Below are 56,687 nucleotides of genomic sequence, written 5' to 3' on the forward strand. Positions count from 1 at the left end.
CTTTTGTGTGTTGCGGGTCTTGGCGCGATTCGTGTCCGCGCGCAGGCGAACGTGCCGCACCGGATTTGTGGTGGTGGGCGCCCCCCCCGGGCCCCCGGGGGCCCGGGGGGGGGCCACCCGGGCGCGATTGGCCCTGGGCGCGGCATGCGACCGGACCGACGATGGGCGGCATGAGCGACTACCTCGGCCACCAGACCCCCGACGGACAGCAGATCCCCGACGGACACCAGGCCCCCGAGGGCCAACGGACCCCCGACGGACACCGGGCCCCCGGCGCGCTGCGCCCCGAGAGCCGGATCGTCCACCCGCCCCTCGCGGACACCGCCGGCAGCCGTCCGATGGGCGTGCCGCTGCACCAGAGCCACCTCTTCGCCTTCGACACCAGCGACGCGCTCACCCAGGCCTTCAGCGGCCCGGGCGGGGCCTTCTTCTACAACCGCTACGGCAACCCGACCGTCCGCTCGCTGGAGACGGCGGTGGCCGACCTCGAAGGCGGCGCCGGCGCGATCGCCACCGCCTCCGGCATGGGCGCGATCAACACCGTCCTGCTCGCCCTGCTGCGCTCCGGCGACCACGTGATCGCCCAGCGAAGCCTGTACGGCGGCACCTTCGCCGTGCTCGCCGACCTCGCCGAGCGCTGGGGGGTGGAGGTCACCCACGTCGGGGGCGACGACCCGGCCGAGGTCGAGGCGGCGCTGCGGCCCACCACCCGGCTGCTGCACCTGGAGACCATCTCCAACCCCACGACCAGGGTCACCGACCTGCCCGGGCTGATCGGCGTCGCCAAGCGGGCCGGGGTGGTCAGCGTCGTGGACAACACCTTCGCGACGCCGCTGCTCTGCCGGCCGATCGAGTACGGCGCGGACGTCGTCATCCACTCGGCCACCAAGTACCTCGGCGGCCACTCGGACGTCCTGGCCGGCGTCGCCGTTCTCGCGGACGCCGAACTGCACCGCAAGGTCTGGCACTACGCCGTCGAACTCGGCGCCGCCGCCGACCCGTTCGCCGCCTGGCTGACCCTGCGCGGCCTCCAGACCCTCGCCCTGCGGGTCCGCCGGCACTGCGAGACCGCGCTCGACCTGGCCGGCCGCCTCGCCGCCCACCCCGCGGTCGGTGCCGTCCACTACCCGGGCCTGCCCGGGCACCCCGACCACGACCTCGCCCGCCGGCTCCTGCCCGACGGCCACGGCGGCGTCCTGGCCTTCGACCTCGTCGGCGGCCGCGAGGCGGCCCGCACCTTCACCGAGTCCGTCCGCCTGGCCGCCCTCGCCCCCTCCCTCGGCGGCGTGCACACCCTCGTGCTCCACCCGGCCAGCACCTCCCACCGCCAGCTCGACGACGCCGAGTTGGCCGCCGCCGGGATCGGCCCGGGGACGGTGCGGGTGTCGGTGGGCATCGAGCACCCCGAGGACCTGTGGGCGGACATGGAGGGCGCCCTGGCGAAGGTGTGACGGCAGCCCGCCCGGCGCCGACGGGCTGCCGATCGCATTTGCGTGCGCGTGCACCTAAACATAGAGTGCGTGCACACGCACACACTCTGCCCCGGAGAAGTCCGGGGAGACCCGAGGAGAGACCCCCATGGACACCGACGCCGCCCCGATCGTCCTCATCACCGGCACCTCCTCCGGCATCGGCCTCGCCACCGCCGTGGCCGCCGCCCGCGCCGGGTACGGCGTCGTCGCCACCATGCGCGACACCGGACGGGCCGAAGCCCTGCGGCGCGCCGCCGCCGAGGCGGGCGTCGACGGGCGGATCGAGGTCGAGCAGCTGGACGTCACCGACCCGGCCTCCGTCACCTCCTGCCTGGAGACCGTCCTCGCCCGGTACGGCCGGCTCGACGCGGTGGTCAACAACGCGGGCGCCGGCCACGTCGGCACGATCGAGCAGGACGGGACGGCGCCGGTGCGGGCCGCCATGGAGGTGAACTTCTTCGGCGTGGTCGAGGTCACCCGGGCCGCGCTGCCGCACCTGCGGGCCTCCGGCGGCCGGGTCGTCACCGTGACCAGCATCGGCGGCGTGGTCGGACAGCCCTTCAACGAGGCGTACTGCGCCGCCAAGTTCGCCGTCGAGGGCTTCATGGAGTCGCTGGCTCCGGTCGCCGCCACCGTCGGCGTGCACGTCACCGTCGTCGAACCGGGCGCCGTCGCCAGCGAGTTCATCGGCAACCAGGCCATCGACCTGCCCGCGTTGACCGCCGCGGCCGGCCCGTACGCCCCCGCCCTGCAGGCCTACGTCGACCGCACGCTGAAGGCCTTCGCCCAGGCCCAGACCCCGGAGCAGGCGGCCGCCCCGATCGTCGCGGCCCTCACCGCCGAGCGGCCGCCGCTGCGGGTGCAGACCTCCGAGGCGGCCCGTGCCTTCGCCGGCACCAAGCTGGCCGACCTGGACGGCTCGGTGGTGCGGCGGATGACGGGCGGCTGGGTGGCCTGAGGGATCCGACCCGGGGTCTGACGCGTCTGACAGGTCCGACCGGCTTGACGGGCTTGACGGGCCCGATGGTCCCGCTCGGGGCGGCTCGGGGCTGCTCAGGGCGGTACGGGGCTGCTCGGGACGGTACAGGGCCAGCGGCCGGGGTGGGAACGGAATGATCGCCGGTCATACTTGGGCGGCGGCGCCCGACACCGGACGCCGCGGGCCGTGCCGGCACCGCCCGGCGCAGCCCGCCCGCCAGCCGTCCCGCCCAGACCGGAGGAACCGATGAGCAGCCACCTGCCGACCCACCGCCCGGCGGCCGGGGCCCCGGCAGTGCCGTGGAACCGGCAGCGGCTGCGCAGCAACAACGAATGGCTGCTGCTCGAACTGCTGCGCACCGGCGGCGGCTCCTCGCGCGCCCAACTCGCCCGGGACACCGGCCTGTCCAAGCCCACCGTCTCCGCCGCCCTGGCCGCCCTGGAGCAGGCCGGGCTGGTCCGCGAGGCCGGCCGGCTGGCCCCCGAGCGCGGCCGCACCGCGGTGCTGTACGAGGTCGACCCGGCCGCCGGGCACGTGCTCGGCGTGGACATCGGGCGGGCCAGGCTTCGGGTCGCCGTCGCGGACCTCGCCGGGACGGTCGTCGCCCGCCGGGACGTGGCCAACCGGGGCCGCTCGGCGAACGCCGTCGCCGACGCCGTGGTCGCCGCCGCCCACGAGGCCATCGCCGAGGCGGGCCTGGCCGCCGACGACATCGTGCACGCGGTGATCGGCACCCCGGGCGTGTGGGACGAGCAGCGGCGCGGCGTGCGCTACGCCACCAGCCTGCCCGGCTGGGGCCGGCCCGGCCTGTTCGACCGGATCGGGGAGGGCCTGGGGGTGGCCGTCACCGTGGCCAACGACGCCAACCTGGCCGCACTCGGCGAGTACACCCTCGGTGCCGGCCGGGGCAGTCGGATGTTCGCCTACCTGCTGGTCGGCACGGGCCTGGGCGTCGGCGTGGTCAAGGACGGCGAACTGCTGCTCGGTGCGCACGGCGCGCTGGGCGAGATCGGCCTGGTGCCGCTGCCCGCCCGCGCCGGTGAGCCTCCGGCGACCATCGAGCAGGAGGCCGCCGCGGACGCCGTGGTGCGCACCGCCCAGGACCTCGGGCTGGGTGGCGCGCCCACGGCCAAGCAGGTCTTCGAACGGGCCCGGGCCGGTGACCTGGCGGCGGTCCGGGCCGTCGACCGTGAAGCCGGCCAACTCGCCTACGCCGTCGCCGTGTTGTCCGCCGTACTGGATCCGGACCTGGTGGTCCTCGGCGGCGGCATCGGCAACAGCGCGGACCTGCTCCTGGAGCCGCTGGAGCAGGCTCTGCACCGGATCGCCCCGATGCGTCCGACGCTCGCGCCGAGCCTGCTGGGGGAGGAGGCGGTCCTTCTCGGCGCGGTCGCCACCGCCCTGGAGACCGCGCGCCCGGAGGTGTTCGAGCGCCGGACGGCGGGGCTGCCCTAACGGCGGCCCGTGGCCCGGCGAGCGTTCGGCGGTTCGGCGCAGCGTGACGGCGGACCGGAGGGCGGCGACGCTCGGTGGCCGGCAGATCTCGATCTGCCAACGAGTGGGAGATCCGTGCACAGATCGTGTGCGGGCTCTGCTTGAATCGCACACCTCATCCAAACGGAACGGAGCGTTCTCCACCCATGCCTTCACGCATACGCGGGCGTCGGCGCGCCGGCCTGGCCGGCTTCGCCGGACTCGTCCTCACCGTCGGTCTGGCGCTGACCGGTTGCGACCCGTCGGCCGCCGACGGCGGAGCCAAGGCCTCGCCCCCGGTGACCGCCCCGGCGGCCGCCACCACCCAGTCGACCCCGCCGGTCGCACCGCCCGCCGCGCCCCCGGCCAGCACGCCGCCGCCCGCGTCCGACCCCGCGCCGAGCACGCCGGCCGCCCCCGCCCCGGCGGCCCCCAGCACCCACGCGCCGTCGCCCACCCCGAAGGCGCCGCAGCCGAAGACCACCACGGCCCAGCCGCCGACCGCCCCGGAGCCGCAGCACACCGCGGCGGCCGGCGGCGCGGAGTGCGAGCTCCGCTCGAACGCGGGGAACTGCTACGCGGCCGGGCAGTTCTGCCGCAACGCCGATCTCGGCAGGAGCACCCATGACGCCAACGGGGGGATGATCTACTGCCGGATGGTCAGCGGCAAGCCGCACTGGCAGGCCTGAGCGAGGCCGACCGGGTGCGGGGGGCGAGCCGTCAGTTCCCGCGCCCGGTCGGCTCGTTCCCGCGGCCCGGGGGATCCTGGTCGAGCTGCCCGAGGGTGTCCCAGAACAGGTGCTCGTACGCCTGGAGCACTCGGCCGTGCTCGCGGGCCGCGGCCAGGGTCGGCTCGTCCAGCGGGTCCGGCCCGAGGGCGTCGGCGGCCTGCTGTTCGAGTGCGGTGGCGGGCTGGGCGAAGAAGTCGAAGAACGCGCAGGCCTGGTCGGGGAAGCCGTAGCGGTCGCGCAGGGCCTGCGCGATGGTGGCGCAGTAGCCGCCCCAGGCAGCGAAGTTGGTGACCAGGGCGACGGCTGCGGCGGTGGGCCCGCCGTTCAGCGCGAGCCAGGCGAGGTAGGCCGGGTAGGCCTGGCAGCCGGGCAGCGGTGGCCGGGCGGCGAGTTCGTCCGGGCCGAGGCCGCAGGCGGCGGCGAGGCCGGGCAGGGTGCGCAGCGCGGCGCTCTCGCCCTCGGCGAGGGTGGCGAACCAGGCGCTCACCGGACGGTCGGCGCTGCGGGTGGCGAGCAGCAGCAGGCTGCGCCGGTCGGAGGCGATGATCCGGTGCTGCTGGGCGGCGAGTTCGGCCAGGGTCGAGCGGGGCGCCGTGCCGTCGGCGAGCGCCGTGACGAGTGCAGGGGCGGCGTCGCCGGGCGCCAACTCGGTGCGCAGGTCGCGGATCTGGTCGAGGATCGGGTGGTTCACCGGTGCCTCCGTGGTGCGGTTCGGTCCCGGTGCCATTCCTACCGCCTGGCGGGGCCCGGTTGGCGGCGACAGGCCGGGGCGGTCCGCGGGTTGCTCCCGGCCCCGCGGGTGCGGGGCCGGGAGCGGGCGGCGCGGTAGGTGGCTCAGGACCCGGCGCAGGCGCTGGTCACGTCGCCGGCGGCGTCGGTGATCGCCCCGATGTCGGGCATCTTGCCCTTGGAGACGTTGTCCTGGGCGCTGGAGACGGCCTTGTTCAGCTTGTCGGTGGCCTTGTCGAGCTTGTCCCCGCTGTTGTGGTCGCGGAGCTTCTTGATGTCGTCGCCGACCTTCTTCAGGGCGTCGGCGGTGTGCTTGCGGCGCTCCTGGTCGGTGAGTTGGCCGACGTTGATGGCCGATGAGGCGAGGTCCTGGATGTCGCCGGTGATGCTGACGGCCTGTTTGCCGCAGTCGAGTGCCTGGTCGACGTCCTTGCATGCGCTGAGTAGTGGAGCGGTGGCGAGCAGCGCGAGTGCGGCGGCGGCCAGTCGGTACGGTTTCCTTGTCATGTCTGTATCCCTCCCGCCGGCAACAACGCCTGATCGCCCACTCGTGGTTCCGCCCGATCGGGTGAATCATGGGTGAACCTTTACTGTCGGCCAGGAACGGGAGTTGATGGAACATCAGATTCCGGGCTCGAATTCGCCGAATTCGCCGATGTCACCGACTTCACGTCAGAGGCCCTGCCTCATGACGTGAAGTCGGCTGCGGGTGCTACCGGTTGGCCGGTTCGGACAGGTCGCGCACCAGTCCGGCGAGGGCCGGGGTGTCGACCCCGTGCGCGGCGGCGGCCCGCAGGACGGCGCCGCCGATGGCGTCCAGTTCGATCGGACGGCCGGCCTCCACGTCGCGCTGCATCGAGGACTTCATCGACCCGGGCACCCGGTCGAAGGCGGTGAGCAGTGCCTGTGCGTCCGCCGGGGCGCCCGCCGCGCCGGAGACGGCCGCGATCTCGTCGAGGACGGTGAGCAGTTCGGACCGGTGCTCGGTGCGCACGACGCCGACCTCGCTGCGGTGGCGGGTGGTGAGCAGCGCGAACGGGGCGAGGAAGGAGAGCTTGCTCCAGAGCATCGCGGTCTCGTCCTCGCGCAGCGTGACATCGAGGCCGGCGCGCCGCAGCCGATCGGCCAAGTCCGCTACCGGTCCTGCCAGTTCGAGCACCGCGAAGGGGCTGGTGTGGGCGATCCGCCCGGGCGCGGTGCGAGTGGCCTCGACCCGGATCGTGCCGGCCGCGACCTGCCCGGCGGGGTAACGCTCGCGCAGCGCCGCGACGTGGTCGATTCCGTTGAGCAGCGGTACCACGACGGCGGAGCCGAGGGCCTGCGGCGGCATCCGGTCGAGCGCGTCGGCCAGCGCCGTCGCCTTGACGGTCACGAACGCGGCGTCGACCGGCTCGCGCAGTTCGGTGGAGGCTTCGACCCGGGCGGTGAAATCGCCGAACTGTCCACTGCGGACGTGCAGTCCGTCCCGGTTGAGGACGGCGGCGGTCTCCTCGCCGGCCAGGCAGATCACCCGGTGCCCGGCGCGCGCGAGCAGGCCGCCGATCAGGCCGCCGACGCCGCCAGGTCCGAGGACGGCGATGGTCGAGGGAGTGGTCGCGGGGGTGGTGGTCATGTCGACTCCTGGTGAGGGGGTGAGGGGTGGTGGGCTTCCGAGGAACGGCCCGAGGAACGGCCCGAGGAACGGCCCGAGGAACGGCCCGAGGAACGGCCCGAGGAACGGTCCGAGGAACCGGCCCCGAGGAACCGGCCGGTGGGTGCCACGGCCCGGCGGCCCGGTCATGGCGCCGCCTCGTCCGGGGCGGCGGGGGCAGAGGAGGAGAGGGAGACGAGGCCGAAGGTGAACGGCGGTTCGTGGCGCGGTTTCCGCCCGCCGGCCGGGGTCCAGCGCACGGGGGTGTTTCGGCTGAGGCGCAGCGTGTCGTACCGGACGTTGCCGTGGACGGGGTCGGGGACGGGCAGGCCTTCGGCGCGCAGCGCCTCGACCACCTCGTGGGCCGGCCAGCCGAAGACGTCGATGCCGTGGAGGCCGACCGGGCAGGCGGCCGCACCCTCCACCGGCTCCACCGGGCAGCGCGACAGGAAGACGGCCTGGAGGTGCTCGCCCGGGCCCGAGCAGAGGGTGACGCCGACCCCGGGCAGGGTGAAGTGCAGCGCCCAGTTGGAGCCGCAGACGAAGGTGGGGTGCACACCGCCCGGGAGCGCCTCGCGGTGCGGGGCCAGCAGGCGGCGGACCGTCGCCTCGGTGAGGCCGAAGCGCAGTTCGGGCAGCGGCGCGGGCAGGCGGACGCCGTGGCCGGGCAGCAGGTCGATGGTCACCCGTTCATGATCCCTCGTCGGATGGGCGGCGCGGGGCCCGGGGCGGGTGAGGCTCAGCTCGCGGGCGTACCGCGGCGGTGGCCCGAGCCGCGTCCTGCCGTCGGGCGTCGCGGCCGGTGAGCGGCGGCACCGACTCGCCGGGCGGGAGGCGGGCGGGCCCACCGCCCACCGTTGCCGGGTCAGCCGGCCGTCAGGCCGTTCAGCGCGTCGGTGACCTGACGGGCGAGAGCGGGCGGCAGCGCGGCGTAGCCCGACTGCGTCGCGGCCGGCTGGCCGGCGGCGCTCACCGCGTGGGAGAGCAGGCCTGCCACTGCCCGGGTCGGGTGGTTGCCGAGGTTGTCCGGTGCGTCGGTGCCGCAGAACACTGCGTAGCCGACCTGGACGAGCGGGTACGCGCCGGAGCCGGGGTTCGCGTAGTCGACGTCGACTGTCAGGTCGGTGCCCGTGCCGGTGACCTTGGCGCCGACCAGGGCAGCGGTGGCGGCCTCGGTGGTGGCGGCCACCGGGCCGGAGCCGGCGGACAGTTTGGCGGTCCGCAACCCGTCGGCGTCCTTGAGCGGGAGGAAGGCGATCGCGCCGGACTTGCCGGCCACCGTCGAGCGGACGGCGCCGAGGTCGCCGACCGTCAGACCGCCCATCGCCTGAGCGGGCCAGGAGTGGGCGACCGTCGGGTACGGCCAGGCGGCGGGCGCGGCCTTGGCGAGGTAGCGGGTGAAGCCGAGCGTGATCGGCGACACGCCCGACGGGTGGACCGCGGTGATGGTCGTGTCGGGCAGCACCCGGCCGGGGTTGAGCGTGGCGATCGCGGGATCCCGCCAGCTGGTGATCTGGCTGTTGAAGATCCGGGCCACCGTCGGGGCGTCCAGCACCAGCGAGTCGAGCCCGGGGACGTTGTAGACGACCGCGATCGGCAGGGCGGCGACCGGGAGTTGGGCGGGCCGGGCGGCCGTGCACCGCTTGCCGAGGCCGGCGGCCTCGTCGCCCAGGGGTGCGTCGTCGAGGGTGATGGCGTCGACCTGGCCGGCGACGAACTGCTGGCCGGCGGTGCCGCTCACATCGGTGGCGGTCACGTTCGCGGTGGGGCACGCCTGGTGGTAGTCGGCCGTCCAACGGCTCATGACGGTCTCCAACGGGCCGTCTCCGCCCACGACAGCGCGGGCCGAGGGGCAGTCGGGCGGGCCCGACTGGCCTGAGTGGCCTGACTGGCCGGGAGTGGACGGCGCCGAGGCGGCCGGGGGCAGGGCACCGGCACCGCCGTTGTCCTTCTCCTTCTGCCGCAGCAGGACGGCCGTGCCGCCGGCCGCGGCCAACGCGACGGCGACCGCGACGACGAGCGCGGCCGTCCGGCGGCGGGGCCGGGGGACGGCGGGGCCGGTCGGTGCCGGTATGACGGGGGGCCCGGCGGGCGGGGGGAAGGCGGGCGCGAGGGGTGCCGAGCGGACGTCCGGCTCGGTCGGAACGGGCGGCACGGCGGGCCGCTCCCACACGGTCGCGGGCCGGGTGTCGGGAGCGGCCGGGGGAGGCTCCACGCCCGCGACGGACCACGTCAGCAACGTCTCCAGGGTGGGCCGTCGGGTCGGCTCCTTGGCGAGGCAGGCCGCGACCATCGGGAGCAGCTCCGCCGCCAGCCCGGCGAGGTCCGGCTCCTCGTAGACGACCCGGAAGCCCACCGCGTGCGAGGAGTCCGAGCCGAACGGACCGCGCCCGGTGCCCGCGAAGGCCAGTACCGAACCGAGCGCGAACACGTCGGTGGCCGGGCTGGTGTCGCCGTGCCGGAACTGCTCAGGCGCCATGAACGGCGGTGTGCCGACGGCGACTCCGGTGCTGGTGAGCTGGGTGCCGTCCAGGGCGCGGGCGATGCCGAAGTCGATCACGCGGGGGCCGTCCTCGGCGAGCAGGACGTTGCCGGGCTTGAGGTCCCGGTGCACCAGCCCGGCGCGATGGATGTCCCGCAGCGCCTCCGCGAGGCCCGTCGCCAGCCGCCGTACCTCCGGCGGGCTCAACGGGCCCTGCCGGGCGATCCGTTCGGCCAGCGAAGGGCCCGGGACGTACAGGGTGGCCAGCCAGGGCGACGGGGCGTCGGGGTCCGCGTCGACGACGGGCGCGGTGAACGCCCCGCTCACCCGGCGGGCGGCCTCGACCTCGTGCCGGAACCGGGCCCGGAACTCTTCGTCCCCGGCGAGCTCGGGGCGGATCACCTTGAGCGCCACCTGCCGCCCGGACAGTGACCGCGCGCGGTACACGACGCCCATGCCGCCCGCACCGATCCGGCCCTCCAGCCGGTACCCGCCGATCTCGCGCGGATCGTTCTCCAGCAAGGTCACGTGACCCCCGTCCTCAGACATCCGTCCCCCGTCCCCCGGTCAAACGGGAGCCAGCCTAGTACCAATGCCACTGACTTTGCGGTCCTCCGCGACCCTCCGACCGAGGCATCGCCACAGGTCAGCGGCTCGTGATCGCTGTTAAGTCAGTGGCATTGAGCCTAGTACCGCACCGGCGGGCGCCGTGACGGTGGCTCGGGTCGGTCGACCTCGACCGCGACGGCGATGGCACTGAGGTGGGAGGGGACCGGGACGGCCTCGACCCGACGTACGCGTCCTGGGTCCGGAGGTAGGACCACCTGCGGGGTTCGGTTTTCCGAACCCCGAATTGGGGGGCCAGCCCAATCGATTGTGCGGCCGTTCATGTCCAGGATGGAGGGCATGAACGGGATGACGACAGCCGCCGTGGCGGCGAGCGGTGAGGTGGCGGGCGCGGCCCTGACCGGGGACGGGCTGCACCGGGAGTACGGGCGGGGCGCGGCCGCCGTCCGGGCGCTGCGGGGGGTGTCCGTGGCCTTCGCGCCGGGGACGTTCACGGCGGTGATGGGGCCCTCGGGTTCCGGCAAGACGACGCTGCTGCACTGCCTCGCGGGGATGGACCGCCCCACCCGGGGCATCGTCCGCTGGGGTGGGACGGAGGTGTCCCGTCTGCCCGAGCGGCGGCTCGCGCAGCTGCGCCGCACCAGGGTGGGGTTCGTGTTCCAGGCGTTCAACCTGATGCCCGCGATGACCGTCGCGCAGAACGTCGAACTTCCCGGGCGGCTCGCGGGGGCGCGGCCGGACCGGGCGCAGGTGCGGGAGGCGCTCGCCAGGGTCGGCCTGTCCGGGCGGGAGCGGCACCGGCCCGGGCAGCTGTCCGGCGGCCAGCAGCAGCGGGTGGCGATCGCCCGGGCGCTGGTCGCGCGGCCGGCCGTGCTGTTCGCGGACGAGCCGACCGGCGCGCTCGACCGGGCGACCGGGCACGACGTCCTCGACCTGCTGCGTTCCGGTGTGGACCTGGACGGGCGGACGTGTGTGATGGTCACCCACGATCCGGTGGCCGCCGGCTACGCGGACCGCGTGCTGCTGCTGGCCGACGGGCTGATGGTGGACGAGCTCGACCGGCCGACCGCCGCACAGGTCGGCGAGCGGCTGAGCCGGCTGGGCGGGGGAGCACGATGAGCCCCGTCCTCTCCCTGGCGGCCGGCCAGATCCGGCGCCGACCGGCCTCCTTCGCCGGGCTGGCGGTGGCGCTGTTCCTGGCGGTGGCGACGGTGACGCTGTTCGGCTCGCTGGTCGCCGCCCAGGCCACGGCCCCCGCCGCGGTGGCCCGCCGGGCGGTGGCCGGGCCGGGCCTGCTGCTGATCGCGGGGGCGTTCGGTGAGATCGCCGTCCTGGTCGCGCTGTTCGTCGTGGTCAACGCGCTCGGCTTCACCCTCCGTCAGCAGCACCGCGACCTCGCCCTGCTGCGGACGGTCGCCGCGACACTCCGTCAGGTGCGTCGGCTGGTGCGGGCCCAGGTCGCGGCGACCATCCTGCTGATAGCCGTGCCCGGCGGCGCGGCGGGCACCCTCGCCGCCCGGGGCTTCCTCGCCGCGCTCCAACGGCGCGGGCTGGCCGCGCCCGGCCTGCGGATCCCCGGGACGCCGGTGCCGATGCTGGTCGCACTGGCGGTGGCGCTGCTGGTCGGCCTGGCCGCCACCGCCCTCGCCGCCCGACGGATCACCCGGCTCACCCCGGCCGCCGCGCTGACCGCGGACACCTCGGGCCAGCGGCGGGCGGGCGTGCTGCGAGTGCTGGCCGGGCTGGCCGTCCTGGCGGGCGGGGTGCTGCTGCTGCGGCTCGCCGCCACCAGAGGGGCCGGTGAACTGGACAAGGCGGGGCAGGCGACGATGCTCGGCTCGCTGGTGATGCTGATCGCCCTCGCGCTGCTCGGGCCACTCGCCGCACGGGCCGTGGCCGCCGTGCTCGGCGCGCCGGTACGGGGGCTGGCCCCCGGGGCGGGCTGGCTCGCCGACGCCAACCTGCGCGGCTACGCGGCCCGGCTCTCCTCGGCCGTGGTGCCGGTCGCGCTCCTGGTCGGGCTGTCGGGCACCATGTTGATCATGACGAGCACCGCCGAGCACGTGGTCCGTACGACCGGCGCCGCGACCAGCGTCACCAAGGCGACGGACGTCTGGTTGCGCGAGGCAGAACTGGGGATGCTGGTCTGCTTCGCAGCCGTCTCCACCGTCAACACGCTGGTCGCCCTGACGGCCGACCGGTGGCGCGAGTTCGCGCTACTGCGCCTGGTCGGCGCGACGAGGCGGCAACTGCTGCAGATGCTGTCCGTCGAGGCGGCCCTCACCACGGCGGTCGGCGTGCTGCTGGGTGCGGCGGTGGCGGCCGTCGCCACGGGGGCGTTCGCCCGGGCGGTGACGGGGTCGGTGCTGCCGGTGGTGCCCGGCGCTGCGTGCGGCTGGGTGGTGGCGGGCGCGGCGGCGCTGACGGTACCGGGGATCCTGGGCACCGGCCTGCGGGCGATCCGGGGGCGCGCGGTCGAGGCGGTCGGCGGTGAGCGGGGGTGACCGGGCCCTTCGCCAGGTGCGGCGGGGTCGGGTCGAAGCCGCTTGGGTGTGTCGTCGAGGCGGTGAGCGCGGTGAGCGGGAGTGGTGAGGTGGACGGTGGCTGAGCGTCGGCGGTATCTGTCGGTGCGCGGTGGCGAATTGGCCTTCGCGCTGCTCGGGCTGCCGGTCGGCGTGCTCGGCGGGGTCTACGCCGTGGCCGTGCTCTATGCCGGGGCGTTGCTCTCGCTCACCGTGCTCGGGCTGCCGTTCGTGGTGGCCGCCCTGGCCGGGGCGCGCGGGCTGGGCGGGCTGCACCGGCGACTGGTCGGGCGGCTGCTCGGCGAGCCGGTGCCGGCCCCGGGGGCGCTGCCCCGGCCGTCCGGGGCGATCGCCCGGGGTCGGGCGGTGCTGACCGACCCGGTGGCCTGGCGGGCACTGCTCTACCTGCTGCTGCGGCTGCCATTGGGGGTGCTCGGCTTCCTGGTCGCGGTCGGATTGCCGCTCAGCTGCGTCTGGTTGGTCGGCTTCCCGCTGTGGGTGCGCCTGCTGGAGCCCGGGCCGAGGCCGGTCGGCTGGCCGGACGTGGCCGGGGCCCCGGTCGGGCTCGCCGTACTGGCGGTGGTGCCGGCGGCGCTGCGGGCGGTGAGCGCGGCCAATCGGGGCCTCGCCCGGCTGCTGCTCGGCCCGGTGCGGTCGCAGGAGCGGGTGCGCGAGTTGGAGACCGCCCGGGCCACCCTGCTCGCCGAGAACACCGACCGGTTGCGCCGTCTCGAACGCGATCTGCACGACGGGACGCAGGCGCAACTGGTCGCGCTCGCCATCACGCTCTCGCTGGCCGACGACGCCCTCAGCGAGGTCACCGGCGAGGTCACCGGTAAGGCCGTTGGCGTCGCCCAGCCCGAGCCGACCGGGCAGCCCGAGCCGACCGGCCCGCCCGGCACTCCGGAGGCCGAGTGCCTGCGCACCCTGGTCGACCGGGCTCGCCGGCAGACCGACGACACCATCGCGGAACTGCGCCGGCTCACTCGGGGCATCCACCCGGTGGCGCTGGACGGCGGCCTCGCCCAGGCGTTGCCCGGGCTCACCGCCACCGCGCCGGTGCCGGTCACGGTCCGGCTGGATCTGAGGGAGCGGCCGGACGCGGCGATCGAGCAGGCCGTCTACTTCTGTGCGGCCGAGTTGCTGACCAACGTCGCCAAGCACAGCGGCGCGGCGGCGGCGGAGCTCACGGTCAGCGCAGCCGACGGGCGGGTGCGGCTGACGGTGCGCGACGACGGCCGCGGGGGCGCCGCTCCGGGCGGGGGCTCCGGCAGAGGCTCCGGCTCGGGCTCCGGCTCGGGCCTGGCGGGCCTGGCGGGCCTGGCCGAACGGCTCGCGGCGGTGGACGGGGTGCTGCGGGTGGACAGTCCGCCGGGCGGGCCGACGACGGTCACCGCCGAACTGCCGAGCAGCCTGTGACGGGTGCCCGCGGCGGGGCCGTCCACGGAACCGCTGCTCCCGGCTCAGCCGCCGTTCTCGGCGAGGTAGGTGAGGACGGCTTTCACCCGCCGGTTGTCGGCTTCGGTCGCCGGCAGGTCGAACTTGGCGAAGACGGCGGCGACGTGCTTCTCCACCGCCCGCTCCGAGACCATGAGCAGCCCGGCGATCGAGCGGTTGGAGTGACCCTGCGCCATCAGCTCCAGCACCTCCCGTTCGCGCGGGGTGAGCGCGTCGACGCGGCTGCGCCGCCCGCCGTGCATCAGGCCGTTGACGATCTCCGGGTCGAGCGCCGTGCCGCCGGCCGCGACCCGCTGCAGCGCGTCCACGAACTCCGAGGTGCGGGCCACGCGTTCCTTGAGCAGATAGCCGGCACCGGCGGCGCCACCTGCGAGCAGCCGGGCCGCCCAGGCGGTCTCGACGTGCTGGGAGAAGACCAGGATGCCGACCCCGGGCGAGGTGGAGCGGAGCTCGACGGCGGCGCGGATGCCCTCGTCGGTGTGGCTGGGCGGCATCCGGATGTCGACCACGGCCACATCGGGCCGGTGCTCGGCGACGGCGGCGACGAGTTCGGGGGCCGTTCCGGCGGTGGCGACCACGGCGCACCCGCGCGCGGTGAGGAGTTCGACCATGCCGTCCCGGAGGATCACCGAGTCCTCGGCGAGGACGACGCGGAGCTGCTTCTCGATCATGTCGCCATTATCGGTGGCGGCCGGACCACCGCCACCGCCACCGCCACACCACCGCCACCGGACCGGTCATGCTGCCGCTCGCCCTGCCCTGCCCTGCCCTGCCCGGCCGCTCGCTGCGCCGGGCGTCGGCCCTGTCATCAAAAGGATCCTGACAATCCGTCAGTTGCTGTTCCCCTGCTGCCCACGCCAGGCGTGGATGCCGGGGGCGACCTCGACCACCTCGAACGGGTAGGCGTCCCGGACGAGTTTGAGCAGGGCGCGCTGCTCGTCCAGCCAGCCGGGGGCGGGGGACAGGACGACCCGGAGGGTGACTCCGGAGTCCTCGGCGTCGGAGACGGTCACCCAGAGGCCGCCGGGCCGCCCCGGCTCGATCCGCAGCTCCGGGCCGTGCTCCTCGTCCAGCCAGCGCACTGCCTCGCGCCGCGCCAACCGTTCCAGGGCGGTTTCCCACTGCTGGAGCTGACGCTCCGTCACCAGCGTGACGAACTGCCCGCGGGCCGAGTCGGCGGTGACGGTGATCTCGCAGTCCAGCCAGTCGTGGCCGAGCAGGGAGCCCGGTGCGTGTCGCCCCAGCACCCGCACCCGTACGCTCCGGCCGCCGGTGCGCCCCTCGTGCCCGGTGGCATCGTCGGTGCCGGGGCGGTCCGTCAGTCTGATCAACTCGTTCTGGTGCGAAGCGACTTCACGCACTGTGTACTCCCGGTCACTGCGAATCCAAGGGCTGACATCCTCGCGCAGGTGTTCGTCCGGTGCCAGTCCATGGGAGGGGTTCGTCTCCGACGCGCCGACGGCCCGCCCGACCGTGGAGGTCGGGCGGGCCGGGTGGGACGGTGGGCGGCCGGCGGTCCGTGCTGGTCCGTACCGGTCAGCGCCCGTCAGCGCCGGTCACCGCCGGTCACCGCTGGTCGGTGTGGCCGGTCAGGACGGTGGTGAAGATCGGCTCGCCGTTCTGGTGGCCGGTGACGGTGGTGGTGAGGGCGTCCGGGTCGTCGCCGGGGGTGTGCCGGGCGGTGATCGTGGTGGCGGCGTCGTGCTCGGCGTACCGGTGGTAGGTGGTCGCGGCGGAGGCGGGGATGACGGTGGCCGGTGAGACGAGCGCGTTGGTGGCCTGGCGGGCGGCCTCCAGCAGGACCATGCCGGGGATGTGGTCGTTGGCGTGGTCGAAGAGGATCGGGTGCCAGGGATCGGGGGTGAGGTGCCAGGTCCCGGGTGCGTCGGCCGGGGTCAGGACGACGTCGCAGGGGCGGATCCGGCCCACTCGGCCCGGGGCCAGCGGCTCGCCGGAGACGGCGGGCGCCGGGTCGGCCTCGCGGCGGGCCCCGCGCAGCCGCCGGTAGGTGGAGTCCGGCACGGTGGTGAACCGGGTGTGTCCGGTGGCGGCGAGGTGGGCGCCGCGTCGGATGACGGCGCTGAGGGTGAAGTCGATGGTGGTGCCGCTTCGGCGCGGCTGCGGGACGAGTCTGGCCTCGATGCTGAGGTCGGTGGGCGCCGCGCCGATGAGCAGTTGGCGGGGGCGGGTGGTGTAGTCGAGGTTCCACATCATGAACTTGTGGTCGAGCGGGACGCCGAACCGGGTGTGCGCGAGGTAGAGCCCGGCTTGGCGGATCGTTTCAGCGGTCTGGATCGGGTCGTGCCGGGTTCCGTCGGGGGTGGTGAAGAAGGTGTGGGCGCGCGGCCACTGCGCGGTGACGGCGAAGGTCGTCTCGTTCAGCTGCTCGCTGCCGGTGAGGAAGACCTCGGCGTGGCAGGCCCGGTGGACGTACTCCTTGGCAACGGTGCTGGTCAGGCGCGGTGCCGGTCCGGTCGGCACGGACGGTCCGGCGGTGCGGCCGGGGGTGGTGCCGTGGTCCGCGCCGGCGGCGCGGGAGATGGCGGGGGCGCGGTAGGCAAGCAGGGGCATGGGAGCGCTCCGGAAGGCCGTGGCGGGCGGGGTGGGCTGCTCAGGGCTCGTAAGATACGTACCTTCCGGTTTGGTTTTCAAGGAGCCCGAACGAAGGTTCGTTGGCGGCCGATCGTGGTCGGGTGGTCGCTCCAGGTGCCGCGTGATGGCCGTCCGGGTGGACCGAGCCTGGGGTGGATGCCGCCTGGCCTGCAAAGGAATCCCCAAAAGTGGGATGACAGGTGCATTATCACGGCGGGCCGTTTTCGGTGGGATGCGGCCAGAAGTGGGGAGCCGGATTCCGGCTCTGTCGGCTGGGGGAGGGGCGGCGGTCGCTTTCCCGCCCTGTGCCGTCCACGCGGTTTTCCTTCGCTCGAAGGCGGGTGCATGCGACCTGGGGAGGAGGGATCGCCGGTTGACCGGCGGGTAAGATACAGGGTGTTTGGTTTTGTTTGCCGAGCGGTTCAGGTGGGGTGGTTGCGGTGGTGCGGCAGGAGCGGGCGATCCGGACGCGTCGGCTGATCCTGGAGGCGGCGGCCTCGGTCTTCGACGAGCACGGGTACGAGGGGGCGACGATCGGCGAGGTGGTCGCCCGCGCGGGTGTGACCCGGGGCGCGGTGTACTTCCACTTCGCGTCGAAGCGGGAGCTCGCGCAGGGCGTCGTGGAGGAGCAGTTCGGTCGGGACGAGATCCCCGAACGGCATTGCAAGCTCCAGGAGTTCGTCGACCTGGGGATGGTCGTCGCGCATCTCATGCCGCGTGACCCGCTGCTGAGCGCGGGCGCGCGGCTCTCGCTCGGCCAGGACGTGTTCGGCGACCTCGGCGGTGGTGCCACGCCCGGGTGGATCGCCCGGCTGGAGGCGGTGCTGACGGCGGCCGGCGAGCGGGGCGAACTGCTGCCGCACGTGCTGCCGGCCGAGACGGCGTGGCTGGTGACGGGTGCCTGGACGGGCGTGCAGATCCAGTCCCAGAAGATGTCCGGCCGGGCGGATCTGGAGCGCCGGGTGGCCGTGCTGTACCGGCACGTGATGCCGAGCATCACCGTCCCCGGGGTGCTGGCCACGCTGGACCTGGGCTCGGACCGTGGTGAGCGGGTGGTGGCCGAGCTGGCGGCGGCCCGTGCGGGCGGGGCCTGAGAGTGTGCGTCCGGGGTTGACGCGGCGGCGCTCGCGGCGGCGGTCATTCCGGTTGGTCGCAGCAGTCCGGCGCTCGATTGTCCGTCCAAAAACAAACAGCTCGTTCGGTTTTGTATTGACAAACCGTCCGTCCTGTTTTTGGATGAGCACCCGGTGCTCGGCTGTGCGATAGCCACAGCACCGGCCGGCCGGTGGCCGTCGGGGTCGCCGATCCGTCTGGATTGGGGTGGACGTCATGGAGATCCGGGTGTTAGGGGCCTTGGGGGTCCAGGTGTGCGGGGTGTCGGTGGTGCCCTCGGCGCCGAAACCGCGGCAAGTGCTCGCCCTGCTGGCCCTGCGCGCCGACCAGGTCATCTCGGCGGGCGTCCTCGCCGAGGAACTGTGGTCCGGCCATCCGCCGCGCAGCGCGCGCACCACCGTCCAGACCTACGTCCTCCAACTGCGCGACCTCATCGACCGGGCGCTCGCCCACCGCGATGACGCCGGGGGAGCGTGCGGAGCCAAGGACGTCCTGGTGACCTCGCCCGGCGGCTACCGGCTCGACAGCGGCGGCGGGCTGGTCGACCTCCAGGAGTTCGACCGCCTCGCGGGCCTCGGCTACCGGGCCATGGACGGCGGCGACTTCCCGCTCGCCGCCCGCCAGTTGGGCGAGGCGCTCGGTCTGTGGCGCGGTCCGGCCTTCGCCGACATCCCGCTCGGCGGTCAACTCGCCGTCGAGGCCAAGCGGTTGGAGGAGACCCGGCTCTGCGCCCTGGACCAGCGGATCGAGGCCGACCTGCGGCTGGGCCGCCACCGCGTCCTGCTCGCCGAACTCACCGTCCTGGTCGACCGCTACCGCACCCACGAGAGCCTGCACGGCCAGTACATGATCGCCCTGCACCGCTCCGGCCGGCGGGGCGAGGCCCTGGAGGCCTACCAGCGCCTGCGCAACACCCTGGTACGGGAGTTGGGCATGGAACCCTCGGCCGGACTGCGACGGCTCCAGCGCTCCATCCTGCTCGCCAACCCCGATCGCCCCGAGCCCGACCGCGCCGCCGGCCCCGCCACCCCCGCAGGCCCTGCCACCCCCGCCGACCGGACCCCGCCCCGCACCACCCGGCTCACCCGCGTCGGCTGAGCCCACGGCGGCGGCCCGCCGCATCGCTGACGAAGACCCTAGATCTACTCCGGCCGGGGGTGGCCGGTCAGGTCCAGGTAGTGGCCGAGTCGGGCGGCCGCGTCGAGCATGGCCAGGCCCTGGGTGGTGAGCCTGCGCTGCCAGCCGTCGAGGGCGTCGGCCAGGGAGGCCGTGCCGCCGGCCGTCCGTACCTGTCGGAGCACGGTGGCGATGTGGTCCAGCGGGTAGCCGCCGCGCCGGAGCAGGTGGGCGAGTTCGGCGTCGCGGATGTCGTCGGCGCGGAAGACGCGGTGCCCGGTGGCCTGGTCCCGGGCGGGGGCGAGGATGCCCGCGCCCTCCCAGTTGCGTACGGTCGCCGGGGTGAGGCCGAGCCGGTGGGCGAGTTCGCCGATGCTCAGGACGGCACCGTCTACCGCGGGCGCCGCCGACGGGCCCGCCGCAAGATCCGCCGCAATGTCCCGTGCCGCAAGGTCTCGCGCCGCGTCGGGCCGTGCCGCAACGTCCCGCGCCGCGTCGGGCCGCGCCGCAAGGTGGTGCACGGCCTTCCGCACCGCGTCCAGGGTGTCCCGGTCGCGGAGGAGTTGGCCGTGGCCGCGGTCGATGGCCGTCAGGGCGTCGTCGAGCCCGCCCCGGTGGAGCGCGGTCATGATCCGGCCGCCGGTCGCGTGGCCGTACGCCGCGACGAGGGAGCGGTAGGCGTCGAGCGCGGCCGCGTGCACCTCGGTGTAGATCCGGTAGCCGGTGGCGGTGCGTTCGGCGGGCGGGAGGAAGCCGTCCCGCTCGTAGTTGCGTACGGCCTGGGCCGAGAGGCCGTGCCCGCGGGCGAGGTCGGAGGGGCGCATGGTGGTCACCGGTTTGAGGCTTCAGCGGAGGATCGGGCGGTCGGAGCAGGAAAAGTCTCAACCGTTCTTTCAAGGATACGCTTGAGGACCATGAGTCAGGACTTGCGAGACCTCGTCCCTTCGTCGTGCGCACTGCTGGCGCTCGGTGAACCCACCCACCGGGAACCGGCCTTCGCGCGGATCCGCAACGAGCTGTTCGCCCAGCTGGTCGACCGGGGATTCCGGTCGATCGCCCTCGAAACCGACCGGGTGGCCGCGCTCGCCGTGAACGACTTCGTCCAGGAGGGGGTGGGCACCCTCGACTCGGTGATGGGCGAGGGCTTCTCCCACGGCTTCGGAGAGCTGGACGGCAACCGGCGGCTGGTCGCCTGGATGCGCGAGTACAACCGGAGCCGGCCGCCGGCGGACCGTCTGGCCTTCCACGGCTTCGACGCGCAGACGGAGAACACCAGCGCACCCAGCCCGCGGCGCTACCTCGAACACGCCCGCGACTACCTCGGGCTCGACCTCGACCTCGCCGGCCTGGTCGGCGACGACCAGCGCTGGAGCCGCCCCGAGGCGGTCCTGGACCCGGAGATGTCGCCCGGCGCCTCCGCCGAGGCGGAGAAGCTGCGGACGATCGCCGACGACCTGCTCACCCTGCTGTACGCGCGGGCCCCGGAACTGGTCGCGGCGACCTCGCGCGCCGAGTGGCGCAGGGCCAGGACGCACCTCACCGCCGGCCTCGGCCTGCTCCGCTACCACCGGCAGTCGGCCGAGCACCTGGAGCCGGGCGCCCGGCTGTCCGGCCTCCTCGGCACCCGGGACGTGCTCATGGCCCAGAACCTCCTCGACATCCGCAGCGGCGAGGCCCGCCGAGGGGGAACCCTCGTCTTCGCCCACAACCTCCACCTGCAACGGCAGCCGAGCACCATGCGGTTGGCGGACCTGGACCTGGCCTGGAGCGGCGCCGGCGCCATCCTGGACTCCCTGGACGAGCCGTACACCTTCGTCCCCGGCAGCCTGGGGCGCAGCGCGGCCGTCGGGCTCCAGGAGCCCGAGCCGGACACCCACGAGGGCGCGCTCCAGCGCGGGGCCGCCACCTGGGGACTGGTCGAGCCCGGTGCGGCCGCCGGCGGCCGGACGCGCACCGACACCACGCCTGATCAGGGCTACTTCCCGCTCGACCGGGCTGTCCTCGACGGGGCCGACGCGATTCTGCACATCGGCGACGGCACCGCCGCCGCGTCCTGACGGGGCACCGCCGCCGTCGCGCTGACACGGCGGCCTGCGGAGGGCGGACCCCCGGCAGCGTCAGGTACGGGCCCCCGGGCCCGGATAGGACGTCCGCAAGTGGCCCAGGAGCGCGGCCGTGGGCGGCGCGATGGGGCGGCCGGTCGGCCAGGCCAGCGCGATCCGCACCAGCGGGACGGGATCGGTGAGCGGCCGGATCCGCAGCCCGGCGGCGGGCGGCGGATCCGGCAGCACGGCCACGCCCAGCCCGTGCGCGGCGAGTTCGGCCAGCTGCGGCGGGGCGGCCGCCTCGACCGCGACCGTGGGGCGCGCCCCGGCCGCGGCCAGGGCCTGCTCCAGCGCCGTCCGCAGGCCGGTGCCGCGCGGGGTGCTCACCAGGGCGTGCCCGGCCAGCGCGGCGACCGGCAGGGGGCCGTCCGGTCCGCCGGCCAGCGGGTGGTGCCCGGTGAAGGCGGCGACCAGCGGGGCTTCCAGCACGGTGTGCAGGGCGAGCCCGGCCAGCGTCCGCCAGCCGTCGTCGTCGTCCCGTCCGCTGGCGGCGGTGGGCAGGCCGATCACGGCGAGGTCCAAGTGCCCCTCGCGCAGCGCGCCGAGCATCCGCGCGGTACCGTCCTCGGCCAGCGAGAGGTCGATGCCCGGGTGGTCGCGGCGGAACGCGGCGAGTGTGGTGGCGAGTCCGGGGAGGTCGTCCGCCCCGGCCGGCGGGACAGGGCCCAGGGCTGCCCCGGAGACCAGCCCGAGCCGGACGTGCCCGCGCCGCAACCCGCCGAAGTCCTGCGCCGTCTGCCGCGCCGCCGTGGCGGAGGCGAGCGCCGCCCGCGCGTGCGGGAGCACCGCCTCGCCGACCGGGGTGAGCCGGACGCCGCGCCCGCTGCGGTCCAGCAGCCGGTGGCCCAACTCCTTCTCCAACTGCCGGATCTGGGCGCTCACCCCGGGCTGGGTGAGGTGCAGCAGCTCGGCGGCGCGGGTGAAGCTGCCCTGCTGGGCCACGGTGACGAAGTACTGGAGCTGCCGGAGTTCCATAACTTCTGATGATAGGTGGAAGAACTCCCCGGTCTTGGACGTACGGAGGGCCCCGGCCGCAGGCTGGAGGCATGGAAACCGTGCAGCACGACCAGGGCGTCGACTGGGTCCGCGAACAGATCGCGGCCGAACGCCGGGAACTCGCCGAGGTGTTCACCACCTTCACCCGGGACCAGTGGAACTCACCGTCGCTGTGCGCCGGTTGGCGCGTCCGCGAGGTCGCCGCCCACATGAGCACCGGCTTTCGCTACTCCACGGCCCGCAACCTCGCGGACCTCATGCGGGCCGGCGGCTCCCTCCACCGGATGACCGACCGGGTGGCCCGCCGCGACGCCGCCGCCCTCACCGACCGCCAACTCGCCGCCGCCCTCGCCGACCACGCCGAACACCCCTGGCGCCCCCCGGTCGGCGGCCGGATCGCCGCCCTCGGCCACGACGTCGTCCACGGCCTCGACATCACGACCGCGCTCGGCCTGCCCTCGCGCCTCCCGCTGCCTCGGGTCACCGCCCTGCTCGCCACCGTCTCCCGCCGCAGCCTGCGCTTCTTCGGTGCCCGACTCGACGGCGTCCACCTGCGGGCCACCGACACCGGCTGGGCGTACGGCGAGGGCCCGGCCGTGGTGGAGGGCCGGGTCGAACACCTCCTGCTGCTCGCCTACGGGCGCCGCCTGCCGCCCGGCCTGCTCACCGGCCCGGGCGCGGGGCGGTTCACCCTGGACGGGTAGCGGGCGCGGCCGCTCCCGGGTGTCCGGCCGTCGGCGAGAGCGCCGTGCAGGTACCGAAGCAGGTCACCAGGCTGACCCACGGCCCCCGCCCCCGACTCCCGACCCCGACTCCCGACCCCGCGAGGCGCCGCCGCGCGCTTCGCTCCCCGCGGCGCAGCCGGGGGCGCGCGGGGGTGAGCAGGGGTGGCTAGGATCGGAATCGCATATTCCGGATAGGCGGTGAGACGGGAAGCAAGGTCTCCGATGGCCCCGAGGTCCGAGCAGTGGCCGCCGTACGTGCGGTTCGCGCCGTGGTTGCTGATCGTCGGCGGGCTCGTCTGGAACTCCCTGGATCCCACCGACTACTGGGGCGACCCGCTCCTGGCGGCCGCCGCCGTCCTGACCGGCGCGCTGCTGACCTTGCGGGACACCCTCGCGGTGGGCGTCGCCAATGTGACCGGCATCCTCGTGCTGGCCGTGCGGGACGGCTCGATCGGCACCCAGGACGGCTACCTGGAGCTGGTGAACACGGCCTTCGCCGCGCTGCTCGGCGTCTGGGTCAACCGCGTCGTCGCCCGGCACGGGGAGCGGCTGGCGCAGGTGCGGTCGGTGGCCGAGGCCGCCCAGCGGGCGGTGCTGCCCGAGCCGCCCGCGCGGGTGGGCCGGCTGTCGGTCGCCGCCTGCTACCGGGCGGCGCAGACCGAGGCGCTGATCGGCGGCGACGCGTACGCGCTGCAGGCGACCCCGTACGGCGTACGGGTGCTGATCGCGGACGTGCGGGGCAAGGGGCTGCAGGCGGTCGGCGCGGTGTCGGTGCTGCTCGGCGCGTTCCGGGAGGACGCCCACCGCGCGCCGGACCTCGCGGCGCTGGCCGACGGGTTGGAGCGGGCGCTCGCCCGGGAGAGCGCGCTGCTGGCCGAGGAGGTGCGGCTGGAGGGGTTCATCACGGCGCTGCTGGTCGAGTTCCCGCCGGGTGAGGACGTCGTGCGCACGCTCGACTGCGGGCACCCGGGGCCGTACCTGCTGGGCGGCCCGGACGCGGTGCGCCGGCTGGACGCCGCCGACCCGGGGCTGCCGCTCGGGATGGGCTCGCTGGGCGTGGCCCGGCCGGTGCCGCAGACCCGGCCGTTCCCGCCGGGGTGCACGCTGCTGCTGGTGACCGACGGGGTGACGGAGGCCCGGGACGCGGCCGGGGAGTTCTACGATCCGCTGCTCGCCCTGGGCCCGCTCGGCCCGTTCGACGGCCCCCAGGAGGCCGTCGACGCGCTGGTGGCGGACGTGGAGCGGTGGACGGGCGGGCCGCGGGACGACGACATGGCGGTGCTGGCGGTGACCTGCCGGGAGGCGGACTGAGCGGCGGGGCCCGGCCCGTCCGGCGGCGCGGGTGCTTCTTCCCACGGCCTCCCGCGGCGCGGCCGATATCACGATCAGGTGACGGACAGTCAGTGTTTCGCATGATCCAGCCAAGTTGAGTGACGGCGTCCGGTGGCCGGAATGCGAATGCCCGCATAGCGGACGGCGAATTGGACGTGCGGGGCCCGCCGTGCGCCGGGTGGCCGCGCGAGTGGTCCGCCCCTGGTCGGCGGCCTGCGCGGACGTCCCGGCGGGAGCGTGCTCGGCCGTATGGGGGCCGTAAGGGCAGGTCGTGGGAGTGGCGCGATAGGGCCGACCCGTGGTTCGTCCGGAAACGGACGCGATGCTTGCCCAGTAGCGAAGTGGTGACCGAAAGTCGCACTGATGAACGAGACGCCAAGCCCCCGCCGCGACCGACTGCTCGGCCACCGCGACTTCCGACTCCTGCTCACCGGAGCCGCGACGGCCCAGACGGGCAGTCAGGTGACCCTGGTCGCGCTCCCGTTGGTGGCGGTGGTGGTGCTCGATGCCACACCCTTCGAGGTCGGCCTGCTGACCGCCGCCGAGACCGCCGCGTTCCTGCTGGTCGGCCTGCCGGCCGGCGCCTGGCTGGACCGGATGCGCAAGCTCCCGGTGCTGATCCGCGCCGACGTGGTGCGCTGCCTCGCCGTCGGGTCGATCCCGCCGGCCGCCGCGCTCGGCGTGCTGACCATGGCCCAGCTCTACCTGGTGGCGCTGGTCACCGGGGTGGCGACGGTCTTCTTCGACGTCGCCCACCAGTCCTTCCTGCCGTCCGTCCTGCCGCGCGAGCAACTGGTCGGGGGCAACGGCGCGATCGAGACGGTCCGCTCCTCGGCGCAGATCGTCGGGCCCGGGCTCGGCGGCGGCCTGGTCCAGCTGCTCGGCGCGTCGCTCGCCATCGTGGCCGACGCCGTCGGCTACCTCGCCTCCGCCCTGCTGCTCGCCCGGATCCGGGTCGAGGAGTCCCAACCGGAGCCGGCGACCGGACGGTCGCTGCGCGCCGAGGTCGCCGAGGGCGTGCGCTTCGTGCTCGGGCACCCGCTGCTGCGGGCGATCGCCACCGCGACCGCCGTGTCCAACCTGTTCGCCGCCGTGCTGGCGGCCGTGCAGACGGTGTTCTGGGTGCGGGTGCTCGACCTGGCGCCGGGCGCCATCGGCCTGCTGCTGTCGGCCTCCGCCGTCGGCGGCCTGGCCGGGGCGCTGTGCGCGGGGCGGCTGGCGGCGTGGCTCGGCCAGGCCCGGCTGATCTGGCTCGCCACCGTGGTGACGGCGCCGTTCGCGCTGCTGTGGCCGCTGTCCGGCCGGGGTGCGGGCGTGGTGCTGTTCGGGATCGCCTCGGCGGTGGTGCTGTTCGGCGCGGTGGCCTACAACGTCGCCCAGGTGAGCTTCCGGCAGAGCCTGTGCCCGCCGGAGCTGCTCGGCCGGATGAACGCCACCATGCGCTTCCTGGTCTGGGGCACGCTGCCGATCGGCGCGCTCGTCGGCGGCACCGTCGCCGACGCGGCCGGACCGCGCGCCGCGCTGTGGCTGTGCGCGGCGGGCTTCCTGCTCGTCCCGGTGCCGCTGCTGCTGTCGCCGCTGCGCCGGCTGCGGGACCTCCCGGCCGAAACCGCCGCCACGGCCGGGGAGGAGCCCGTCGCGAGCCCCGCCGCCTGACGCACCCGGCCGCCCGACGAGCCCCGCCGCCTGACGTCCGAACCGAACCGAGACCGGAAACCGGAGACCGTTCCGTGCACGCCAGCATCACCGCCGCCTACCTCGCCCGGTACCGTTCCGCCGCCGCCGACTCCCCGACGGACCTGCTCCCGCTCACCGGCGCCCAGCGGCGCTTCCTGATCACCCGCAGGCTCGCGCCGCAGGGCCGGCCCGAGGTCGTCCCGCTGTTCCACGCCTACCCGGGCGGCACCCTCGACCTGCCCCGGCTGGCCCGCGCCGCCGCCGCCACCGCCGCCCGGCACCCGGCGCTGTGCGGCGGCTTCGGGACGGCGCGCGGCACGCCCGTCCTGCGGGTCGGCGCCCCCTCGGCCGAGGCCGCCCGGATCGCCGTCCCGCCCGGCGGCACCGCCGGGTCCGCCCTGCGCGAGGCCCTGCTGGACTGGCCCGCCGACGGGCCCGCGCTGCGCCTGCTGGTGGCCCGGGAGCCGGACGGCGAGGAGGAGCTGCTCGCCCTCGCGGTGGACCACGCGGCCTGCGACGAGCAGTCGCTCGGCATCCTGACCGCCGACCTCACCGACGCCTACGCCCGGGACGACCACGCCCAGGAGGCCGTCGCCGCCCCCGACCAGGACGCCCTGGCGGCCTACCGGGAGGCCGTCGAACGGCAACTGGCTGCGGAGGACGCGGCCGGCGGCCCCGCCGCGCAGGCCCACTGGGGCCGCCGGCTCGGCGGCGTCACCGGGACGGGCGGGGGAGCGGCCGGCTCCACCGGCATGCTCAGCCACCGGCTGCCCGCCGCCGAGGGGGCCGCCCGCACCGCCTTCTTCCCCGCCCTGCTGGACGCCACCGCGGCCGCCGCCCACCGGCTGCACCGGACCGACGGGCAGCTCGCCCTCGGCTACCCGTGGGGCGGCCGCCCGCCCGGCGCGCCCGCCGCGCTCGGCTGCTTCCTCAACACCCTGGTGCACCCCGCCGTACCCGGCGCGGCCACCGCCCTGGAGGACCTCGCCGACGCCTGGTGGGACGACCTCGACCACGCCGACACCCCGTTCGACGAGGTGGTCCGGGCCGCCCGCACCGCCGGCGCCCCGTGGACGGGCGCCCTGGACGGCATGCTCACCCTGGAGGACCTGCACCGCCGCCCGCCGCTGGTGTTCGGCGGCGTGCCCGGCCGGGAGATCCACCTGGCCGGGCGGCCGCTCGCCGCGCCGTTCGCGGTCGCCGCCTCGCACGGCGACGACCTGCTGGTGCGCCTCGCCTGGGACCGCGAGCGGTTCCCCGAGGACGCCGCCACCGCCGCCTTCGACGACCTGCTCGCCACGCTGCGCCGCCACCTGCGGACGGCCTGACCCGCCCGGCCCGACCCCGCGCCGGACACCTGATCCGGACACCTGATCCGGACGCCTGATCCGGACGCCTGATCCGGACGCCTGATCCGGACGCCTGATCCGGACGCCTGATCCGGACCCGACCCGAAGCCGCCCCGGCCCCGACCCGAAGCCGTACCGGACCCGCACCGGACGTCCGCATCAGGACGCCCGCCCCGGACGCCTGACCCGCCCCGGACCGAAGCCGCCACCGAATCCCCACACCGACCGCCGGGCCGTGCCACCACCCCGGCGCGCCCGGAACCAGGGCCGGGCCATCCACGCCCGCCCCGTCACCGCAGGGCCAACACGCCCACCACACAAGGGAGTCACCGATGTTTGCGCTCTCCTCCTCGCAGGAGATCGTCTGGCTGCACGAGCAGATGCTGCCCGGCAGTCGTGCGTACAACTTCACCGCCGTGCTCGACCTCTGGGGCACCCTCGACGAGGACGCGCTGCACGCCGGACTGGCCGCCGTCCTCGCCCACCATCCGGGCCTGCGCCTGGAACTGGTCCCCCGCCCGGAGGGCCTGCCGGGCCAGCGGGTCGCCGAGCACTGCGAACCGACGCTGCGCCGCAGCGACTTCGCCGCCGAGGCCGACCCGGACGCCGCCTTCCGCGAGCTGCTGGCCGCCGAGGCCGAGGAGCCGGTGGACACCGAGAAGGCGCCGGTGCTGCGCTGGCACCTGGTGCGCCTCGGCACGGACCACCACCGGCTGATCCACGTCGAGCACCACCTCGTCCACGACGGCCACTCCTTCGCGATCCTGCTGCGCGACCTGTTCACCGTCTACCGCGCCCACGTCCTCGGCGAGCCCTACCAGCTGCCCGAGGCGCCCTCGTACGAGCAGCACGCCCGTACGGCCGTCGACCCGGACGCCCGCGAGCGCGCGCTCGCCTTCTGGCTGCGGGAGCTGGCCGACGCCCCGCGCGAGGTCACCCTGCCCGGGCTGGCCAACCCCGCCGCGGTGCGCCGCCACCGCGGCGGCCAGATGCGTCAGGCGATCGGCGCCGACCTGGCCGAGCGGCTGCGCACCCGCAGCAAGGAGGACGGGCACACCCCGTTCAGCACCCTGCTCACGCTCTTCGCCGAACTGCTGCGCCGGCACTCCGGGCACCGCGAACTCGTCGTCGGCACCGCCGTCGGCAACCGCCCCGAGGGCTTCGAGGGCACCGTCGGCATGTTCGTGAACACCGTGCCGCTGCACCTGCGACTGGACCCGTCCGCCCCCGGCACCGAGGCCGTCGACGAGGTGACCGACGTCCTGCTGCGCGCGCTGCCGTACCAGGACCTGCCGGTCCAGGAGCTGACCCGCCGGCTCGGCCTGCACACCGGCGGCGCCGACAACCCGCTGTTCAACGTGATGTTCAGCGCGCACGACGCCGCGCTGCCGGACGTCCAGGCGCCCGGTCTCGAAGTCTCGCTGTACGAGGGCTTCAACACCGGCACCACCCGCTTCGACCTCGACCTGGTGCTGCTGCCGGACGACCGCCGGGTGGTCGGCGAGAAGCACGGCGGCGCCGGGATGACCCTGGTCTGGGACTACGACGCCGACCTCTTCGGCGAGGCCGAGGCCACCCTGCTGGCCGACCGCCTGCTCCAGCTGCTGCGCTGCTACCTCGACCGGCCCGAGGCCACGCTGGCCGCGCTCGACCCCGCCCCGGCCGCCGAACCCGCCACCGCCGTCGCCCGGGCCGGTCTCGACCCGGCCGCCGCCCACGACCCCACGGCGATCGCGATGATCGCCGGCACCGAGCGCCTCAGCTACGGCGAGCTCGACCGCCGCGTCACCCAGCTGGCCGAACGCCTGCGCGCCGCCGGCGTCACCCCCGGCCAGCCGGTCGCCGCCGTGCTGCCGCGCGGCGTGGACAGCGTCGTCGCCCTGCTCGCCTGCCTGCGGTATGGCGCCGTGTACGCGCCGCTGTCCGCCGAGGACCCGGCCGCCCGGCTCGGCCTGCTGCTGGACCGGCTGGCCCCGGCCCTGGTGCTGGCCACCCGGCAGAGCGCGCTCGCCCTGCCCGCCGACGGCGTCACCCCCGCGCTGCTGGACGGCCCGGCCTTCCCCAAGGCCGAGCCCGCCGCAGTGGTGGACGGCGCCGCCTACCTGATCCACACCTCCGGCTCCACCGGCGTGCCCAAGCCCGTCCTGGTCGGCCGCGACGCGCTCGCCGGGTACGTCGCCGCGATCGCCGCCCGCTACGAACTGACCCCCGCCGACCGGGTGCTGCTGTTCGCCCGCCCGTCCTTCGACGTGGCGCTGGAGGAGGTGCTGCCCGCGCTCGCCGCCGGCGCCGCCCTGGTCGTGCCGCAGCGCGAGGTGCCCACCGGGCCCGAGCTCGTCGCCGTGCTCGCCGCCCGCGGCGTCACCGTCGCCAACCTGCCGACCAGCTACCTGCTCGCCGTCCGCGAGGACCTGCGCGAGGCGCTGCGCGACGGCCTCTGGGCGCCCCGGCTGCTCGTCCTCGGCGGCGAGCGCCTGCCCGCCCGCGCGCTGACCGGCCTGATCGAGGCCACCACCGTGCTGAACGCCTACGGCGTCACCGAGGCCACCGTCACCTCCACCGTGTACGAGGTCACCGCCGCCGACGTGGCCGAGGACGGCGAGATCCCGCTCGGCGCCGAACTGGACGGCGTGCGCCTGCACGTCCTGGACGAGGCGCTGCGCCCGCTCCCGGCCGGCTGCGTCGGCGAACTCGCCGTCAGCGGAGCCCTGTTGGCCGACGGCTACCTCGGCCTGCCGGAGCCGACCGCGGCCCGCTTCGTCACCGTGCCCGCCCTCGGCGGCGAGCGCGTCTACCGCACCGGCGACCGCGGCTACCGCGACCTGCGCGGCCGGCTGTGCTTCCTCGGCCGCGCCGACAACCAGGTCAAGCTCCGCGGTCACCGGATCGAACTGGAGGAGATCGAGGCCGCCGCCTCCGCCGAACTCGGCGGCCGCTCCTGCGCGGTGGTGCTGCACACCGACCCGCAGGCCGGCCCGCGCCTGATCGGCTTCCTGGAGGGCGCCGACCGCCCCGACCAGGCCGCCCTGCACGCCGCGCTCGCCCAGCGGCTGCCCGGCGGGCTCGTCCCCGCCACCTGGACGGCCGTCGAGGCGATGCCCACCCTGCCCGGCGGCAAGCCCGACCGCGCCGCCCTCGCCCGGCTCGCCGACGAGGCCCCAGCCCAGGAGGCCGCCCCGGCCGCCGAGAGCGCCTTCGCCGACCCCGGCCAGGAACTGATCGCCGCCGCCTGGCGCGAGGTGCTCGGCCACGACCGCTTCACCGCCGAGTCCCACTTCTTCGAGGTCGGCGGCCACTCGCTGCTCGCCGCCCAGCTCGCCGCCTGGCTGGAGCCGCACCTCGGCAGCCGCCCGCCGCTGCGCACCCTGTTCCGCCACGCCGTCCTGGCCGACCAGGCCAGCGCCCTCACCGGCCAGCACCCCGGAAAGGCAGACCGCGCATGAGCGCCCCCTCCGCCGTCCTCGAAGACGCCCACCGCGAACTCGTCGACGCCTTCGAGAGCTTCGTCCGCCGCGAGCTCGTCCCGCTGGCCGCCGAACTGCCCGAGACCGCCGACGAGGTGCCCGCCGAACTGCGCGCCTACGTCCGCAAGCGCTCCGCCGCGCTCGGCTTCTACGCCGGCGACTACCCCGAGGAACTCGGCGGCGCCGACATGCCGTTCACCGCCGTCGTCCTGCTGCACCACGCCGCCGGGCGCAGCGGCTGCCCGCTCGCGCCGTACGCCCTGGCCGGCTCCGACGGCCCCAGCCCGCTGCTGCGGCACGGCACCCCCGAGCAGATCGAGCGCCACCTCGTGCCGCTGGTGCGCGGCGAGCAGACCCGCTGCCTCGCCCTCACCGAGCCGCACGCCGGCTCCGACGCGTTCCGCCTCACCACCACCGCCGTGCGCACCGCCGACGGCTGGGTGCTGAACGGCCGCAAGACCTTCGTCAGCAACGCCGACCGGGCCGGCCTGGTGCTCGTCGTCACCGCCACCGACCTCGGCGAGGGGGCCGGGCCCACCGCCGGCGCCACCGCCTTCGTCCTCCCGATCGACCAGCCCGGCCTGCGGATCGGCCAGCGCTACGAGGGCATGTCCGGCGAACCGCTGTTCGAGCTGCTGCTCGACCAGGTCACCGTCTCCACCGACGCCGTGATCGGCGGCGAGGAGGGCGTCGGCGCGGCCACCGCCCTCGCCATGGACAGCCTCTCCCGGGGCCGCCTGGTCGTCGCCGCGATGTGCAACGGCATCGCCGAGTACGCGCTGCGCATGGGCGTCGAGTACGCCCGCGAGCGGCGCGCCTTCGGCAAGGTGATCGGCGAGTACCAGCACGTCCAGGAGCACCTGGTGGCCACCCGGGCCGAGGTGGAGTGCTCCAAGCTGCTCACCCTCGCCTGCGCCCGGCTGGTCGACGACGGCACCGAGGCGCCGGAGAACGCGGCGCTCGCCAAGCTCACCGCCTCCGAGACCGCCGTGCGCGCGGTGGACCGCTCGCTCCAGGTGCACGGCGCCACCGGCTGGGTGCGCGGCCACCCGCTGGAGTTCCTGTACCGCTACGTGCGGATGACCACGATCATCGAGGGGACCTCCGAGGTCCAGAAGGTGATCATCGCCCGCTCCATGGGCCTGAACTGACAGTCCGTCAACGATCTGTCAACAGCCTGTCAACGGCCTGAACCACCTGGAGACGATGATGGAAACCCTGAGCATCGAATACGGCCGCCCGCACCAGGACGGCGCGGTCCTCGACCTGTTCGCCACCTGGGTGCACCGGACCCCGGACGCGCCCGCCCTGATCGACGGCGCCCGCACCTACAGCTACGCCGAACTCGACCGCCTCGCCGACACCGTGGCCGCGGCGCTGCGCGACCGGATCCGCCCCGGCGACCTGGTCGGCGTCTGCCTCGGCCACTCCGCCGCCCTGGCCGCCGTCACCCTCGCCACCGCCAAGCTCGGCGCCGTCCACCTGCCGCTCGGCCCGCGCCCCGGCGAGCGCCGGCTCCAGGCCGTCGCCGAGCAGCTGCGGCCCGCCTGCCTGGTCGGCGACCCGGCCCGGCTTCCCCAGGGCGGCGAGCAGCTGGCGCTCGACCTGGACCCGACCACCGACGTGGTCGCCGCGTTCGTCCCCGGCGAGCAGGTCCACGTGCCCGCCGGCACCCACTACGCGGTGCTCACCTCCGGCTCGACCGGCACCCCCAAGGCCGTCGCCGTCGGCGAGCCCGCCCTCGGCGCGCTGCTCCACTGGTACCGCGAGCTGACCGGCCTCGGCCCCGGCGAGCGGCACAGCCTGCTGATCGGCGTGTCCTTCGACCCGCACGTCCTGGAGCTGTGGGCCACCCTCACCTCCGGCGCCGCACTCACCCTCGCCCCCGAGGCCGTCCGCTGGGACCCGGGCGCGCTCACCGACTGGTGGCGCGAGGCCGGCGTCACCGTCAGCATCCTGCCCACCCCGCTCGCCGAACCGATCCTGGCGCGCGCGTGGCCGGACGGGCTGGCGCTGCGCCACCTCACCATCGGCGGCGACCGGCTGCGCCGCGCCCCCGGCCCGGACGTCACCGCGGCCGTCCACAACGCCTACGGCCCCGCCGAGGCCACCGTCACCACCACCGTGCACACCATGGCGCCCGGCCTCGACCACGGCGCCGGCGCACCCCCGATCGGGCTGCCCGTCCCGGGCGCGGTCGTCCTGGTCACCGACGAGGACGGCCGGCCGGTGCCGCGCGGCCAGGCCGGCGAACTGCGCATCGGCGGCCGGGGCCTGGCCGCCGGCTACCTCGACCCCGAGCTGACCGCCCGGCGCTTCGTCGGCGTGCCGCCCGGCGTGGACGGCATCGACCGGGTCTACCGCAGCGGCGACCGGGTCGTGATGGGCGCCGACGGCGTGCTGGAGTTCCACGGCCGGCTCGACGACCAGGTCAAGGTCAGCGGCGTCCGGGTCGAACCCGCCGAGGTCGAGGCCGCGTTCGAGCGCGACCCGCGGGTGCGCCGGGCCGTGGTGGCCGCGGCCCCGGCGCCGACCGGCGGCGTCCGGCTGCTCGCCTTCGTCCAGACCGTCGAGGGGCCCTCGGCGGCCGGCGCCGACGAACTGCTGGCGGCGGTCCGGCCGTGGCTGCCCGAGCAGGCCGTCCCGTCGGCCGTCCGCCTGGTCGACACCTTCCCGCTGGACGCCAACGGCAAGGTCGACCGCGCCGCCCTGCTGCTCGCCCCGGCCGCGGACGAGCCGGTCGCGGCGGAGGAGGGCGCCACGCCCACCGAGCGCACCGTGCTGCGCCTGTGCCGCGACCTGCTCGGCCGCGCCGACCTCGGGCCCGGCGACAACTTCCTCGCCTCGGGCGGCAACTCGCTCGCCGCCGCACGGCTGCTGGAGGCCCTGGAGGAGGAGTGCGGGGTGCGGCTGCGCGCGCCCCTGGTGCTGCGCCAGCCCGACCTGCGGGCCGTCGCCCGGCTGGTGGCGGAGCGGCAGCCGACCGCCGCCGCCGCCGTCTGACCGCCCGCCCGCCCGTACGACCTGCGCAGGGCGCCCCGGCCGTTCGCGGCCGGGGCGCCCGGAAGGGAACCATCATGCCCACCGCGACCCTCCCGGACCTGATCGCCCGGCACGCCCAGGAGTGCCCCGACGCCCTCGCCGTGACCGACGGCTCCACCGTTCTGACGTACCGTCAACTCCTCGACTCCTCCGCCCGGCTGGCCGCGACCCTGGCCGCCCGGGGGATCGGCCCCGGCAGCGCCGTCGGCCTGCTCTGCGCCCGTTCCACCCGCCTGGTCGTCGCCCAGCTCGCGATCTGGCGGACCGGCGCCCACGTCGTCCCGCTCGACCCGGCCTACCCGCGCCAGCGCATCGCCGAGATGACCGGGGACGCCGGAGTCCGGCTCGTCCTCGGCGACAAGACGCTGCTCGCCGAGGCCGGACTCGCCGAGGAGCAGACCCTCGCGCTGACCTCGACCCTCGTCCTGGCCGAGCCCGCCGCCCCGGCCGGGCACGGCCCCGACGCCGCCGGTGCGGCCGCCCCCGACGCCGCCGAGCCGGCCGCGCCCGCCCTGCTCTTCTACACCTCGGGCTCCACCGGCCGGCCCAAGGGCGTCATCGTCCCGCACAGCGCCGTCGCCGACCTGGTCACCGCCCAGGACGCGTTCACGCTCGGCCCCCGCGACCGGGTCCTGTTCCACTCCACGATCAGCTTCGACGCCTCCACCTTCGAACTGTGGGCCCCGCTGGCGCGCGGCGCCGCCGTCGCCGTCTCGCCGTCCGACCGGCCCACCGCCGAGGAACTCGTCCGCGACATCGAGCGGTTCGGCGTCACCACCGTGTTCATCACCACCGCCCTGTTCCACCACCTGGCGGCCCGGCAGTCCCGGATCTTCGGCGTGCTGCGCACCCTGGCCGTCGGCGGGGAGGCCCTGTCGCCCGAGTACGCCGGGGCGGTGCTGCGCGCCTTCCCCTGGCTCGAACTCTTCAACGTCTACGGGCCGACCGAGGCCACCACCTTCACCACCCTGCACCGGATCACCCCGGCCGACTGCACCACCGGCCCGGTCCCGATCGGCCGGCCCTTCGGCGGCGCCCGCGCCCTCGTCCTCGACCAGGAGCTCGCCCCGGTGCCGCCCGGCACCGTCGGCGAACTGTGGATCGCCGGCGGCCGGCTCGCCCAGGGCTACCTGGACCGGCCGGAGCTGACCGCCGAGCGCTTCCGCGACCTGCCCGGCACCGGCCGCGCCTACCGCAGCGGCGACCTCGTCCGCCAACGCCCCGACGGCGCACTGGAGTTCCACGGCCGCACCGACGACCAGGTGAAGGTCCGCGGCTTCCGGATCGAACCCGGCGAGGTCGAGCACGCGCTGCTGCAGTTCCCCGAGGTCGCCGAGGCGGCCGTGGTGGTCCGCCGGCCCGGCCACACCGACGCCGCGCTCACCGCCTGCCTGGTCCTCGCCGACGGCAGCCGACCGGCCGTCGAAACCCTCCGCACCCGGCTCGCCGACCGGCTGCCCGCCCACCTGGTGCCCACCGCCTGGACCGTACTCGCCGCCCTGCCGCTGACCGGCACCGGCAAGATCGACCGCCGCGCCCTCGCCGCCACCGACGAGACGTCCCCCGACGGACCCGGCACCGCCGCCGCCCTCACCCCGATCCAGCAGGCCGTCGCCACCGCCTGGACCCGCGCCCTGGAACGCCCGATCACCGACCCGGCCGCCGACTTCCTCGCCGAGGGCGGCCACTCGCTGCTCGCCATGTGGGTCGTCGACGACCTCCGCGAGGACCTCGGCGTCGAACTCTCGCTCGCCGACTTCCTCGGCCACCCCACCGTCGCCGGCCAGGCCGACCTGCTCGAACGAGCCCTGCGCGCCGCGCACGACGACACCCCGCAAGGAGCCACCCGATGACCGCCGAGCACCCGGCCGTCGACCAGACCGCCGACCAGGCCGACCTGCTGCGCCGCGCCCGCCGCAACCGCCCCGCCGCGGGCGGGCGCCCGGCGGCCCCGCAGAGCGCGCCGGCCGGCCAGGGCGACGGCCCGGCCGGCCCCGCCCCGCTCTCGCACGCCCAGCAGCGAATGTGGCTGATGGACCACCTCGGCCAGGGCGGCGCCCTCTACAACGTCCCGCTCGCCACCCGCCTGCGCGGACCGCTCGACCCCGCCGCCCTCGCCACCGCCCTCACCGGCCTCACCGAGCGCCACGCCGTCCTGCGCACCCGCTACGGCCGCCAGGGCGACCAGCCGCACCAGCAGACCGACCCGGTCACCCCGGTGCCGCTGCGCACGGTGGACGCCACCTGGGAGAACGGCGCAGGGAACAACGCCCCCGCCCTGCTCGCCGCCGAGGCCGCCCGCCCCTTCGACCTCGCCACCGGCCCGGTCCTGCGCGCCCTGCTGCTGCGACACGACCCGCAGGACCACACCCTGCTCCTGAACATCCACCACATCGCCGTCGACGGCGGCTCGCTGCCCGTCCTCGCCGCCGACCTGGCCGCCCTCTACGCCGCCGCCCGCGACGGCGTGGCGCCCCAACTCCCGCCGCCCGGACCGTCGTACGCCGAGTACGCCCGTGAGGAGCGCACCCGCGACGCCGAACTCACCAGCGCCGCCGACGCCCGCGCCCGGCACCTGGCCGGCGCCCGCCCGCTGCCACTGCTGCGGCCCACCCCGCCCGGGGCGCGCGAGCGCCGGGCCACCCTGCACACCGCCCCGCTCGCCCCCGCCACCGTCGAGGGCCTGCGCCGGCTCGGCGCCCGGCACGGCGCCACCCTGTTCGCCGTCGTCCTGGCCGCCGCCTTCGCCACCCTGCGCACCGCCGCCGACCAGGCCGACCTCACCCTCGGCTGCGCCAGCGGCCAGCGCCTGCGGCCCGAACTGCGCCGCACCGTCGGCCTCGGCGTCAACACCCTCGCGGTGCGCGCCGACCTGGCCGGCGATCCCACCTTCACCGAGGTGCTCGGCCGGGCCCGGACCGCGCTGCTCGACGCGCAGCAGCACCACGAGATCCCGTTCGACCTGATCGTCGAGCGGCTCGGCGCGGCGGCCCGCGGCGCCGACGGCACCCCGCTGCTGTCCGTCAGCTGCGACCTCGTCCGCCCTGCCGAGCCGCTCACGCTGCCCGGCCTCACCGCCGAGGACGTCGAACTCGACCTGGGCCTGGCCAAGTTCGGCCTCGCCCTGCTGGTCGAGGACGGCCCGCAGCCGCGCTGCCTGGTCCAGCACGACCGGGACGCCCTCGACGAGACCACCGCCGAGCACCTGCTCAGCGCCTTCGCGGACCTGCTCGCCGCCGTCGCCGCCGACCCCGACCAGCCCCTCTCCGCACTCCCCGGCACCCGCCTGGCCACCGCCCGGCACCCGGCCCTCGCCGCGCTGTCGGCCGACCCCCGGGTGGTCGAGGCGGCCGTCGTCGAGACCGCCGACGGCCCGCCGCTCGCCTACGCCGTGGTGCGCGGCCCGGTCGCCCCGACCGGCGTCGAACTGCGTGCCGCCCTGCGCCGCCACGTCGACCCCGCCCACCTGCCGGCCGCCGTCACCCTGCTGGACCGGTTGCCCCGGCACGCCGACGGGACCCCGGACCGCGGCCGGCTGCCCGGCGCGGCCCCGACCGCCCCCGAGCGGTCCGGCCCGCTCGACACCGTCCGGACGGCCTTCGGCGAACTGCTCGGCACCACCCCGCCCGCCGACGGCGACTTCTTCGCCCTCGGCGGCCACTCCCTGGTCGCCGTCCAGCTCGCCGAACGCCTGCGCACCCGCACCGGTCTGCCGCTCACCGGCCTGGACGTGCTGGAACAGCGCACCCCGCGCGCCCTTGCCGCCCTGCTCGCCACCCGCGAGGACGAGCGCCGCGCCGCCCCCGCCCGCACCGGCTCCCGCCCGGGCACCCGCACCCGCGCGGGCACCGTGCTGCTCACCGGAGCCACCGGCGGAGTCGGCGCGGCCGTCCTCCAGGAACTGATGGCCCAGGGCCGCCCGGTCCGGGCCCTGGTCCGGCCCGAGTCCGCCCACCTGCCCGCCCTGCACGGCGCCGAACTGGCCGAGGGCGACCTCGCCGACCTCGACAGCCTGCGCCGCGCGGTCGAGGGCGTCGACGCCGTCATCCACGCCGCCTGCACCTTCACCGAGCACGCCGTCGACCTCGCCGCGATGCGCGCCCTGGTCGAGGGCTGGCGCGGCGGCCCGTTCGTCTTCGTCAGCAGCATCGACGCCTACGGCCGCCCGTCCGGCACCGACGTCCCCGAAGGCGGCCCGACCGGCGAACCGGTCAGCCCCTACGGGCAGGCCAAGCTGGACTGCGAGCGCATCCTGTTCGAGGCGGCCGCCACCGGCCGGGGCCCGGCCACCGTGGTCCGCGCCCCGATCGTCTGGGGCCCGCACCAGCGCCTGCGCGACCAGCTCCGCTGGGGCTCCACCGGCGACCTCTACCAGGCCGCCCTGGCCGGCCGCCCGATCGCCCTGCCCGCCCCCGCCCCCGGCGACCGCCCCACCTGGTACGGCGCCGCCTGGGTGCACTCCGCCGCCCTGGCCCGCGCGCTCGCCGCCTGCGTCGCCGACGGCAACCCGGCGGCCGGCCGGATCGTCAACGCCGTCAACGGGCACGTCTCCTGGGCGGACTTCACCGGCGAGCTCGTGCGCCTGCTCGACTCCGGCAGCCCGCTGGACCTGCGCCCCGACGCCGATCCCGAACTCCGCCGCCCCTGGCACTACCGCGCGGAGACCCTCGCCGCCCCGCTGAGCCCCGAGCCGGGCGAGGACTGGCGCACCGTCCTGGCGGCGATGGTCGGCTGACCTGCACCGCTCCGCGTCGCGGCGGCCGGCCCGAGGCCGGCCGCCGCGGCCGTTCGGGGGGCCGCCGCGGCTATATGATCACGCGGCCGAGATCACGTCACGGGGGAGCACGAGAACAGCGATGGCCGGGCAGGCAGTACTCGCACCGCCGAGGGAGCTCCGCACCTGGTTCGGCCGGCGCTCGGTGCGGATGACCGGATCCGCGCTGGTGTGGCAGGAGGAACCGGAGGCCTTCCACATCCCCTACGGCCGGATCCACCGGGTGCACGCCGTCCCCGGCCGGGGCGTGCTCTGGGACCTGTGCGTCGAGGTCGACCCGCCGGGGCGCGGCGAGCGCTCCGAGTTCCGCCTGGGCACGACCGACGCCAAGGCCCAGGCGTTCGCCGACGCCATCAACGCGCAACGGCTGAAACGACTCGCCGAGGCCCTGGCCGACCCGACGCGGATCCGTGTCGAAGCGTTCCGGCGGCCCCGGCCGCTGCGGCCCGCCGGCTGGCAGCTCGCCCTCCTCGCCCTGTTCGCCGGCTGCCTCACCGAGTCCGTCGCCCTGGCCCTGCTCGGCCACCCCGTGCGGGCCGGGTTCGTCTGGGCCGGCTTCACCGCCTGGTGGGTGAGCGCCGCCTGGGCGGCGAACCTGCCCTGGCAGCTCCGCTACTGGCGCCAGCAGCAGGCACTGGGCGAGCTCCGCCCGGCGGAGTTCACCGGCTCCTACCTCGGGGAGTACCGGGTGCACGACGTCCGCGGCCACTCCCGCAGCACCCGGCGCACGCTCCGGTACACCTACCGGGTGACCGACCAGCTCGGCACGGCGCAGCGGCACGAGTGCAGCGCCGCCGACGTGCAGGACGTGGCGCGGCCCCGCACGGTCCTGGTGGTGCCCGGCCGCCTGTCGGCGGACACCCCGGGCAGGCTCGCCGGCCACCTGGTGTGGATGGGCGTCACCGGCCTGCCGACCCTGGTCGCGGGCCTGGTCGGCCTGGTCCTCGTCCCGGGCCTGCTGCTGCCCTGAGCCGCCGACGGCCCACCCGGTGCCGACCACCCCCGCCCACCCGGGTGGCGCGTCCGGCCTGTACTCCGGGTCCGTCTCCCGCCCCACCCGACGCGCGCCCTTCCGTTTGCGGCGGCCCGGGCGGGGGTGTGGGGGCGCTGTGCGGGCGCTGGAGATCCACTGGAGGCCGCCTCAAGGCGGGTGGTTCGTGGCGGGTTGGGTGTGTTCTGGTGGATGGCGAAGCAGACCCGCCCCAGGTCCTGTCCGGCCGGACAGGACCCGGTTCGGGGCACGCCGGGGGACGGTAGACGCTCGCGCATGGATGTGAGTGTGGAGGCTATGGTTCGCCGGCCCGGAGTGGATTTGACTGGTGGACATGAGGACGGACGCGCAGGGTTCGCAGAACCGGCCGGGTCCGCTGGTTTCGTCGACTTCTTCTCCGAATGGGGTGGCTGCTGTGGTTGCCAAGGGTGTTGTGGATCTTCCGGTCGGTGCTGGTGTGGTGCTGGTGGTGGGTGGGACGGGGAAGACCGGTCGGCGGGTGGCGGAGCGGTTGTCGGGGTTGGGGTACGGGGTGCGGGTGGGGTCGCGGTCGGGGGCGGTGGCGTTCGACTGGCACGACGAGGGGACGTGGGAGGCGGCGCTGGAGGGGGTGAGTGCGGCGTATCTGACGTACTACCCGGATCTGGCGTTTCCGGGGGCGGTGGAGGCGGTGGGGGCGTTCGCCCGGTTGGCGGCGCGGCGTGGTGTGGGGCGGCTGGTGCTGCTGTCGGGGCGTGGTGAGGAGGCGGCGGAGGCGGGGGAGAAGGCGGTGATGGAGTCGGGGACCGCGTGGACGGTGGTGCGGTGCGCGTGGTTCAACCAGAACTTCAGTGAGAGTTTCTTCCTGGATCCGGTGCTGGCGGGGGAGTTGGCGTTGCCGGTGGGGGGCGCGGTGGAGCCGTTCGTGGATGCGGAGGACATCGCGGAGGTGGCGGTGGCGGCGTTGACGCGGGCGGGGCATGCGGGGGAGGTGTACGAGTTGACGGGGCCGCGGTTGCTGTCGTTCGCGGAGGTGGCGGTGGAGTTGTCGCGGGCGACGGGTCGTGAGGTGCGGTTCGAGGCGGTGTCGGAGGCGGCGTACCGGGGGGTGTTGGAGGAGGCGGGTCTGCCGGGGGACTTCGCGGAGCTGTTCTCGGTGATCCTGGACGGTCGTAACGCCTCGTTGGGGGACGGGGTGCGGCGGGCGCTGGGGCGTGAGCCGCGCGACTTCGCCGACTTCGCCCGCGAGGCCGCCGCGTCCGGGGTCTGGGACGTGTGAGCCGCCCGCCGCTCCGCACAACTCGCATGCCAGTCAGTTTCGTTGATCTTCGGTGCCGGGCCTCGCCGGCCTCCTGACCGTCCATCCGGGTCGAACCCGGGAGCGGTACGGAAGCCGGTGCCCGGGCACCGTGGTGGCCCCCGCGCTGGGCGGGGGCCGGGGAGAAATCGAAGGATTACCGATGCGCTCGAACCAGACCGCGACTCCAGCTTCCTACTCCGCTCCATCCTCCTTCGGCGGCCTCGCGCCGGGCGCCTCGGCGGCCCCCGCCGCACGGAGCAAGGCCGCCGGGCCCGTCCTGGCGGGCGCCACCATCGCGATGGGCCTGATGGCGGGCCTGTTCTTCGCCTTCGACGTGTCCGTGATGCCGGGCCTCGCGGCGGGCGACGACCGGACGTACGTGACGGCGATGCAGCACATCAACAAGTCGATCGAGAACGGCATGTTCGGCCTGGTCTTCGTCGGCGCCTTCGTGGCGACGGGCGTGGCGGCCTGGCTCCAGCACAAGGCCGGGCGACGGCAGGCGGCACTGTGGGCCGCCGGGGCGACGGTGCTCTACGTGGTGGCCGTGATGGTCACCATGGGCGTCAACATCCCGCTCAACAACCAGCTGGCGCAGGCCGGCGACCCGTCCCAGATCACCGACTTCGCGGGCGTGCGCGCCAAGTTCGAGGGCACCTGGGTGGCCACCAACATGCTCCGCACGCTGCTCTGCACGGGGGGCCTGGCGGCCCTGACCCGGGCGCTGGTCCTGCACGGCCGCGCCTCGCGCTGAACGGCCCGGCCCCGCAACGGGGTTGCCGCCCCTGGTGGATCCCCACCGGGGGCGGTCGCCGTGCCCGGACCTGTGCTCGGACCTGCTCCCGGCCTTGTCTCCGCGGCTGGTCAACCCGCCGGGCGGCTGGCCGAATTCACCCCCGGCCGGTCGCGGCGGCGGCGCCCTTCGGCGCAGACTGGTCGGTACAGGGCGGTTCCGGCACCAGGGGCAGGGGGCAGGCATGGCCGTACATTCCGGCAGGCGCAGGGCGGTTGGGCGGATTCGGACCGCGATCGGCGCACTCGCCGTCGCCCTGGTGGCGGGAGCGGCGGTCGCGGTGCCGGCCGCACCGGCCGAGGCGGCGGGCGCCAAGGCCTACCAGGGCGGGAAGGTCGTCTACCTCACCTTCGACGACGGCCCCAGCCCCACCTACACGCCGAGGATCCTCGGGATCCTCGCCCGCTACGGTGTGCGCGCGACGTTCTTCGAGATCGGGCAGAACGTCGCCGCCCACCCGGCGCTCACCGGGCAGGTCGCCCGGGCGGGCCACAGCGTGCAGAACCACTCCTGGTCGCACCCGGACCTGCGCCGGCTCTCGGCCTCCGCCGTCAACGCCCAGGTGGCGAACACGGACAAGGCGATCCGCGCCCAGACCGGCCGCACCCCGAGCTGCCTGCGCCCGCCCTACGGTGCGGTCAACGGCGCGGTGCGCTCGCGCGCGGCGGCGCTCGGCAAGCAGGTCGTGCTGTGGTCGGTGGACCCGACCGACTGGTCCCGGCCGGGAACGGCGGCCATCCAGTCCCGGGTGCTGAAGAACGTCCGCCCGGGCTCGGTGATCCTGCTGCACGACGGCGGCGGAGACCGCAGCCAGACGGTCGCCGCACTTCCGACGATCCTCTCCACCCTCAAGTCGCGCGGGTACACCTTCGGGACCCTCTGCGGCTAGGGCAAGATCCGCCGGACAGGCCGTAGCCCCCGGACACGCCTTCGAACTCCCACGAAGCAAGCGGGAGTTCGAAGGCGTATCCGGGGGTCCGACCGGGCGCGGGGTCAGGCCTGGCCGTGCAGGATCAGCGCCCAGGCGAGGCAGGCGACGGCGGCGGTGCAGAGCAGGGCGCGCAGCACGTTGAAGCGGACCCAGCGGGCTTCGAAGCGCCCCCGGACGGCGGCCGGGTCGGTGATGCGCCGGGGCTCGCCGCCGGCGGCGAGTTCGTCGTTGAGCGGGATGTTGACGGAGCGGGTGACGCCGATCGCGGCGATGTAGAGCACCAGGGCGGCCACGGTGGCGGGTAGCGCGTGGTGGCCGTCGGAGGGCAGGTGGAGGGCGACGGCGGCGCCGGTGGTGAGGAGCGCGCCGACGAAGCCGAGGACGAACCAGCCGTTCAGGATGGCCACGTTGATGCGCTGCATGACCTCGATGAAGGTGCGGTCCTCGACCCGCGCGAGCGCGGGCATGACCGAGCACGCGAAGGCGTAGAACAACCCGGCGGTCAGTCCACAGGTGACGGTGGCCGCCACCAGTGCGAGTGTGCGTGCCAGTTCCATCTTCGTAGCCCCTCACTGTCTCTGCGTATCTGCTATCTGCGTATCGGTTCGTGCCCCCGTGCGCCGATCATCCGGCATCCGGGCCGCCCGGGCCACCTCGATCACTCAAGACCCTCTCAAATGACGAACCGTCAAATGATGTCTTGCCGTCTACACTTGGGGCCATGGACACTCTGACGGGACTCCTCGACGGCCCCAAGGCCCGCGGTGCGTTCCTGCTGCGCTCGATCCTCACCCCGCCGTGGTCGCTGCGGATCGAGGACCGGGCCCCGCTGTCGGTGGTGACGATGGTCCGCGGCGAGGCCTGGATCCTGCCCGAGCGCGGTACGCCGCTGCTGCTGCACCCCGGCGACGTGGCGATCGTCCGCGGCCCGGAGCCGTACACGGTGGCGGACGACCCCGACACCCCCGTGGACGTGATCGTCGGCCCCGGGCAGGTCTGCACGCGCGGCGGGGTGGACGTCTCCGAGGTGATGTCGCTCGGCGTCCGGACCTGGGGGCAGGGCCGGGAGGGGGACCAGGCGTCCTCGGTGGTCCTGTCCGGCACCTACCAGGCCGAGCACGAGATCGGCCAGCGCCTGCTCGGCTGCCTGCCCGCCCTGCTGGTCCGCCCGGCCGGCACCGGCGCCGACGACACCCTGGTGCACCTGCTGGCCGCCGAGATAGGGCGCAACGAGCCCGGTCAGGAGCTGGTCCTGGACCGCATCCTGGACCTGCTGGTCGTCTCCGTGCTGCGCTCCTGGCTCGCCGCCCCCGACTCCGGCGCCCCGGCCTGGTACCGCGCCCAGCACGACGCCGTCGTCGGGCCGGTGCTGCGGCTGATGCACGACGACCCGGCCACCGCCTGGACGGTCGCCGACCTCGCCCAGCGGGTCGGGGTGTCGCGGGCGGGCCTGGCCCGCCGCTTCACCGGCCTGGTCGGCGAACCGCCGATGGCCTACCTGGCGGGCTGGCGGCTGGCCGTGGCCGCCGACCTGCTGCGCGAACCCGAGTGCACCGTCGCCTTCGCGGCCCGCAAGGTCGGCTACAGCAACGCCTTCGCCCTCTCTGCGGCCTTCAAGCGCGTCCGCGGTGTCAGTCCGCAGGAGCACCGCCGCCTCGCCGCGACCGGCACCCCGGCCCAGCAGGCCGGCTTCTCCGGCCCGGCGGAGACGGTCATCCTGGCGGGCTGACGCCGCGGCCGCCGCCGACGGCCAAGGCCTGGGAATCCAAGACCGGGAATCCAAGGCTGCAATCCCATTTGCCTAAACCCATTAGGCAATCCCATACTGGCTATAGCCGGATGGCAGAAGGTGCACGGCACGGGCAGGACCCGCACAGAACGCGATGGAACAGCGATGAACACCTCTTTCACCACCCCCGTCACCGAGGCCCTGCTGCACGGCCACCTCGACGTCGAGCACACCGGGCGCGGCCTGCTGCCGCACCGCCTGCCCGCCCGGGCACGCCGGCAGATCCCCGACGAACAGCTCGCGATCGCCGAGTCCCAGCCCAGCGGCGTCCGGCTGGCCTTCCGCACCCGCGCCACCGCGATCGACCTGCACACCGTCCCGACCAAGCGGGCCTACGTGGGCGTGCCCACCCCGCCCGACGGGATGTACGACCTCCTCGTCGACGGGCGGCTGACGGCGCAGACCACGGTGTCCGGCGGCAACCTGCGCACCATCGACCTGGCCACCGGCCGCGTCGAGCTGACCCATGGCCCGCCCGGCACCGCCCGGTTCACCGGTCTGCCCGCACGGGACAAGACCGTCGAGATCTGGCTCCCGCACACCGAGACCACCGAACTCCTCGCCCTCGACACCGACGCCCCCGTCACCCCGGCCCCGGACGGCACCCGCCGGCGCTGGCTGCACCACGGCAGCTCGATCAGCCACGGCTCCAACGCCACCCACCCGACCGGCACCTGGCCCGCCCTGACGGCGGCCGCGGCCGGCGTCGACCTGGTCAACCTGGGCTTCGGCGGCAGCGCCCTGCTCGACCCGTTCACCGCCCGCGCCATCCGCGACACCCCCGCCGACCTGATCAGCCTGAAGATCGGCATCAACCTCGTCAACGCCGACGTGATGCGCCTGCGCGCCTTCGTCCCGGCGGTGCACGGCTTCCTCGACACCGTCCGCGAAGGACACCCGGCCACGCCGCTGCTCGTCGTCTCCTCGATCCTCTGCCCGATCCAGGAGGACACCCCGGGGCCCCTCGCCGCCGACTTCAGCACCGGGGCACTGCGCTTCCGGGCCACCGGCGACCCGGCCGAGACCGCGGCGGGCCGCCTCACCCTCACCGTCATCCGGACCGAACTCGCCCGCATCGTCGCCGCCCGCGTCGCCGACGGCGACCTCAACCTGCACTACCTGGACGGCCGTTCGCTCTACGGCCAGACCGACCACGACGACCACCCGCTCCCCGACGACCTGCACCCGGACCAGTCCGGCCACCACCGCATCGCCGAGCACTTCACCCGCCTCGCCTTCGGAGACACCGGCCCGTTCGCGGACTGACCCGCCCGCCGCCGCCCTCGTGCGCGACAATGATGCGATCAAGGGTCAATGGCCAAGGGGGAGAAGGTCGATGAAGCACGCGAGGACCGTGATGGCCGCAAGCCTGGCCGCGGCCGGGGCAGCCGTGGCACTGGCCGGTTGCGGATCGGTGAGCGCACCGGGCAGTGCGACCGGCGGTACGCCGGTCGGCAGCGCCCCCGCCACCGCGACCACCCCGGCCCGAGAACCCGGTCAGGCCGGGGCCGAGGCCCTGGCCCGCCACGACCGGCTCTTCCCCCAGGTCGCGGCGAAATGCGCGGGCGTCGCCGCCACACCGCCGTCCGCCCCGGCCGCCGCCCCCACGGGCGACGGCGGTACCTGGGCCGACAAGTACGCGGAGAACCACGCCTACAAACAGACCGTCAGGCTCCTCGCCGACGCCCAATGCCGCGGCGCGGCCCACGCGGCACGGATCGCGGACGCCCTGCGGCCCGCCGGCGCGCCGGCCGTCCTCGACGAAGCCGGCCTCCGCGCGGCCCTCCAACGCCTCGGCTACCCGGCCGAGCTGGTCAACGTCCGCACCTCCGCCGGCGCCCCCGGCTTCGACCTCGAAATCCCCGAAGCCGTTCTCTGCGTCAGCGGCCTGCTGACCGCCCGGCCCGACATCCGCCCGCACGGCATGTACCTGGACGGCGGCTGCACCGAGCCCAAGGGCGGCCACTGACCAGGCCCACTGACCAGGCCCGCTGACCCGGCCGCGGAGGCCGGGCAGGGAGCAGCAGCCTGCGGGGGACGTTCCCCGGGCGTTCACCGTGCGGAGGCCGGCCGTCCGGTCAGCGGTCCGCGTCGTGCCCCTAGCGTCGCGATCACCGTGTACGGCCCGAGGAGCTGCCCCGATGAACCACCATCAGAACGACCTTCCCCACGACGACCACGGGTCGAGCTGCCCGCGGACCGTCGGGTTCGACTCCGACGCGCCGGCGGCGGCCGGACGCCGCGCCTTCCTGCGCGCGACGGGGCTGGTCGGCGCCGGGCTGGCGGTCCTCGGGGCGGGCTCCACAACGACGGCGACGGCGGCAGCGGCGGACGGGCCCACCGACGCGACGGCCGACGCCTTCGGCGCGCCCGCCGCCGCGGACGACGGCCGGGGCGCCTGGGATCCGGACCCGGACGGCCCCCGCTTCTCCCTGGCGGTGATGCCCGACACCCAGTACCTCTTCGACGACGACCGGATCCACCCCGCCCCGCTGGAGGCCTCGCTGCGCCACGTGCTGGACGGCAGCGACGAGAACTTCGTCTTCCTCGCGCACCTGGGCGACGTCACCCAGAACGGCAAGGCCGAGGAGTTCGCCGCCGCGGGCAAGGCCTTCACCCTCCTCGACCGCCACGGCGCGGCCTACAGCGTCCTGGCCGGCAACCACGACGTCGGCTCGGGCGGCGACGACCAGCGGGGCCGGACGGCGTACCTGGACACCTTCAACCCGGCCCGGTTCGCCCGCTCTGCGACCTTCAAGGGCGCGAGCCCGGACGGCTACAACACCTACCACCTGTTCCGGGGAGCCGGCCGGGACTGGATGGTGCTCTCGCTGGACTGGCGGCTGTCCGACCGCGGCTTCGCCTGGGCGAACTCGGTGATCGCCCAGCACCCGACCGTGCCGGTCATCCTCACCACCCACGACCTCGCCTACGCCGACGACGGCGGCGCCGCCCAGCTGTCCGACCACGGGCACGCCCTCTGGGACAGGCTGATCAGCGGCAACGACCAGATCTTCCTCACCCTGAACGGCCACTACTGGCCGCCCGGCAGCACCACGCTGACCAACAAGGCCGGCCACGACGTCCACGTCCACATCACCAACTACCAGAACCGGTACTACGGCGGCGCGGCGATGATCCGCGCCTACCGCTTCGACCTGGACCGCAACACCATCGACGTGCGGACGTACTCGCCCTGGATCCAGCAGCTGGCGGCCGAGAAGGTCAACCGCCTCGCCAGCGAGGAGATCGAGCTGACCGGCCCGGTGGACAGCTTCTCGGTGCAGGTGGACTTCGCGCGGCGGTTCGCCGGCTTCGCCCCGGTCCCGGCCCGCCCGGCCCGCCCCGCACGTCAGCTGACGATCCCGGGAACGGTCGCCTACTGGCGCTTCGACGGCGGACGGCCGGACGGCAGCGCCGTCGCCGACTCCCAGGTCGTCAAGGACCTGAGCGGCCACGGCAACGACCTCGTGAGCCAGACCGCCCCGGGCAGCCCGGCCGGGACGCTCACCTGGTCCACCGAGTCCCACCCCGACCAGCCCGGCCGCGGCAGCCTCTACTTCGCGGGCCGGGGCAAGCCGGTCCAGGGCGCGTACCTGCAGACCGTCGCCAAGGCCCCGATGAACGCCGACACCTTCCAGCAGGGCTACACCTTCGAGGCGTTCTTCAAGCTGCCGGCCGACTGGGACGCCGGCCGCAACGCCTGGACGGCGCTGCTCAGCCGCTGGGGCACCAGCGGGGAGGCGGGGAAGAGCGGCCCCGACACCGACCCGCAGGAGCCGGTCGCCACGCTCAGCCTGTCCGGCGGGCGGGAACTGCAGTGGTGCGTCTACCCGACCAACCTGAGCGGCCCCGTCACCAACTGGGGCCACGAACTCCCGCTCGGCGCCTGGTGGCACGTCGCGGTCGTCAACAACAAGCGGCTCACCCGGATGTACGTGAACGGCTGCGAGGTCGTCCGCAACCCCTCGACACCGTCCGAGGGCCTCAGCACCCTCGGCCACCCCTGGCTGCTCGGCGGCTACGAGTACGGCGGCGCGCTCAACCAGGTGTTCCACGGCTGGATCGGCGACGTCCGGGTGGTCAACCGCCCCCTGCCGGTCCGGGACTTCATGATCTCCTGACACCCCGCGCCCCGGGGCGCCCGCCCCACGGGCGCCCCGCCGTCAGCCTCCCAGGGCCAGCAGCGAGGCCCACAACGCCAGGACGGACAGCACCAGCGCCGACGGGACGGTGAGCAGGCCGAGGCGGGTGAACTCGCCCAGCCGGACGGTGCTGCCGTGCTGCTGGACGATCTTGCGCCACAGCAGGGTGGCCAGGGAGCCGGCGTAGGTGAGGTTGGGGCCGATGTTCACGCCGAGCAGCATCGCCAGCACCGCACCCGGGCCGGAGGCCGCCGTCAGCGGCAGCAGGACCAGGACGGCGGGCAGATTGTTGATCACGTTCGCGAGGACGGCGGCCAGCGCGGCGACCGCGAGCAGGGACGGCAGGCCGGTGCCGGCGGGGACCACGTGGCCGAGCGCGGTGGCGAGGCCGTTGTCGACGACGGCGCGGACGACGATCGCGAGGGCGACGACGAAGGCGAGGAACGGAACGTTCGCGGCCCGGACGACCGCCGTCGGCGTGATGCGGCGCCGGGCGAGCGCCCGGCCGGCCAGCACGAGGGCTCCCGCCGCGGCCGCCCACGCCGGATTGACGCCCAGCGCGGAGGTGAGGACGAACCCGCCGAGCGTGCAGGCCACGACGACAAGCGCGAACAGCGGCAGCTCGGGGGCCACCTCGTCCGGTGGCGGCGGGGCCGCGCTGTCCAGGTCGGCGGCGAAGAACCGGCGGAAGACCACGTACTCGGCGCCGATCGCCACCAGCCACGGCAGGGCCATCAGCGCGGCGAACCGGGTGAAGCTCAGGCCGCTGGCCGCGAACGCCAGCAGGTTGGTCAGGTTGGACACCGGAAGCAGCAGCGACGCGGTGTTCGACAGGTGCGCGCAGGCGTAGACGTGCGGCTTCGGCCGGGCGCCGAGCCGGGTGGCGGTCGCGAACACCACCGGGGTCAGCAGCACCACCGTCGCGTCCAGGCTCAGCACCGCGGTGATCACCGAGGACAGGGCGAACACCTGCACCAGCAGCCGTCCGGGCCGCGCGGCGGTCCGGGCCATCCACGCCCCGCAGGCGTGGAACAGTCCCTCCTCGTCGCACAGCTGCGCCAGCACCAGCACTGCGGCCAGGAACCCGACCACCGGCCCCAGCCGTTCGGCCTCCTCCAGCGCGTGCGCGGGCGATATGGCGCCGGTGGCGACCAGCAGGGCGGCGGCGGGCACCGCGACGGCGGCCTCGGGCCAGCCCCACGGCCGGACGACGGCGCAGGCCAGTACGGCCAGCAGCAGTACCAGTGCCAGGCCCTCCGCGAGCGGGGTGTTCAGTGCGGGCTCCCTTCGAGACCAGCCGAGTCCGGCTGACGGCCACCCGGACGGGTGCGCCGGCTTGCGTCCCTTCGAGCGACCCGCCCGGCTCTCTGGACCGGCGGCCGGACTGAACTGCTGCTATGAATTTTTTGAGCCTATCTGTCCGGCTCCCGTTTTTTTGAGGAGGCATCCTCATGGGTGCGGTTGCAACAACTTCAGCCGACGCCGCCGTGGTGCACATTCTCTGGATCAATGCGGGTCTGAGCTGCGACGGGGACTCGGTCTCCCTGACCGCGGCGATGCAGCCCAGCATCGAGGAGATCGTCACCGGCGCACTCCCCGGCCTGCCGAAGGTCGCCGTCCACTGGCCGCTGATCGACTTCGAGTGCGGTCCGGTCCAGGGCGCGGACAACTTCGTGGAGTGGTTCTTCAAGGCGGACCGCGGCGAGCTCGACCCCTTCGTCCTGGTCGTCGAGGGTTCCATCCCGAACGAGACGATCAAGGAGGAGGGCTACTGGTGCGGCTTCGGCGACGACCCGGACACCGGCCAGCCGATCACCACCAGTGAGTGGCTGGACCGCCTCACCCCCAAGGCCACCGCGGTGGTCGCCATCGGCACCTGTGCCACCTACGGCGGCATCCACGCGATGGCCGGCAACCCGACCGGTGCCATGGGCGTGCCCGACTACCTGGGCTGGGACTGGAAGTCCAAGGCGGGCCTGCCGATCGTCTGCGTGCCGGGCTGCCCGATCCAGCCCGACAACTTCGCCGAGACGCTGACCTACCTGCTGTACCAGCTGGCCGGTTCCGCGCCGATGATCCCGTTGGACGACAAGCTGCGTCCGGCCTGGCTGTTCGGCGCGACCGTGCACGAGGGCTGCGACCGCGGCGGGTACTACGAACAGGGCCAGTTCGCCACCGACTACGGCACGCCCGAGTGCCTGGTGCGCCTCGGCTGCTGGGGCCCGGTCGTCAAGTGCAACGTCGCCAAACGCGGCTGGATCAACGGCATCGGCGGCTGCCCCAACGTCGGCGGCATCTGCATCGCCTGCACCATGCCGGGCTTCCCCGACAAGTTCATGCCGTTCATGGACCCGCCGCCCGGCTCCCGGGTCTCCACGGGCGCCAGCTCGGCGTACGGGGCGGTGATCCGCCGCCTGCGCACGATCACGGGCCGGACGGTCGACCAGGAGCCCAAGTGGCGGCACACCGGGCGCCGTCTGACCACCGGTTACCGCCCGCCGTGGTGACCCCTTTCCCCCTTCGGCCCGCCCGCCCCGCCCGGGGCGGGCGGGCCGTTGCAGAGCCTCCTCCCGCTGACAGAAGGGCATGACAGACGATGGCACCGACGACCAGGACGGCCGGCGACGGCAACGGTCTGGTGGAGATGTCCTGGGACCCGATCACCCGGATCGTGGGCAGCCTGGGCATCCACACGAAGATCGACTTCAAGCAGAAGAAGGTCGCGGAGTGCTACAGCACCTCCTCGGTCTTCCGCGGCTACAGCGTCTTCATGCGCGGCAAGGACCCGCGCGACGCGCACTTCATCACCAGCCGGATCTGCGGCATCTGCGGCGACAACCACGCCACCTGTTCGGTCTACGCGCAGAACATGGCCTACGGGGTCAAGCCCCCGCACCTCGGCGAGTGGATCATCAACCTCGGCGAGGCCGCCGAGTACATGTTCGACCACAACATCTTCCAGGAGAACCTGGTCGGGGTCGACTACTGCGAGAAGATGGTCCGCGAGACCAACCCCGGCGTCCTGGAACTGGCCGAACGCACCGAGGCACCCCACGCCGGCGACCACGGGTACCGCACCATCGCTGACATCATGCGCTCGCTGAACCCCATCGAGGGCGAGTTCTACCGCGAGGCGCTCCAGGTCAGCCGCTACACCCGGGAGATGTTCTGCCTGATGGAGGGCCGCCACGTGCACCCCTCCACCCTCTACCCCGGCGGCGTCGGCACGGTGGCCACCGTCCAGCTGTTCACCGACTACCTGACCCGGCTGATGCGCTACGTGGAGTTCATGAAGAAGGTCGTGCCGCTGCACGACGACCTCTTCGACTTCTTCTACGAGGCCCTGCCCGGCTACGAGGAGGTCGGCCGGCGCCGCGTCATGCTCGGCTGCTGGGGCAGCCTCAACGACCCGGACCACTGCGACTTCACCTACCGCAACATGACGGACTGGGGCCGGCGGATGTTCGTCACCCCGGGCATCGTGGTGGACGGCAAGCTCGTCACCAACGACCTCACCGAGATCAACCTCGGCATCCGCATCCTGCTCGGCAGCTCCTACTACGAGGACTGGCAGGGCAAGGAGCTCTTCGTCACCCACGACCCGCTGGGCAACCCCGTCGACCCCCGCCACCCCTGGAACCAGCACACCATCCCCGCCCCGCAGAAACGCGACTTCGACGACAAGTACAGCTGGGTGATGTCCCCCCGCTGGTTCGACGGCAAGGACTACCTCGCCCTCGACACCGGCGGCGGTCCGATCGCCCGCCTGTGGTCCACCGCGCTGTCCGGACTGGTCGACATCGGCTACATCAAGGCCACCGGACACAGCGTGCAGATCAACCTGCCGCGCTCCATGACCAAGCCGGAGACCACCTTCGAGTGGAAGATCCCGCAGTGGAGCAACGCCATCGAACGCAACCGCGCCCGCACCTACTTCCAGGCCTACGCGGCCGCCGCGGCCCTGCACTTCGCCGAGAAGGCGCTCGACGAGGTCCGCGCCGGGCGCAGCCAGACCTGGGAGCGCTTCGAGGTGCCGGACGAGTCGATCGGCTGCGGCTTCACCGAGGCCGTACGCGGCGTGCTGTCCCACCACATGGTGATCCGGGACGGCAAGATCGCCAACTACCACCCCTACCCGCCGACCCCGTGGAACGCCAGCGTCCGCGACAGCTTCGGCACCCCCGGCCCCTACGAGGACGCCGTCCAGAACACCCCGATCTTCGAGGAGAACCCCCCGGAGACCTTCAAGGGCATCGACATCATGCGCGCCGTGCGCAGCTTCGACCCCTGCCTGCCCTGCGGCGTCCACATGTACCTGGGCGACGGCAGGACGGTGCAGACCATGCACGTGCCCACCGGGCTGAGCGGACTCACCGCATGACCCCGGAACAGGCGGGGGCCCGCATCCAGGAGGCCCTGGACCAACTGGCCGGCGCCGACGCCCAGGAGGCCGGCGAGCACCTCGTCCGCGAACTGATGGCCCTCTACGGCGACGCCCTGGCCCGCCTCGTCCAGGCCCTGCCGCCCGCCGTGCTGGCCCGGCTGCTGGACGAACCGTCGCTGGCCGGCCTGCTCGTCCTGCACGACCTGCACCCCGAGGACGTCACCGCCCGCATCACCCGCGCACTCGCCACCCTGCCCGAACCGGTCGACCTGGCCGCCTTCGACCCCGCCACCGGCACCGCCCGGCTGCGCCGCACCCGCAGCGGCTGCGGGTGCGGCGAACAGGACATCGAGAACGCCCTGGCCTGCCACGCCCCCGAGGTCACCGCGGTCGAGCTCGAACGCCCCGCAGAACTGCTGCAGATCGGCGCTCGGCCCCCGGCGGACCCGCGATGACCTTCCGCCAGCTCGACCGGCCCGGCACCGCGCTGCTGCGCCGGCTGCGGGAGCCCGCACCCCCGCAGCCGCAACGCTGCGAGTTCTGCGGCCGGCACCTGCCCGCCGAGCACCGCCACCTGGCGGACACCGACCAGCAGGCGCTCACCTGCGCCTGCACCGCCTGCGCCCTGCTGTTCCAGCAGCCCGGCGCGGCCGACGGCCGCTACCACGCCGTCCCCGACCGCTACCTGACCGACCCGGCCCACCCCCTCGGCGAGGACGCCTGGGCCGCCCTCGGCATCCCCGTCGCCACCGCGTTCCTGCTGCGCACCACACGACTGCAGCGGTCCGTCCTGCTCTACCCAGGACCGGGCGGCGCGACCGAGGCCGAACCCGACGAGGCCGTCTGGCAGGCCGCGCTCGGCGGCAGCCGCCTGTACGCCGCACTGCGGCCGGACGTGGAGGCGCTGCTGCTGCGGCGCGACACCGACGGCATCCAGTGCTACCTGGTGCCGGTCGACGTCTGCTACGAACTCGTCGGCCGACTGCGGCGCTGCTGGAAGGGCTTCGACGGCGGGGCCGAGGCACGCGCCGAACAGACCGCCTTCTTCGACCGCCTGGCCGCCCGGTCCCGCGTCCTCCCCGAAGGCGGCGCCCGGTGACCTCGATCTCCTTCGCCTGCACCGGAGTGCGGGCCGATCCCTACGCCGCCGGGCCCGCCCTGGTCTTCCGGCTGCGCATCACCGCCCCCGCCGAGGTGCGGGTGCACGCGCTGGCGCTGCGCTGCCAGCTGCGGATCGAACCGGCCCGGCGCCGCTACGGCGACGCCGAGGGCGGGCGGCTGACCGACCTGTTCGGCGAGCGCTCACGCTGGGCCGGAACCCTCCACCCGGTCCAGTTCGCCCAGGTCCCGCTGCTGGTCGGCGCGTTCACCGGCGAGACCGAGACCGACCTGGTGGTGCCCTGCACCTACGACATGGACGTCTCCGCCGCCCGCTACCTCGCCGCACTGGACGACGGGGACGTGCCGCTGCTGCTGCTCTTCTCGGGCACCGCCTTCGCCGGCCCCGGCGGCTTCCAGGTCACCCCGGTGGCCTGGGACCAGGAAGCCGCCGTGCGGATGCCGGTCAAGGTCTGGCGGGAGGCGATCGACGCGCACTTCCCGGGCTGCGGCTGGCTCCGGCTGCCCGCCGACCTGATGGCCGAACTGCTCGCCTACCGCTCCCGGCGCGCCCTGCCGTCCTGGGAGGCCACCGTGCGCGAACTGCTCGGCACGGCCCGGACCACGAAGCCGTCCCAGGCCGCGAAGCCACCCCAGGCCGTCAAGGCGGCCCAGACCGCGAAGGGGGAGCGGTGACCGCGCCCGCCCACGAGAGCGAGAACAGGTTCGCCCACGCCCGGCAGATCGCCGACGCAGTCCTGTTCGAGGGCTACGTGCTCTACCCCTACCGGGCGTCAGCGGCCAAGAACCGGCTGCGCTGGCAGTTCGGCGTCCTGACCCCGCCGCGCTACGGCGCCGACAGCGGTGAGCACTCCCACCAGCGCACCGAATGCGTGATGGAAGCGCGCCAGGGCGACCAGCTGGCCGTCGAACTGCGCTTCCTGCGCCTCCAACGGCGGACGGTCCAAGAAGCAGGCAGACAGGGCGGATTCCGGACCGTCGAGGAGCTGGAGCTCGCCGACCGGGTGCTCGTCCCCTGGGACGAAGGGGTCGAGGAACGGATCGAACTCCTCATCCCAGTTGAGGAATTGGCGGCCGGTGAAGCCGTCCGCAGCTTCGAACTCGACGCGTCCGAGGGCGAGGAACGGCTCGTCGAGGACGGCACGTTGGCCGGGCGGCTCCTGCGCCGCCGGGAACGGGTCCAGGGCCGCCTGCGGATCGCCGCCCAGGACGTACCCGGCCCCTACCGGGCGCAGCGGCTGACCGTCGTGGTGGAGAACACCTCCGACTGGGATCCGACTCCCGGCGCCCGACGCGAGACCGCACTGGCACACGCCCTCGTCTCGGCCCACCTGCTGCTCGGCCTCGACCGCGGCTCCTTCCTCTCGGCGACCGACCCGCCCGAGTGGGCGGGCGAGGCGGTGCGCGCCTGCCGCAACGAGCACACCTGGCCCGTACTGGCAGGCCCGCCAGGCAGCGGCAAGGTGCTGCTCTCCTCGCCGATCATCCTGGAGGACCACCCGCACATCGCCCCCGAGAGTCCCGGCGCGCTCTACGACGCCACCGAGATCGACGAGATCCTCGCGCTGCGCACCGCGGCCCTGACCGAGCGGGAGAAGCGCGAGGCCCGGGGCACCGACGACCGGGCCGGCGCGGTGATCGACCTCGCCGACTCGATGCCCCCCGAGATCCTGGAACGGCTGCACGGCGCCGTCCGGGGGCTGCGCGAACTCACCCACCCCGAAGCCGGGGCGGACCGGCCCTGGTGGGATCCGGGCAACGACCCGCAGGCCGACCCCGGACGGGACCAGGTGATGATCGACGGCCGCCCGGTCGCCGCCGGCAGCCGGGTGCGGCTCCGGCCCGGTCGTCGCCGCACCGACGCCCAGGACCTGTTCCTGCACGGGCGCACCGCGCTGGTGGAGGCGGTGCTGCACGACGTCGACGGTTCGGTGCACCTGGCCGTCACCGTGGACGACGACCCGGGCGCCGACCTGTGGCGGGCGCAGGGCCGCTTCCGGTACTTCCAGCCGGACGAGGTCGCGTTGGTGGAAGAGCGGTGAGCGCCGACCGGACCGGGCGGGTCCTGGTCGCCGGGGTCGGCAACATCTTCCTCGGCGACGACGGCTTCGGGGTCGAGACCGTCCGGCGCCTCGCCGCCCGGGACCTTCCCACCGGCGTCGAGCTCCTCGACGTCGGCGTGCGCGGCGTCCACCTGGCCTACCAACTCCTCGACGGCTACCGGACGCTGGTGCTCGTCGACGCCACCGCGCGCGGCGGCGAGCCGGGGACGGTGTACCTGATCGAAGCGGACGCCGGACCGGTGGAGTCGATGGTCCTGGACGGCCACCGGATGGGCCCGGACGCCGTGCTCGCCCTGCTCGCCACCCTGGCCGCCGGAACGGGCGGCACCGCGCCCGAGCGGGTCCTGGTGGTCGGCTGCGAACCCGCCTCACTGGAGGAGGGAATCGGACTGAGCACCCCGGTGGCCGCCGCCGTCGACGAGGCGGTCGCCGTGATCCTGCGCGTCCTCACCACGGACGCACCCACCCACAGAGAGGCGGCACCATGCTGAAGAACCTCGCCGTCGCGGCCGCCGCGGCCGTCCTGGCCGCAGTCGCGGCGCTGATCTGGCAGAGCCTTCCCGACCTGAGGCGCTACCTGCGGATCCGGCGGATGTAGGAGCGGACGCGGTAGCGGAGCAGTACGCGCGGGGGCCACCACCGGCGTGCTGCGAACAGGTAGTCACGGGTGCGGCGGCGGCGCGGCTTCGAGCCGTTCCCGCCGCCGCACCCTGTAATGGGGCCTGTTGCTCACGGGGCCTGTTGCTCACGGGGCCCGGACACCGGGCCCGCGCCCCCAAGGAGCCGGGCGCCTCCAACGGCGGGAAACGAGACAGATGCACGAGATGTCGATCGCGACGGCCGTCGTCGACCAGGTGGACCGGGC

Annotated in this window: 48 protein-coding genes (1 of these 48 running past the window's edge); 36 read left to right on the forward strand and 12 right to left on the reverse strand. The window is 74.8% G+C overall.

Features of this window, described 5'->3' with window-relative positions:
• The first annotated feature begins 170 nt into the window (after nt 1–170).
• The 4 genes from ACFWPT_RS09765 (at nt 171) to ACFWPT_RS09780 (ending at nt 4,613) form a co-directional block, all read left to right on the forward strand.
• On the forward strand, nt 171–1,451 hold the full coding sequence (locus tag ACFWPT_RS09765; RefSeq protein WP_380480794.1) for a trans-sulfuration enzyme family protein: 1,281 nt from the start codon (nt 171–173) through the stop codon (nt 1,449–1,451).
• 127 nt (nt 1,452–1,578) lie between these two features.
• Nucleotides 1,579–2,430: an SDR family oxidoreductase gene (locus tag ACFWPT_RS09770; protein ID WP_380480796.1), complete on the forward strand. Its 852-nt coding sequence runs from the start codon at nt 1,579–1,581 to the stop codon at nt 2,428–2,430.
• 267 nt (nt 2,431–2,697) lie between these two features.
• Nucleotides 2,698–3,906 (forward strand): ROK family protein, encoded by a 1,209-nt coding sequence (locus ACFWPT_RS09775; RefSeq protein ID WP_380480798.1) that lies wholly within the window; start codon nt 2,698–2,700, stop codon nt 3,904–3,906.
• A gap of 185 nt (nt 3,907–4,091) precedes the next feature.
• The gene (locus ACFWPT_RS09780; protein WP_380480800.1) at nt 4,092–4,613 is read left to right on the forward strand and encodes a hypothetical protein; all 522 of its coding nucleotides are present in this window, start codon (nt 4,092–4,094) and stop codon (nt 4,611–4,613) included.
• A gap of 31 nt (nt 4,614–4,644) precedes the next feature.
• On the opposite strand, the gene ACFWPT_RS09785 is transcribed toward ACFWPT_RS09780, so the two are convergent.
• The 5 genes from ACFWPT_RS09785 to ACFWPT_RS09805 all read right to left on the reverse strand — a co-directional run bounded on the left by ACFWPT_RS09785 (nt 4,645) and on the right by ACFWPT_RS09805 (nt 10,024).
• Nucleotides 4,645–5,346 (reverse strand): transcriptional regulator, encoded by a 702-nt coding sequence (locus tag ACFWPT_RS09785; protein ID WP_380480802.1) that lies wholly within the window; start codon nt 5,344–5,346, stop codon nt 4,645–4,647.
• Nucleotides 5,347–5,489: 143 nt separating this feature from the next.
• The gene (locus ACFWPT_RS09790; RefSeq protein WP_063350735.1) at nt 5,490–5,891 is read right to left on the reverse strand and encodes a hypothetical protein; all 402 of its coding nucleotides are present in this window, start codon (nt 5,889–5,891) and stop codon (nt 5,490–5,492) included.
• 205 nt (nt 5,892–6,096) lie between these two features.
• Nucleotides 6,097–6,996: a ketopantoate reductase family protein gene (locus ACFWPT_RS09795; RefSeq protein ID WP_380480804.1), complete on the reverse strand. Its 900-nt coding sequence runs from the start codon at nt 6,994–6,996 to the stop codon at nt 6,097–6,099.
• Nucleotides 6,997–7,160: 164 nt separating this feature from the next.
• Nucleotides 7,161–7,700 (reverse strand): hypothetical protein, encoded by a 540-nt coding sequence (locus ACFWPT_RS09800; protein WP_380430049.1) that lies wholly within the window; start codon nt 7,698–7,700, stop codon nt 7,161–7,163.
• Nucleotides 7,701–7,879: 179 nt separating this feature from the next.
• Nucleotides 7,880–10,024 (reverse strand): serine/threonine-protein kinase, encoded by a 2,145-nt coding sequence (locus tag ACFWPT_RS09805; protein ID WP_380480806.1) that lies wholly within the window; start codon nt 10,022–10,024, stop codon nt 7,880–7,882.
• A 387-nt stretch (nt 10,025–10,411) separates the two neighbouring features.
• Between ACFWPT_RS09805 and ACFWPT_RS09810 the strand changes: the two genes are divergently transcribed.
• From ACFWPT_RS09810 to ACFWPT_RS09820, 3 genes are all read left to right on the forward strand, one after another.
• Nucleotides 10,412–11,182, forward strand: a complete 771-nt coding sequence (locus tag ACFWPT_RS09810; RefSeq protein WP_380480961.1) for an ABC transporter ATP-binding protein — start codon at nt 10,412–10,414, stop codon at nt 11,180–11,182.
• Complete coding sequence (locus ACFWPT_RS09815) at nt 11,179–12,567, forward strand: FtsX-like permease family protein (protein ID WP_380480809.1); 1,389 nt, start codon at nt 11,179–11,181, stop codon at nt 12,565–12,567. The genes ACFWPT_RS09810 and ACFWPT_RS09815 overlap by 4 nt, the downstream gene beginning before the upstream one ends.
• Before the next feature lie 96 nt (nt 12,568–12,663).
• Nucleotides 12,664–14,004: a sensor histidine kinase gene (locus ACFWPT_RS09820; RefSeq protein WP_380480811.1), complete on the forward strand. Its 1,341-nt coding sequence runs from the start codon at nt 12,664–12,666 to the stop codon at nt 14,002–14,004.
• Nucleotides 14,005–14,048: 44 nt separating this feature from the next.
• On the opposite strand, the gene ACFWPT_RS09825 is transcribed toward ACFWPT_RS09820, so the two are convergent.
• The 3 genes from ACFWPT_RS09825 to ACFWPT_RS09835 all read right to left on the reverse strand — a co-directional run bounded on the left by ACFWPT_RS09825 (nt 14,049) and on the right by ACFWPT_RS09835 (nt 16,614).
• Complete coding sequence (locus ACFWPT_RS09825; protein ID WP_380480813.1) at nt 14,049–14,714, reverse strand: response regulator transcription factor; 666 nt, start codon at nt 14,712–14,714, stop codon at nt 14,049–14,051.
• Between the two features lie 159 nt (nt 14,715–14,873).
• On the reverse strand, nt 14,874–15,404 hold the full coding sequence (locus ACFWPT_RS09830; protein WP_380480815.1) for a DUF5959 family protein: 531 nt from the start codon (nt 15,402–15,404) through the stop codon (nt 14,874–14,876).
• Between the two features lie 205 nt (nt 15,405–15,609).
• Entirely contained in the window at nt 15,610–16,614 is a 1,005-nt protein-coding gene (locus ACFWPT_RS09835) for a ScbA/BarX family gamma-butyrolactone biosynthesis protein (RefSeq protein ID WP_380480817.1), read from the reverse strand.
• A 461-nt stretch (nt 16,615–17,075) separates the two neighbouring features.
• Between ACFWPT_RS09835 and ACFWPT_RS09840 the strand changes: the two genes are divergently transcribed.
• Both ACFWPT_RS09840 and ACFWPT_RS09845 read left to right on the forward strand, forming a co-directional pair.
• Nucleotides 17,076–17,729 carry a ScbR family autoregulator-binding transcription factor gene (locus tag ACFWPT_RS09840; RefSeq protein ID WP_363378628.1) on the forward strand — a complete coding sequence of 218 codons (654 nt, stop codon included), beginning with the start codon at nt 17,076–17,078 and terminating at the stop codon, nt 17,727–17,729.
• 235 nt (nt 17,730–17,964) lie between these two features.
• Nucleotides 17,965–18,846, forward strand: a complete 882-nt coding sequence (locus ACFWPT_RS09845) for a BTAD domain-containing putative transcriptional regulator (RefSeq protein ID WP_380377546.1) — start codon at nt 17,965–17,967, stop codon at nt 18,844–18,846.
• A gap of 44 nt (nt 18,847–18,890) precedes the next feature.
• Here ACFWPT_RS09845 and ACFWPT_RS09850 read toward each other — a convergent pair whose 3' ends face one another.
• Nucleotides 18,891–19,688: a TioE family transcriptional regulator gene (locus tag ACFWPT_RS09850; protein WP_380480963.1), complete on the reverse strand. Its 798-nt coding sequence runs from the start codon at nt 19,686–19,688 to the stop codon at nt 18,891–18,893.
• Nucleotides 19,689–19,778: 90 nt separating this feature from the next.
• Here ACFWPT_RS09850 and ACFWPT_RS09855 point away from each other — a divergent pair, with 90 nt between their 5' ends.
• Nucleotides 19,779–20,921 carry an erythromycin esterase family protein gene (locus ACFWPT_RS09855; RefSeq protein WP_380480819.1) on the forward strand — a complete coding sequence of 381 codons (1,143 nt, stop codon included), beginning with the start codon at nt 19,779–19,781 and terminating at the stop codon, nt 20,919–20,921.
• A gap of 60 nt (nt 20,922–20,981) precedes the next feature.
• On the opposite strand, the gene ACFWPT_RS09860 is transcribed toward ACFWPT_RS09855, so the two are convergent.
• A complete protein-coding gene (locus tag ACFWPT_RS09860) occupies nt 20,982–21,944 on the reverse strand; it encodes a LysR family transcriptional regulator (protein WP_380377544.1) in 963 nt (320 codons plus the stop codon).
• Nucleotides 21,945–22,015: 71 nt separating this feature from the next.
• Between ACFWPT_RS09860 and ACFWPT_RS09865 the strand changes: the two genes are divergently transcribed.
• From ACFWPT_RS09865 to ACFWPT_RS09925, 13 genes are all read left to right on the forward strand, one after another.
• The gene (locus tag ACFWPT_RS09865; RefSeq protein ID WP_380480821.1) at nt 22,016–22,669 is read left to right on the forward strand and encodes a maleylpyruvate isomerase family mycothiol-dependent enzyme; all 654 of its coding nucleotides are present in this window, start codon (nt 22,016–22,018) and stop codon (nt 22,667–22,669) included.
• 243 nt (nt 22,670–22,912) lie between these two features.
• Nucleotides 22,913–24,001 carry a PP2C family protein-serine/threonine phosphatase gene (locus tag ACFWPT_RS09870; protein WP_063350747.1) on the forward strand — a complete coding sequence of 363 codons (1,089 nt, stop codon included), beginning with the start codon at nt 22,913–22,915 and terminating at the stop codon, nt 23,999–24,001.
• 384 nt (nt 24,002–24,385) lie between these two features.
• On the forward strand, nt 24,386–25,678 hold the full coding sequence (locus ACFWPT_RS09875; protein ID WP_380480823.1) for an MFS transporter: 1,293 nt from the start codon (nt 24,386–24,388) through the stop codon (nt 25,676–25,678).
• A 74-nt stretch (nt 25,679–25,752) separates the two neighbouring features.
• Nucleotides 25,753–27,027 (forward strand): non-ribosomal peptide synthetase, encoded by a 1,275-nt coding sequence (locus ACFWPT_RS09880; RefSeq protein ID WP_380480825.1) that lies wholly within the window; start codon nt 25,753–25,755, stop codon nt 27,025–27,027.
• A gap of 353 nt (nt 27,028–27,380) precedes the next feature.
• Nucleotides 27,381–30,491 carry an amino acid adenylation domain-containing protein gene (locus tag ACFWPT_RS09885; RefSeq protein WP_380480827.1) on the forward strand — a complete coding sequence of 1,037 codons (3,111 nt, stop codon included), beginning with the start codon at nt 27,381–27,383 and terminating at the stop codon, nt 30,489–30,491.
• Nucleotides 30,488–31,663 carry an acyl-CoA dehydrogenase family protein gene (locus ACFWPT_RS09890; protein ID WP_380377537.1) on the forward strand — a complete coding sequence of 392 codons (1,176 nt, stop codon included), beginning with the start codon at nt 30,488–30,490 and terminating at the stop codon, nt 31,661–31,663. The genes ACFWPT_RS09885 and ACFWPT_RS09890 overlap by 4 nt, the downstream gene beginning before the upstream one ends.
• Before the next feature lie 58 nt (nt 31,664–31,721).
• The gene (locus tag ACFWPT_RS09895; RefSeq protein WP_380377536.1) at nt 31,722–33,515 is read left to right on the forward strand and encodes an AMP-binding protein; all 1,794 of its coding nucleotides are present in this window, start codon (nt 31,722–31,724) and stop codon (nt 33,513–33,515) included.
• A 74-nt stretch (nt 33,516–33,589) separates the two neighbouring features.
• Nucleotides 33,590–35,407, forward strand: coding sequence for an amino acid adenylation domain-containing protein (locus ACFWPT_RS09900; RefSeq protein WP_380480829.1), 1,818 nt, complete (start codon nt 33,590–33,592; stop codon nt 35,405–35,407).
• The gene (locus ACFWPT_RS09905) at nt 35,404–38,289 is read left to right on the forward strand and encodes a condensation domain-containing protein (RefSeq protein ID WP_380480831.1); all 2,886 of its coding nucleotides are present in this window, start codon (nt 35,404–35,406) and stop codon (nt 38,287–38,289) included. Before ACFWPT_RS09900 ends, ACFWPT_RS09905 begins: the two co-directional genes overlap by 4 nt.
• Nucleotides 38,290–38,410: 121 nt before the next feature.
• Nucleotides 38,411–39,298, forward strand: coding sequence for a hypothetical protein (locus ACFWPT_RS09910; RefSeq protein ID WP_380480833.1), 888 nt, complete (start codon nt 38,411–38,413; stop codon nt 39,296–39,298).
• A gap of 355 nt (nt 39,299–39,653) precedes the next feature.
• On the forward strand, nt 39,654–40,577 hold the full coding sequence (locus ACFWPT_RS09915; RefSeq protein ID WP_380480835.1) for an NmrA family transcriptional regulator: 924 nt from the start codon (nt 39,654–39,656) through the stop codon (nt 40,575–40,577).
• A gap of 181 nt (nt 40,578–40,758) precedes the next feature.
• Nucleotides 40,759–41,352 (forward strand): DUF1772 domain-containing protein, encoded by a 594-nt coding sequence (locus ACFWPT_RS09920; RefSeq protein ID WP_380480837.1) that lies wholly within the window; start codon nt 40,759–40,761, stop codon nt 41,350–41,352.
• Between the two features lie 223 nt (nt 41,353–41,575).
• Entirely contained in the window at nt 41,576–42,280 is a 705-nt protein-coding gene (locus ACFWPT_RS09925) for a polysaccharide deacetylase family protein (protein WP_380480839.1), read from the forward strand.
• Between the two features lie 104 nt (nt 42,281–42,384).
• On the opposite strand, the gene ACFWPT_RS09930 is transcribed toward ACFWPT_RS09925, so the two are convergent.
• Nucleotides 42,385–42,879: a DUF1772 domain-containing protein gene (locus tag ACFWPT_RS09930; RefSeq protein ID WP_063350758.1), complete on the reverse strand. Its 495-nt coding sequence runs from the start codon at nt 42,877–42,879 to the stop codon at nt 42,385–42,387.
• A gap of 164 nt (nt 42,880–43,043) precedes the next feature.
• On the opposite strand from ACFWPT_RS09930, the gene ACFWPT_RS09935 reads away from it, so the two are divergent.
• From ACFWPT_RS09935 to ACFWPT_RS09950, 4 genes are all read left to right on the forward strand, one after another.
• Nucleotides 43,044–44,051, forward strand: a complete 1,008-nt coding sequence (locus ACFWPT_RS09935) for an AraC family transcriptional regulator (protein WP_380377881.1) — start codon at nt 43,044–43,046, stop codon at nt 44,049–44,051.
• Nucleotides 44,052–44,216: 165 nt separating this feature from the next.
• Entirely contained in the window at nt 44,217–45,377 is a 1,161-nt protein-coding gene (locus ACFWPT_RS09940; RefSeq protein ID WP_380480841.1) for an SGNH/GDSL hydrolase family protein, read from the forward strand.
• 70 nt (nt 45,378–45,447) lie between these two features.
• On the forward strand, nt 45,448–46,080 hold the full coding sequence (locus ACFWPT_RS09945; protein ID WP_380480843.1) for a hypothetical protein: 633 nt from the start codon (nt 45,448–45,450) through the stop codon (nt 46,078–46,080).
• Between the two features lie 172 nt (nt 46,081–46,252).
• On the forward strand, nt 46,253–48,235 hold the full coding sequence (locus tag ACFWPT_RS09950) for a LamG-like jellyroll fold domain-containing protein (protein ID WP_380377875.1): 1,983 nt from the start codon (nt 46,253–46,255) through the stop codon (nt 48,233–48,235).
• A gap of 42 nt (nt 48,236–48,277) precedes the next feature.
• Here the strand turns inward: ACFWPT_RS09950 and ACFWPT_RS09955 are convergent, their stop codons facing one another.
• On the reverse strand, nt 48,278–49,531 hold the full coding sequence (locus ACFWPT_RS09955; protein WP_380480966.1) for an SLC13 family permease: 1,254 nt from the start codon (nt 49,529–49,531) through the stop codon (nt 48,278–48,280).
• Nucleotides 49,532–49,707: 176 nt separating this feature from the next.
• On the opposite strand from ACFWPT_RS09955, the gene ACFWPT_RS09960 reads away from it, so the two are divergent.
• The 9 genes from ACFWPT_RS09960 to hypA all read left to right on the forward strand — a co-directional run.
• Nucleotides 49,708–50,763, forward strand: coding sequence for a hydrogenase expression protein HypE (locus ACFWPT_RS09960; RefSeq protein WP_363378097.1), 1,056 nt, complete (start codon nt 49,708–49,710; stop codon nt 50,761–50,763).
• Nucleotides 50,764–50,852: 89 nt separating this feature from the next.
• Nucleotides 50,853–52,637, forward strand: a complete 1,785-nt coding sequence (locus ACFWPT_RS09965; protein WP_063350764.1) for a nickel-dependent hydrogenase large subunit — start codon at nt 50,853–50,855, stop codon at nt 52,635–52,637.
• Nucleotides 52,634–53,095: a thioredoxin gene (locus tag ACFWPT_RS09970; protein WP_380480845.1), complete on the forward strand. Its 462-nt coding sequence runs from the start codon at nt 52,634–52,636 to the stop codon at nt 53,093–53,095. The genes ACFWPT_RS09965 and ACFWPT_RS09970 overlap by 4 nt, the downstream gene beginning before the upstream one ends.
• Nucleotides 53,092–53,739 carry a DUF5947 family protein gene (locus tag ACFWPT_RS09975; protein WP_380480847.1) on the forward strand — a complete coding sequence of 216 codons (648 nt, stop codon included), beginning with the start codon at nt 53,092–53,094 and terminating at the stop codon, nt 53,737–53,739. The genes ACFWPT_RS09970 and ACFWPT_RS09975 overlap by 4 nt, the downstream gene beginning before the upstream one ends.
• Entirely contained in the window at nt 53,736–54,434 is a 699-nt protein-coding gene (locus ACFWPT_RS09980; protein WP_380480849.1) for a DUF6084 family protein, read from the forward strand. Before ACFWPT_RS09975 ends, ACFWPT_RS09980 begins: the two co-directional genes overlap by 4 nt.
• Nucleotides 54,431–55,801 carry a hypothetical protein gene (locus ACFWPT_RS09985; protein ID WP_380480851.1) on the forward strand — a complete coding sequence of 457 codons (1,371 nt, stop codon included), beginning with the start codon at nt 54,431–54,433 and terminating at the stop codon, nt 55,799–55,801. Before ACFWPT_RS09980 ends, ACFWPT_RS09985 begins: the two co-directional genes overlap by 4 nt.
• Entirely contained in the window at nt 55,798–56,313 is a 516-nt protein-coding gene (locus ACFWPT_RS09990) for a hydrogenase maturation protease (protein WP_380480853.1), read from the forward strand. The genes ACFWPT_RS09985 and ACFWPT_RS09990 overlap by 4 nt, the downstream gene beginning before the upstream one ends.
• Entirely contained in the window at nt 56,307–56,420 is a 114-nt protein-coding gene (locus tag ACFWPT_RS09995; RefSeq protein ID WP_380377863.1) for a DUF6893 family small protein, read from the forward strand. Before ACFWPT_RS09990 ends, ACFWPT_RS09995 begins: the two co-directional genes overlap by 7 nt.
• 217 nt (nt 56,421–56,637) lie before the next feature.
• On the forward strand, nt 56,638–56,687 hold the 5' portion of the coding sequence (gene hypA, locus ACFWPT_RS10000; RefSeq protein WP_063350769.1) for a hydrogenase maturation nickel metallochaperone HypA. It continues 331 nt past the right edge of the window; the window shows 50 of its 381 coding nt (coding positions 1–50); the start codon lies at nt 56,638–56,640; the stop codon falls past the right edge of the window.

The sequence above is a fragment of the Kitasatospora sp. NPDC058478 genome, from assembly GCF_042720345.1.
In the GTDB taxonomy this organism is placed as follows: domain Bacteria; phylum Actinomycetota; class Actinomycetes; order Streptomycetales; family Streptomycetaceae; genus Kitasatospora.

Excerpts from the sequence above, each read along its gene's own strand:
- ACFWPT_RS09810 (WP_380480961.1), top strand. The coding sequence starts at position 10,412 with ATGACGACAGCCGCCGTGGCGGCGAGCGGTGAGGTGGCGGGCGCGGCC.
- ACFWPT_RS09825 (WP_380480813.1), bottom strand. The coding sequence starts at position 14,714 with ATGATCGAGAAGCAGCTCCGCGTCGTCCTCGCCGAGGACTCGGTGATC.
- ACFWPT_RS09845 (WP_380377546.1), top strand. The coding sequence starts at position 17,965 with ATGGAGATCCGGGTGTTAGGGGCCTTGGGGGTCCAGGTGTGCGGGGTG.
- ACFWPT_RS09960 (WP_363378097.1), top strand. The coding sequence starts at position 49,708 with ATGGGTGCGGTTGCAACAACTTCAGCCGACGCCGCCGTGGTGCACATT.
- ACFWPT_RS09925 (WP_380480839.1), top strand. The coding sequence starts at position 41,576 with ATGGCCGTACATTCCGGCAGGCGCAGGGCGGTTGGGCGGATTCGGACC.
- ACFWPT_RS09775 (WP_380480798.1), top strand. The coding sequence starts at position 2,698 with ATGAGCAGCCACCTGCCGACCCACCGCCCGGCGGCCGGGGCCCCGGCA.
- ACFWPT_RS09965 (WP_063350764.1), top strand. The coding sequence starts at position 50,853 with ATGGCACCGACGACCAGGACGGCCGGCGACGGCAACGGTCTGGTGGAG.
- ACFWPT_RS09995 (WP_380377863.1), top strand. The coding sequence starts at position 56,307 with ATGCTGAAGAACCTCGCCGTCGCGGCCGCCGCGGCCGTCCTGGCCGCA.
- ACFWPT_RS09875 (WP_380480823.1), top strand. The coding sequence starts at position 24,386 with ATGAACGAGACGCCAAGCCCCCGCCGCGACCGACTGCTCGGCCACCGC.
- ACFWPT_RS09835 (WP_380480817.1), bottom strand. The coding sequence starts at position 16,614 with ATGCCCCTGCTTGCCTACCGCGCCCCCGCCATCTCCCGCGCCGCCGGC.
- ACFWPT_RS09970 (WP_380480845.1), top strand. The coding sequence starts at position 52,634 with ATGACCCCGGAACAGGCGGGGGCCCGCATCCAGGAGGCCCTGGACCAA.
- ACFWPT_RS09795 (WP_380480804.1), bottom strand. The coding sequence starts at position 6,996 with ATGACCACCACCCCCGCGACCACTCCCTCGACCATCGCCGTCCTCGGA.
- ACFWPT_RS09790 (WP_063350735.1), bottom strand. The coding sequence starts at position 5,891 with ATGACAAGGAAACCGTACCGACTGGCCGCCGCCGCACTCGCGCTGCTC.
- ACFWPT_RS09910 (WP_380480833.1), top strand. The coding sequence starts at position 38,411 with ATGGCCGGGCAGGCAGTACTCGCACCGCCGAGGGAGCTCCGCACCTGG.
- ACFWPT_RS09850 (WP_380480963.1), bottom strand. The coding sequence starts at position 19,688 with ATGCGCCCCTCCGACCTCGCCCGCGGGCACGGCCTCTCGGCCCAGGCC.
- ACFWPT_RS09890 (WP_380377537.1), top strand. The coding sequence starts at position 30,488 with ATGAGCGCCCCCTCCGCCGTCCTCGAAGACGCCCACCGCGAACTCGTC.
- ACFWPT_RS09900 (WP_380480829.1), top strand. The coding sequence starts at position 33,590 with ATGCCCACCGCGACCCTCCCGGACCTGATCGCCCGGCACGCCCAGGAG.
- ACFWPT_RS09895 (WP_380377536.1), top strand. The coding sequence starts at position 31,722 with ATGGAAACCCTGAGCATCGAATACGGCCGCCCGCACCAGGACGGCGCG.
- ACFWPT_RS09765 (WP_380480794.1), top strand. The coding sequence starts at position 171 with ATGAGCGACTACCTCGGCCACCAGACCCCCGACGGACAGCAGATCCCC.
- ACFWPT_RS09780 (WP_380480800.1), top strand. The coding sequence starts at position 4,092 with ATGCCTTCACGCATACGCGGGCGTCGGCGCGCCGGCCTGGCCGGCTTC.
- ACFWPT_RS09885 (WP_380480827.1), top strand. The coding sequence starts at position 27,381 with ATGTTTGCGCTCTCCTCCTCGCAGGAGATCGTCTGGCTGCACGAGCAG.
- ACFWPT_RS09950 (WP_380377875.1), top strand. The coding sequence starts at position 46,253 with ATGAACCACCATCAGAACGACCTTCCCCACGACGACCACGGGTCGAGC.
- ACFWPT_RS09855 (WP_380480819.1), top strand. The coding sequence starts at position 19,779 with ATGAGTCAGGACTTGCGAGACCTCGTCCCTTCGTCGTGCGCACTGCTG.
- ACFWPT_RS09920 (WP_380480837.1), top strand. The coding sequence starts at position 40,759 with ATGCGCTCGAACCAGACCGCGACTCCAGCTTCCTACTCCGCTCCATCC.
- ACFWPT_RS09915 (WP_380480835.1), top strand. The coding sequence starts at position 39,654 with ATGAGGACGGACGCGCAGGGTTCGCAGAACCGGCCGGGTCCGCTGGTT.
- ACFWPT_RS09935 (WP_380377881.1), top strand. The coding sequence starts at position 43,044 with ATGGACACTCTGACGGGACTCCTCGACGGCCCCAAGGCCCGCGGTGCG.
- ACFWPT_RS09770 (WP_380480796.1), top strand. The coding sequence starts at position 1,579 with ATGGACACCGACGCCGCCCCGATCGTCCTCATCACCGGCACCTCCTCC.
- ACFWPT_RS09940 (WP_380480841.1), top strand. The coding sequence starts at position 44,217 with ATGAACACCTCTTTCACCACCCCCGTCACCGAGGCCCTGCTGCACGGC.
- ACFWPT_RS09870 (WP_063350747.1), top strand. The coding sequence starts at position 22,913 with ATGGCCCCGAGGTCCGAGCAGTGGCCGCCGTACGTGCGGTTCGCGCCG.
- ACFWPT_RS09815 (WP_380480809.1), top strand. The coding sequence starts at position 11,179 with ATGAGCCCCGTCCTCTCCCTGGCGGCCGGCCAGATCCGGCGCCGACCG.
- ACFWPT_RS09860 (WP_380377544.1), bottom strand. The coding sequence starts at position 21,944 with ATGGAACTCCGGCAGCTCCAGTACTTCGTCACCGTGGCCCAGCAGGGC.
- ACFWPT_RS09975 (WP_380480847.1), top strand. The coding sequence starts at position 53,092 with ATGACCTTCCGCCAGCTCGACCGGCCCGGCACCGCGCTGCTGCGCCGG.
- ACFWPT_RS09865 (WP_380480821.1), top strand. The coding sequence starts at position 22,016 with ATGGAAACCGTGCAGCACGACCAGGGCGTCGACTGGGTCCGCGAACAG.
- ACFWPT_RS09905 (WP_380480831.1), top strand. The coding sequence starts at position 35,404 with ATGACCGCCGAGCACCCGGCCGTCGACCAGACCGCCGACCAGGCCGAC.
- ACFWPT_RS09930 (WP_063350758.1), bottom strand. The coding sequence starts at position 42,879 with ATGGAACTGGCACGCACACTCGCACTGGTGGCGGCCACCGTCACCTGT.
- ACFWPT_RS09945 (WP_380480843.1), top strand. The coding sequence starts at position 45,448 with ATGAAGCACGCGAGGACCGTGATGGCCGCAAGCCTGGCCGCGGCCGGG.